We start from the raw sequence: 40,952 nt of genomic DNA, 5'->3' as shown, positions 1-40,952 counted from the left end.
CGGCCCCGGCGGGCACCGGCCCGCCCGCCGACCGGCCGTCCGGGGCCAGCTCGACGCGGCCGCCGAGGCTCGCCGCGAGCCGCCGCAGCACCGCCGGGACCGGGTCGGGCCGGGCGGCGGCCGCCGCCAGGGACTGCTGGGCCTCGGTGACCCGGCGCAGCTCCCCCGTACGGGCCTGCTCCATCAGCCGCCACACCGTACGGGCCACCGCCGTGAAGGGGGTCCCCGGCGGGACCTCCAGCAGCGGCAGCCCATGCCGGCCGCACGCCTCGGCGAGGCCGGGCGGCACCGCCTCGTGCACGGGCGCCACGCCGAAGCCGAGCGCCGCCGCGCCCGCCGCGACGAGCCGGGCCGCGTACCGGTCGGGATCCGCCCCCAGCTCGGCGCCCGCCGTCAGCAGCAGCTCCCCGCCCAGCAGGTACGGCGACGGGTCCGCCATCTCGGAGGCGTGCACCCCGTGCACCTCGGCGGCGGCGGGCCCGGCCAGCAGCCGCAGGCCCAGCTCGGTGTCGGCGAGCAGCCGCGCCAGCGCGACCGGCGGGGTGGGAGGGGCGGCTTCCATGGATACTCCGTACACATCAAGGGGCCGTAGTGGATGAAACGTACACTTCGCCCGTCGCGGGCGTCCGCTTACGCTCGAATCACCGCACCAGCAGGACCTCCAGAAGGGCACCCCCCATGAGCACGCAGCCGCGCGGACCCGTCGACTCCTCCCGCATCCCGCGCTACGCGGGCCCCGCGACCTTCGCCCGGCTGCCCCGCCTGGACGAGGTCGGCGGCTCCGCGGACGTGGCCGTCGTGGGCGTCCCCTTCGACTCCGGCGTCTCCTACCGCCCCGGCGCCCGCTTCGGCGGCAACGCCATCCGCGAGGCCTCCCGCCTGCTGCGCCCGTACAACCCCGCCCAGGACGCGTCCCCGTTCGCCCTCGCGCAGGTCGCGGACGCCGGTGACATCGCGGTGAACCCCTTCAACATCAACGAGGCCGTCGACCAGGTCGAGGCCGCGGCCGACGAACTCCTCGGCGCCGGCTCCCGCCTGATGACCCTCGGCGGCGACCACACCATCGCGCTCCCGCTGCTGCGCTCGGTCGCCAAGAAGCACGGCCCGGTCGCGCTGCTGCACTTCGACGCGCACCTGGACACCTGGGACACCTACTTCGGCGCCGAGTACACCCACGGCACCCCGTTCCGCCGCGCCGTCGAGGAGGGCATCCTCGACACCGAGGCGCTCTCCCACGTCGGCACCCGCGGCCCGCTGTACGGCAAGCAGGACCTGACCGACGACGCCAAGATGGGCTTCGGCATCGTCACCTCCGCCGACGTCTACCGGCGCGGCGCCGACGAGGTCGCCGACCAGCTCCGCCAGCGCATCGGCGACCGCCCGCTCTACATCTCCATCGACATCGACGTCCTCGACCCGGCGCACGCCCCCGGCACCGGCACCCCGGAGGCGGGCGGCATGACCTCCCGCGAGCTGCTGGAGATCATCCGCGGTCTGTCCTCCTGCAACCTCGTTTCCGCCGACGTCGTCGAGGTCGCCCCGGCGTACGATCACGCGGAGATCACCTCGGTCGCGGCCTCGCACACCGCGTACGAGCTGACCACGATCATGAGCCGGCAGATCGCTGCGGCGAAGGCGAAGGGCAACTGAGCACGTGACGCACGACCACGACCTGGTACTCCGTCCCACCGAGGCCCAGACGGCCGCCGCCCTCGCACCGCCGCCGGGCCGCACGGGCGGGGACCTGGTCGTGGAGACGCTGCGCTCGCTCGGCGCGACGACCGTCTTCGGACTGCCCGGCCAGCACGCGCTGGGCCTCTTCGACGCCGTCGGCCGCTCCGACCTGCGGCTGATCGGCCTCCGTACGGAGAACAACGCCGCCTTCGCGGCCGACGCGTACGGCCGGATCACCGGCGAGGCGGTCCCGCTGCTCCTCTCCACGGGCCCGGGCGCGCTCATGGCCCTGCCCGCCCTCGCGGAGGCGGCGGCCGCGTCCGCCCCGGTCCTCGCGATCTCCTCACAGGTACCGGCCGCGGGCCTGGGCGGCGGCCGGCGCGGCCACCTGCACGAGCTGCGCGACCAGTCCGCGTCCTTCCGGGACGTGGTGAAGTCCGTGCACACCGCCCGTACGCCCTCCCAGATCCCCTCCGTGGTGGCCGAGGCATGGGAGTCGGCGCTGACGATCCCGCACGGCCCCGTCTGGGTGGAGATCCCGGAGGACGTGCTCCGCGCCGAAACCGTCATCCCGCAGGTCACGGGCATGGACGCGACCCCGCACGAACTGGCCCCGCGCCCCGAGCTGACGGCGCTGGCGTCCCACTGGCTGGCGGGGGCCGCCCGACCGGTGATCATCGCGGGCGGCGGCGTCATCCGCGCCGACGCCGCGGGCAAGCTCAGGCAGCTCGCGGAGCGCCTCAACGCGCCCGTGGTCACCACCTTCGGCGGAAAGGGCGCCTTCCCCTGGACGCACCCGCTGTCCCTCCAGTCCTGGCTGGAGGACCGCCACATGACCGACTTCCTGGAGGACGCCGACGTCCTGCTGGTCGTCGGCTCGGGCCTCGGGGAACTCTCGTCGAACTACCACACGTTCTTCCCCACGGGCCGGGTCGTGCAGATCGAGGCGGACCTCGGCAAGCTGGAGTCCAACCACGCGGCCCTCGGCATCCACGCGGACGCCCGCCTCGCCCTCCAGGCCCTGCTGGAGACCGTTCCGGCACGCGAGGACCCGACCGCGCCCGAGCGCGTCCGCATGGTCCTCGCGGACATCGCGGCCCGGCTGTCCACCCAGGACGTCGGCCTGGAGCAGGGCCTCCTGCGGTCCGTCCGCGCGGCGCTCCCGGCACGCTCCCCGTCCTTCTGGGACATGACGATGCTGTCCTACTGGGCCTGGTCGGCCTTCGACCCGAAGCACCCCAACACCATGCACTCGGCACAGGGCGCGGGCGGTCTCGGCTACGCCTTCCCGGCGGCCCTGGGCGCCTGCGTCGCCGAACCGGGCACGCCGGTGCTGGCCGTGTCCGGCGACGGCGGCGCGATGTACTCGCTCGCGGACCTGGCCACGGCCCGGCAGCACGACCTCGACGTCACCTGGCTGATCGTGGACGACGGCGGCTACGGCATCCTGCGCGCGTACATGACGGAGTCCTTCGGCCGGGCCACGGGCACCGAGCTGACCCGCCCCGACTTCGTCGCCCTGGCGTCGTCCTTCGGCGTCCCGGCGGCCGCGACCACCCCGGAGACCCTGCGCGAGGACCTCGCCAAGTCCCTCGCGGAACCGGGGCCTTCGGTCCTGGTCCTCCCGGCGACCCTCAGGATGTTCGCGCCGACGCACGTATAGGGCCGCCCCGACGCCTCGTTAGGGTGGTGGTGATCAGGCACCGGCAGTCGGTAGGGGGAGCAGTGTCGTTCGAGCAGGAGTGGGCCGCGCAGAAGCAGGCCGCGGCCGCCGGCCCGTCACCGCAGATGCGGCTGAACCAGGCCCCCGCCGAACCGGGGGGCGGCGGTTCGGGCGTCCTGGCGACCGACCCGCCGGCGAAGAAGAAGGCGGCCAACACCATCGAGAACGTCCTCCAGCCCGGTACGAAGAAGGCCGCGGACGCGGCCGACGAACCGACGAAGGGCGCGGTCACCGCCTTCAACGGCTGGGACACGGCGGCGGGCCTGACCAAGGCGCACACCCACTGGGACGACCAGGTGAAGCGGCTGATGTCCCGCCTGGACTCCGAGAAGACCGCACTGCGCGGGGCGTCGAACCTGTTCACCGGGAACGACCAGCTCACCGGCCGCGGCTTCCAGCCGGTGAAGTCCAACATCTCGGGGGTGTGAGGGAGCCGTGCCGACGTACCAGCAGATCCTGCAGACGGACCTCTCCGCACTCACCACGGCCGCCGACGGCTGGAAGGCCATGGCGAAGCAGTTCAAGACCATGGAGGACGTGTACGAGAAGGAAGTCCAGAGCGTCTCGACGGGCAACGGCTGGCTGGGCTCCAGCGCCCAGGTGGCGAGCACGAACTCCGGTATCACCCGAGGTGAGTTCGACGCGGCCCAGACCGAGGCGCTCGCCATGGAGTCGCTGCTCCGCGACGCGCACGCCCAGTTCGTGAACCTCAAGTCGCGGGTGACCTCCGCCGTCGCGGACGCGGTCGCCGCCGGCATGAAGGTCTCGGACTCGGGCGTGGCCGGCTACGACTTCGGCAAGACCGACCCGGCCGCCGCGAACGCCATCCGCCACGACCCCGACCTCCCGGAGATCGAACGCTCCTGGACGCGCAGGATCGCCGAGACGGTCAAGGCGGTCACGGACTTCGACGCCGACGTCAAGGTCGCCCTGCTGAACGCGTCCGGCGCGGACGGTACGGCGATGTTCGGCTTCAACTCCAAGCCGGTCAACGACGTCGAGGCCGTCGAGGCCCTGGCGCTCACCTCGAAGATCCGCGACGGCAAAGCCTCTCCGGAGGAACTGCGGCACTACGACGAGCTCCTGCGGCAGAACTCCAAGGACCAGCACTTCGGCGAGGCGTACCTGCACGCGCTGGGCGCGAAGGACACCCTGCAGCTCGCCGACCAGATGAACCTGGCGTCCAACGAACGCGGCGCGTCGGCGGCCGACAAGAAGCTGTACGAGTCGATCAACTCCGGCCTTGCCGGGACGATCGCCTCGGGCACGAAGGACCCGGGAAGCTACGCCTACCAGCCGTTCGTCAACGGCCTCAAGGAACAGGGCCCGGAACTGGTCGCCAAGGGCCTGCGGCCCACGCACGGCTACCAGGCGCTCCTGACGCTCATGGGCCACGGCGACGGCTACGGCAAGCAGTTCCTCAATGACGTCGGGCACGGCATCATCGAGGCCGAGAAGGCCAAGCCGAACATGTACTCCCACGCGTACGACTCCCAACGGCCCAATCTGGTCTCGGACCCGCTGGACGCGATCCTGGGCCTCATGGCCAAGGACCCGGACACGGCCACCTACTTCCTCGACCCGGATGCGCCCGGCAACAAGAACGACCACTTGGATCACCTGCTCACCGACCGCAAGTGGCACGACCAGTGGATGTCAGGGCCGTACGGTCCCCCGATGGAGATGGAAAACCCGCACAAGATGGACGGCTTCGCCGCGGCCTTCCACGCGGCGGCCACCGGCGACGCGCCCGGGGACAAGATGGGCCCGGCGGGCACACACACCGAGGGGCAGGCGCGGGTCATGCACAACGCCATCCGTCTTCTCGACGACGAGATGGGCGGCGACGAGTTCCCGGAGGAGCTGGAGAAGTTCCGCCAGCCGATGGCCAAGGCCATGGTCGACTACGTGGCGGACACCCACCTCATCTTGGGAGGTCAGGAGAGCGACCTCGGCCTTGTCAGTGGCAAGGACTCCATCCACGGTTCGGGCGATCAGGCCCAGATCGCGGTCGGCCAGGGCAGCCTGATCCGTGTCATGCGCGGCATCGCGGACGACGGTCCGGCCTACGCCCTGCTGGTCGAAGCGGAGCGCTCCTACTCGGCGGAACAGCTCGCTACGGCCGCCCCGTTCAAGGCCGAGTCGCCGCACGCGGTGAGCGCTGAATGGGACAACCGTGCGCATGACATCGGGGCGGCAACGGGTGCCCTCAACGGCATCGGGGCCGATGTCTACAAGGACAAGGAAGAGGACCGGGTCACGTGGGCGGAAGGCGTGTCCGAGCACACGGCTGCCGTCGCGAACGGGCTCATCGGCGAAATCCCGGTCGTCGGCACGGTCGGCGGCTCACTGATCGACTCGGCCAAGTACGAGTGGGTCGAGGGCGTCAAAGAAGCGGCCGAGGAGCAGAGCAAGAAGGATTCCAGCAACAACTACGCGGCTGGTGTCGAGGGCACCACCGGCCTGTTGGATGCGTGGGGACGCGAGTGGAAGATCAGCGATGATCCTGCGTTCGATCATGCCAAGAACGAGGCGGGCGAGGGATACACCTCGGGACGGGACGCTGCTCGTGCACATCTCAAGCCGTAACGTGATCAAGATCCTCGGAAGTGCGACGGCGGCGCTCGTCTGTGTGCTGACGCTGACGTCGTGCGCTTCGGGCGACTCCGAGGCGAAGGCTGCGAACCTGTGCGGGATCGCCTCGTCGGAAGAGGAGGCGCTCGTGCGGGAGATCCTCGTCACCGAGGGGTACGAGACGAAGGCGTACAAGTCCACGAGCGAGCTGGTGGACAAGATGGAAGCGGCGTTGCAGCAGATGCGGCCGGGCAAGGATTCGTACTTCAACACTGCGTGCCGGTACGAGGATGACCGGCCGCGTCGTGGACACGCGATCTTTTCGTTCGGCTGGTCCCCCCGGGCGACTTCCGAGGTGTCCCCGTCCCACAACGGCGCGTCGTACGAGTTGAACGGTGCGGGAGGCGTGGCGAGCGCCGGCCAGTCCACGCTGCTCGTCCAGTGCGATCTGCCCGGTGAGCTCGGGGGACAGTCGCGAAACGTGCGGCTCTCAGCGGACGCGATGTTCGACCGGCCGGATGGGCCGGTCGTGGATCAAGCGGCCAAAGACCGGCGGATGACTCTCACCTACCTGATGGCCCGCCGGGTCACCGATGCCCTCGGCTGCGAGAACAAGCCCCTCGCCGCGCCTCCCGTCGTGAAGCCGCTGCCTACTCCCTGAGGCCCACCTCGGCCCAGACGGCCTTGCCGGACCCGCGTCGGCCACCTCCACGCGCAGCGTGCCGCGACAGCGGACCAGCCGTACCCCGATGTCCCGGCCGTGCGGGGCGCGGGCAGGGTGACGCGCCCCTAGGCTGCTCGGAGATGATCAGGGAGGCGGAATGGCGAAGGACGTCGCCGGGCGGCAGCCCACGTACCAGCGCATCGCCGCTGAGCTGAAGGACGCCATCGCGGCCGGCGAGTACGGCCCGGGCGAACGGCTGCCGGGTGAAAGCGACCTGATGAGCCGCTACGGCGTGGCCCGGATGACCGCACGGCAGGCTTTCGGGGTCCTTCAAGCGGAGGGCCTCGCGGAGGCCCGCAAGGGTGCCGGGGTCTTCGTGCGGGAGCACCAGATGGTCATCCGGCGCCGCGGCATCCAGCGGCTGGCCGTGGAGGTGTGGGGCGCCGGGGGATCCATCTGGGAGGTGGACGGGAAGGGGCGCGAGCCCGTCGTCGAGTTCCTCGGCGTCACGGACGAGGCGGCGCCGGATGCCGTCGCCCCCGTGCTCGGGCTCGGTGAGGGGGCTACGGCCTGCGTGCGCCGGCGGCGGTTCCTGCTCGACGGGAAGCCCGTCATGCTCGCCACTTCCTACCTCGACGCCGCCCTCGTCGCCGGGACGCCCGTCGCGGAGCCCGACAGCGGGCCCGGCGGGATCTACGCCCGCCTCGCCGAGCTGGGACACGGGCCCGCGCGGTTCCGGGAGGAGATCCGCTCGCGGATGCCCGGCCCGGACGAGGCGGCCCGGCTCGGGCTGGCCGCGGGGACCCCGGTGGTGCTGGTCTGCCGTACGGCGTACACCGCCGAGGGGAAGGCGGTCGAGGTGAACGAGATGGTCCTCGACTCCTCCGCCTACGTCCTGGAGTACGAGTTCGACGCCCGCTAGGGGCGGATACGGCCTACGCCGGGGCGAACCAGCCCGACAGGAGGAGGTCGTCCTCGTCGTGCTCCGGTTCGCGGTCCGCGTGCGCGTCCGCCTCCGGGAGGGGCGCGGGGAGTGGCGCGGGGACGGGCCGGGCCGCGGCCGCCGGGGCCGAAGCGCGGACCCACGGGGCCGGGTCCGGATCCGCTTCGGTGTCCTTGATCGTCATGGGCTGAGTATCGCCGGGCGCTCCCCGGCGGCTCCCGCTGCCCCCGTGACCCGTACGGCTCAGGACGGCTCGCCGAACAGCGCGCAAACCCGTTCGATTGTTGCGGCGGGATGAAATCCGCCGGTCGGGGCGTTGGGGGAGGCGGCAGGGCAGGAGCTACGGGGAGGCATCACGTGACGGCGGCGAAGACGGCGGTCGGGGAAAAACAGGGCTGGGGCAGGAGGCTGACCGCCTACACCTGGCGCTACAAGGTCAACGTGCTCCTCGCGCTCGGGTCCTCACTGGGCGGCATGGCCGTCATGGCGCTCGTCCCCCTGGTCACCAAGGTGATCATCGACGATGTCATCGGGGACAAGACCAAGGACATGGCGCCCTGGGCCGGCATGCTCATAGCCGCCGCCCTCCTCGTGTACGTGCTCACCTACATCCGCCGCTACTACGGCGGGCGCCTCGCCCTCGACGTGCAGCACGACCTGCGCACCGACATGTACGACAGCATCGCCCGCCTCGACGGCCGACGGCAGGACGAGCTGTCCACCGGCCAGGTGATCGGGCGGGCCACCAGCGACCTCCAGCTGATCCAGGGCCTGCTCTTCATGCTCCCGATGACCATCGGGAACTTCCTCCTCTTCGGGATATCCCTCGGCATCATGCTGTGGCTGTCCCCGCTGCTGACCCTCGTCGCGCTCCTCATGGCCCCCGCCCTCTGGTTCATCGCCAAGCGCAGCCGCAAGAAGCTCTTCCCCGCCACCTGGTGGGCCCAGGGCCAGGCCGCCGCCGTCGCGGGCGTCGTCGACGGGGCCGTGACCGGCGTCCGCGTCGTGAAGGGCTTCGGCCAGGAGGACCAGGAGACCGGCAAGCTGCGCGCCGCCGGCCGCCGGCTGTTCGCCGGCCGGATGCGGACCATCCGGCTGAACTCCCGCTACACCCCGGCCCTCCAGGCCGTACCGGCCCTCGCCCAGGTCGCCATGCTGGCCCTCGGCGGCTGGATGGCCACGAACGGCCAGGTCACCCTCGGCACCTTCGTCGCCTTCTCCACCTACCTCGCCCAGCTCGTCGGCCCCGTCCGCATGCTCGCCATGATCCTCACCGTCGGCCAGCAGGCCCGCGCCGGCGCCGAGCGGGTCTTCGAGCTCATCGACACCGAGCCCGAGATCCGGGAGGGCGCCACCGAGCTGCCCGCGGACTCGCCCGCCACCGTCGAGTTCGACGGCGTCGCCTTCGGCTACGACCGCGAGCGGCCGGTGCTCGACGGATTCTCGCTGTCCCTCGCCGAGGGCGAGACCATCGCCCTCGTCGGCTCCTCCGGCAGCGGCAAGTCCACCGTCTCGCTCCTCCTGCCCCGCTTCTACGACGCCGACCGCGGCACCGTACGCGTCGGCGGCCACGACGTGCGCGACCTGACGTACGCGTCGCTCAGGTCCGCGATCGGCCTGGTCCCCGAGGACTCCTTCCTCTTCTCCGACACCATCCGCGCGAACATCGCCTACGGGCACCCCGAGGCCGGCGACGAGCAGATCCGCGCCGCCGCCCGCGCCGCCCAGGCCGAGGGCTTCATCGAGGCCCTCCCGGCCGGCTACGACACCACCGTCGGCGAACAGGGGCTCACCCTCTCCGGCGGCCAGCGCCAGCGCATCGCGCTCGCCCGCGCCATCCTCACCGACCCCCGGCTGCTGCTCCTCGACGACGCCACCTCCGCCGTCGACGCCCGCGTCGAGCACGAGATCCACGAGGCGCTGCGCTCCGTCATGGCCGGCCGGACCACCCTGCTGATCGCGCACCGACGCTCCACGCTCGCGCTGGCGGACCGGATCGCCGTACTCGACCGCGGACGGCTCGCCGACCTTGGTACGCACGAGGAACTGGAGCGCCGCTCCGCCCTCTACCGGCGGCTCCTCACCGACCCCGACGCCCTCGGCGCCGGCTCGCCGCGCACGCCCGACAGCACGCCGATGGCCGAGTTCGAGCGCGACCTCGACCGGGACGGCGACCTGGAGCGGGGCATCGAGCTCGAGGCGGAGATCGACTCCGAGCCCGTCAACGCCAAGCGCCGGGTCGCGGGCGGGATCACCCCCGAGCTGTGGCGGCGCCAGGAGGAGGCGGACAACGCCTCCTCCGCCGCGCCCGCCGCCTCCGCCGGGATCCGTGCCCCCGGGGCCGGGCACTCCATGGCCGGGGCCGTCGCCGGGATGCCCGCCACCCCCGAACTGCTCGCGCAGGTGGCCGCGCTGCCGCCCGCCACCGACGAACCCGACGTGGACGAGACCCGCGCCGCGGGCGCCGAGGAGAGCTACGGCCTGCGCCGCCTGCTCAAGGGCTTCTGGGCACCGCTCGCCATCAGCCTCGGCCTCGTGGCCGTCGACGCGGGCACCGGGCTGCTGCTGCCCGTCCTGATCCGCCACGGCATCGACCAGGGCGTCGAGCAGGCCGCGCTGGGCGCCGTCTGGGTGGCCGCCGGGCTCGCCCTGGTGATCGTCATCGCGCAGTGGGCCGCGCAGTTCGCCGAGACCCGCATGACGGGCCGCACCGGCGAGCGCGTGCTGTACGCGCTGCGCGTCAAGATCTTCGCCCAGCTCCAGCGCCTCGGTCTCGACTACTACGAGCGCGAACTGACCGGCAAGATCATGACCCGGATGACCACCGACGTCGACGCCCTGTCCACGTTCCTGCAGACCGGGCTCGTCACCGCCGTCGTGTCCGTCTTCACCTTCTTCGGCATCCTCGTCGCCCTGCTCGTCCTCGACGTCGAGCTGGCGCTGATCGTCTTCGCGACCCTGCCCCTGCTGGTGATCGGCACGGTCTACTTCCGCCGCAAGTCGGTCGCCGCCTACGAACTCGCCCGGGACCGGGTCGGTCTGGTCAACGCCGACCTCCAGGAGTCCGTCTCCGGGCTGCGCATCGTCCAGGCCTTCCGCCGCGAGGGCGCCGGCGCCGCCCGGTTCGCCGAGCGCAGCGACGCGTACCGCGAGGCCCGGGTCCGCGGCCAGTGGCTGATATCCATCTACTTCCCGTTCGTCCAGCTGCTGTCCTCGGGCGCGGCGGCCGCCGTGCTCATCGTCGGCGCGGGCCGGGTGGACGGCGGGACACTCACCCTCGGCGCGCTGGTGGCGTACCTGCTCTACATCGACCTGTTCTTCGCCCCGGTCCAGCAGCTCTCCCAGGTCTTCGACGGCTACCAGCAGGCCACCGTCTCGCTCGGCCGCATCCAGGGACTGCTGCGGGAGCCCACCTCCACCCCGAGGCCGACCGACCCCCGCGCGGTGCCGGAGCTGCGGGGGGAGATCGCCTTCGAGGACGTCCGCTTCCAGTACGGCACGGCCGAGGAGCGGGGCGAGAAGGGGGAGGCGCTGGCGGGAATCAGCCTGCGGATTCCCGCCGGGCAGACCGTCGCCTTCGTCGGCGAGACCGGAGCGGGCAAGTCCACGCTGGTCAAGATGGTGGCCCGGTTCTACGACCCGACCTCCGGACGGATCACCGCCGACGGCGCCGACCTGCGGGAGCTCGATCTGACGGCGTACCGCCACCGGCTCGGCGTCGTCCCCCAGGAGCCGTACCTCTTCCCGGGGACCGTCCGCGACGCCATCGCCTACGGGCGGCCCGCCGCGAGCGACGCCGAGGTCGAGGCCGCCGCCCGCGCGGTCGGCGCCCACGCCATGATCGCCACCCTCGACGGCGGCTACCTGCACACCGTCTCCGAGCGCGGCCGCAATCTGTCCGCCGGGCAGCGCCAGCTGATCGCGCTGGCCCGCGCGGAACTCGTCGACCCGGACGTGCTGCTGCTCGACGAGGCGACCGCCGCCCTCGACCTCGCCACCGAGGCCCAGGTCAACCGGGCCACCGACCGGCTCGCGGGCAAGCGCACCACCCTGGTGGTGGCCCACCGGCTGACCACGGCGGCCCGCGCCGACCGGGTCGTGGTCATGGACCGCGGCAGGGTGGTGGAGGACGGCACCCACGACGAACTCCTGGGTCGCGGAGGGCGGTACGCCGACCTGTGGCGCACCTTCGTGGGAGAGGACGAGCCGGCCGCGGCGTAAGGCGCAGGGCGCAGGCCGTCAGGTCCGGGGCCCGGGTGGCGGGCGGCGGGCCCCGGAACCGGGGCCGCCGTCCTCGCTCAGAGCTCGCCGAACAGCAGGTTGCCGGGGGCGTCCTCGTCCGTGCCGGTGTAGTACTCGCGCACGGCGTCGAGGAGTTCGTCCACGGTCAGGTACCCGTCGTGGTTCTTGTCGATCTTCGCGAAGAGCGTGTCCGCGGCCGCGGGGTCCAGCTTCGTGTCGAAGGCCAGCTGGGCCTTGTGGAACTCCTCCGGGCTGATGTGCCCGTCGCCGTTGGTGTCGACCACCGTCAGGATCGCCTGGACCATCGGGCGGAAGGACCGGTCGTACGCCGCGCCGTCGTCCTGGAAGAGACGCGTCATGCCCTGCTTGTACTCCGCCTGCGTGAGCTTGTGGTCCTTGTCGACGTCCAGCTCCTTGAACAGCTCGACCCAGAAGTCGACCAGCCCGCCCATGACCTTCGCGGCCTTGGGCGAGTCCGCCGGCTCGTCGAGGGCGGTGAGCAGGCGGGAGCCGAGCCCGATGATGTCGTGCTCGTCGATGACCCGGTCGTCGTTGACGTCCAGGTGCGTGAAGGCGCGCTCCAGCTTGCGGTCGAGCAGGTCGTTCGTCATGGAGGTGAGCCTTTCATGGCTACGGTGGGCGTTCTTCCGGTCGCCTAGCGTAATCTCCTCGGTGATCGCGAACTCCCGCTCTTCCGCTGGGAAGTTGTGGATGCACTCGTACGAGGGAGGGGGCGCCCGGCCCGACGGGCCGGCGCGCGCGGGGTCCGGTGGACGGGCTCATCCGGTAAGGGGTGGTTCGGGTGGTTGCGGGTGGGGCCGCGCCGGTCGCCGCGCCGCGGATGCTTGCCCGTTGCAACCTTCCGGGCGGCCCGAACGTCGTACGTGCGTGCGCGCGTTGTACGTACGACCGATCGGGGGACTGGGTGTTGCGACAGGTGCGGAGGGGGCGCGGACGGTGGGCCGTCGCGCTGGGGGTGTTCACGGCGGCGCTGTCGCTGTGCGCCGGCGGACTGTCCACGGCGTCGCCCGCGGAGGCCGTGCCCGCGCGGGCCGGGAGCGGGCAGGTCGTTCCCGCGCAGGCCAGGAGCGGACAGGGTGTGTACGGACCGGGTGTGTACGGACCGGGCGTGTACGGGCAAGGCGCGTACGGGCAGGCCGGGAGCGTGCGGGCCGGGAGGGTCCGGGTGGCGGGCGAGGGGTGCGGCGGCCGGCTGGCGCGGACGCTGCCGTTCTCGACGGGTGAGGTGCGGATCTACAAGAGCCGCACCCAGGCCTGTGCGATGGCGGTGGCCCGCGTTCCCGGCGAGCGCCGCCCGATGGAGGTGAGCATCCAGCCGCGGGGCGGGGCGCCGGTCCGGGACGCGGGGCGATTCACCCGGTATGCCGGTCCTGTCACCGTCGGCGCGATCAGCCGCTGCGTGTATGTGAAGGGGAGCGTAGGGGCCGGATCCGTCGATTCCGGCTGGATTCTGTGCTGACGGCGCGACCCAACTAGGTCTGGTCAGACGCATGTTCGCCCCGCTAGGTTCACGGCGACCGAAGTGAACTCAAGGGGAGGGTGCATGCGCAAGACGCTCGGATGGCTGCTGTCACTCGTGGTGCTGATCGGCACCATGGGGGCGGCGGGCGCCACGGCACAAGCGGCCACCGCCGCGGGGCCGGCCGCCGCCACGGACATCAAGGACCAGATCCTCGGCATCCCGGGGATGAGCCTGATCGAGGAGAAGCCGTACCCCGGATACCGCTTCTTCGTATTGAACTACGAGCAGCCGGTCGACCACCGGCAGCCGTGGAAGGGCACCTTCAAGCAGCGCCTGACCCTGCTCCACAAGGACGTGTCCCGGCCGACGGTGTTCTTCACCTCCGGCTACAACGTCAACACCAGCCCGCGCCGCAGCGAGCCGACGACCATCATCGACGGCAACCAGGTGTCGCTGGAGTACCGTTTCTTCACCCCCTCGCGGCCCGACCCGGCCAACTGGGCCAACCTGGACATCTGGCAGGCCGCCAGTGACCAGCACCGCCTCTTCGCCGCCCTGAAGAAGACCTACAAGAAGAACTGGCTGGCCACGGGCGGCAGCAAGGGCGGCATGACCGCGACGTACTACGAGCGCTTCTACCCGCGCGACATGGACGGTGTCGTCGCGTACGTCGCGCCCAACGACGTCGTCAACAAGGAGGACTCGGCCTACGACCGGTTCTTCGGCAAGGTCGGCACCAAGGAGTGCCGCGACCGGCTGAACGCCGTGCAGCGCGAGGCGCTCGTGCGCCGTGAGCCGCTGGAGGCCAAGTACGCGGCCGCCGCCGCCGAGAACGGCTGGACCTTCACCACCGTCGGCAACCTCGACAAGGCCTACGAGGCCGTCGTGCTCGACTACGTGTGGGCCTTCTGGCAGTACAGCCTGCTCGCCGACTGCTCCACGATCCCGGCCGCCGCGACCGCCTCGGACCAGGAGATCTGGGACACCATCGACGCGATCTCCGGCTTCTCGGCCTACGCTGACCAGGGCCTGGAGACGTACACGCCGTACTACTACCAGGCGGGCACCCAGCTCGGCTCGCCCGACATCAAGCAGCCCCACCTCAAGGGCCTGAGCCGCTACGGCTACCAGCCGCCGCGCAACTTCGTGCCCCGCTCGATCCCGATGACCTTCCAGCCCGCGGCCATGGCGGACGTGGACAACTGGGTCCGCAGGAACGCGAACCAGATGCTGTTCGTGTACGGGCAGAACGACCCGTGGGGTGCCGAACCGTTCCACCTCGGCTACGGGGTGCGCGACAGCTACGTGATGACCGCCCCCGGCGCCAACCACGGGGCCAACGTCGCCAAGCTCCTGGACGGCGAACGGACGCTCGCCACCGCCAAGATCCTCCAGTGGGCCGGGGTCGCCCCGGCCGCCGCGCTCGCCGACACGGGCAAGGCGGCGCCGCTGGCGGCGCCGGACGCGCAGCTCGACCAGCGTGACCTGGAGCGCGAGCCGCAGCTGCGGCCGTAACCGGGGGTGAACCCGGGCCGGGGGATCTCCGGCGGGTGAACCCGGGCAGGTGAACCCACAGGGCGTGTCCGCACATGGTGCGGGCACGCCCTCACCTGTGTCCCGGCTACCTGTGTCCCGGCTACCGGTGTCCCGGCGGATGGCGTTCCGGCGGTCGTTCGCCGGTGGCGCGGCGCCGTGCGTGCCCGCCGGGCGCCGATCGCCGCCGGGCGGCCGCCGTCAGGGGTACGCCAGTCCGTGGCCCAGCGGGTAGCGGCCCGGAACCGGGACCGGGAGGCGGCCCCCGGGGCGTACCGCACCGGTGATCACCCGGGCCGCCGCGCGCATCTCCACGTCCGTCCAGCAGTACGTCGCCAGCTCCGCCGCGCACTGCGGCAGCCGGGCCGCGTCGTACGGGTTGCGGACCGCCACCGCCACCACCGGGACCCCGGACGCGACGAGCTCCGCCACCAGCGCGCGCTGGGGGCTGTCCCCCTCGGGGACGTTGTACGTGCACACCAGCACCGCCGCGTGCCCCGGCGCCGCGGCCGCGGCCCGCTCGGGCGCCACCGCGTCGGCCCGGCAGCCCAGCGCGGTCAGCTCCCGGGCCAGGACGGCCGTCGGGGGCCCTGTGGTGCCGGTGGGGGATGCGGGGTCGGCCCCGGTGATCAGCAGCCGGGGCGCGGCCGCGGCGTCGAGCGGGAGCAGCCCGACGGGATTGGCCAGCAGCGTGGTCGTGCCGGCCGCGATCTCGTCGGCGGCGGCCAGGTGCTCCGGGGAGCCCACGACGGAACCCGCCCCCGCCGCGGTGACCGCCGGGGCCCCGAACAGGCCGCGCCGGGCCTTGAGTTCCAGGATGCGCAGCACCGACGCGTCGATCCGCGCCTCGGTCAGCTCGCCCGCCCCGACGGCCGCCAGCACGCTGCGGTGCGCGAGCCCCAGGTCCGGCGGGTTCAGCAGCTGGTCGCAGCCCGCGAGCAGGGCCAGGACCGGCACCCGGTCGTCCCCGTACTTCTGGCGGACCCCGGCCATGTCGAGGGCGTCGGTGACCACCACCCCCCGGAAGCCGAGGCGTTCGCGCAGGATGCCGGTGACGATGGGGCGCGAGAGGGTCGCGGGGTCCCCGGAGGGGTCGAGGGCGGGGAACACGATGTGCGCCGTCATGATCGCGTCCACGCCCGCCTCGACCGCGGCCCGGAAGGGCGGCTCGTCCAGCTCCTCCCAGACGGCCCGGCTGTGGCGCATCACGGGCAGCCCGACGTGGCTGTCGGTCTCGGTGTCCCCGTGGCCGGGGAAGTGCTTGGCGGTGGCGGCCACCCCGGCGCCCTGGTAGCCGCGGATCTGGGCGGCGGACAGTGCGGCCACGGCGCGCGGGTCGGAGCCGAAGGACCGTACGCCGATCACCGGGTTGGCCGGGTTGACGTTGACGTCGGCCACCGGCGCGTAGTCCTGGCGGATGCCCATCGCGGCCAGCTCGGTGCCCGAGATGCGCGCGGCCCGCCGGGCGTCGGCGGGGGAGCCGCCCGCGCCGAGCGCCATCGCCCCCGGCAGCAGGGTCGCGGGCCGGCCGATACGGGCGACCGCCCCGTGCTCCTGGTCGGTGGAGAGCAGCAGCGGGATCCGCGCGCCGCTGCCCAGGGCGGCCCGCTGGAGGCCGCCGGACAGCTCCGCGATCTGCCGCGGGTCACGGGTGTTGTGGGCCCACGCGAAGTAGACGATCCCGCCGAGGTGGTAGCGGGAGACCAGCTCGGCGGCGGTGCGGACCCCGAACAGCGTCAGGTTCCGCTCGGCGTCCGCCGGGTCCGGGTCGGTCGCCGAGTGGCCGTACGCCCGGGACACGAAGAGCTGCCCGACCTTCTCGGCGAGGCTCATCCCCTCCACCAGGCCGCGCATCCGGGCCCGGTCGAGGTGCCGGCCCGGCGGTCCGCCGGGGGCGCGGCCGGGGGCGCGCGGGTCGTCGGGGACGCGGCGGGCGCCCGCGGTCGCGGAGGCGGCCCCGGCCGCCGTGACGGCGGCCAGGGCGGCCGCGGCGAGCAGGGTCCGGCGGGAGGCGTGGTTCGGCACGCGCCGGACCCTACTGCCGGGCCGGGGCGGCGACGTGACGGACACTCGGGAGGTCCCCCGGACGGGGCGCGGCCGCGGCCCAGTGCTCCCGCAGGGTCCGTACGGCCTCGGTGATGGCGGGCCGGCGGGCCGCACCGGTCCGCCACAGGGCGTACAGCCGGCGTACGGGTCCGGGCTCCAGCGGTACGGCCACCGCGCCCGGCGGCAGCGCGCCCGTGCCCAGACGGGGGACGACGGCGACGCCGAGCCCGGCCGCGACCAGGGCGACGATGGTGTGGTTCTCCTCGGCGACGTGCGCGATGTCGGGCTCGAAGCCGGCCGTCCGCAGGGTCCGTACCAGCCAGTCGTGGCAGACCCGCCCGGGTGGCTGGCACACCCAGCGCTCCCCGCCCAGATCCGCGCGCAGGATCACCTCACGGCGGGTGAAGGGATGCCCGGCCGGGACCACCAGGTCGCAGAGGTCGTCGCCGATCACCGCCTGCTCGACGCCCTCCGGGGCGGGCAGCGGGGCGATGTCCCAGTCGTGGGCCACGGCCAGGTCGGTGACGCCCCGGACCACCAGGTCCACCGACAGGTGGGGGTCGACCTCCGTGAGGCGTACGTCGAGCGCCGGGTGCCGGACGGCCAGGTCGGCCAGCACCCCCGGCAGCAGCCCGCGCGCCGCCGAGGCGAACGCGGCCACCGTCAGCAGCCCGCCGGGCTGCCCGCGCCGCTCTTCCAGGGTGGTCTCGGCCCGCTCCACGATCGCCAGCAACTCCCGCGCCGTGTCGGCCAGATGGTGGGCCTCCTCGGTGAGGGCGACCCCGCGCCCGCGGCGCTCCAGCAGCGTGGTGCGGGTCTCCCGCTCCAGTTTGGCGATCTGCTGCGAGACCGCCGAGGGGGTGTAGCCGAGGGCGGCCGCCGCGCCCGCGACCGAGCCGTGGACGGAGACGGCGTGCAGGGCGCGGAGGCGGGCGAGGTCAAGCATGTCCCCATCGTGGCAGCCCGGCCATTCGGTAGCAATGCTTCATCCCTCGCGGAAGGAACTCGCGCTGGTGCTACATCCTCCGGGCATCGATGCTCGAACCATGCGTCCCGTACACACCGCGCTCGCCGTGCTCGTCGCCGCAGTCTGGGGCGTCAACTTCGTCGTCATCGAGATCGGACTCGGCCACTTCCCGCCGCTGCTCCTGTCCGCCCTGCGCTTCCTCGCCGCCGCGCTGCCCGCCGTGTTCTTCGTCGGGCGTCCCAAGGTCGCCTGGAAGTGGATCCTCGGGGTCGGGGCGGCCCTGGGCATCGCCAAGTTCGGCCTGCTGTTCACCGGGATGGCCGCCGGGATGCCGGCCGGGCTGTCCTCGCTGGTGCTCCAGATCCAGGCCGTGTTCACCGCGGTCCTGGCCGCCGTCGTCCTGCGCGAGCGGCCCGGCCGGGTGCGGGTGGCCGGCATGGGGGTCGCGCTCGCCGGCATCGCCGTCGCCGCCGTCGACGGAGGGACCTCGGGGCCGGTGCTCGGCTTCGTCCTGGTCGTCGCGGCCGCCGCCTGCTGGGGCGTCTCCAACGTGCTGACCCGCAGGGCCTCGCCGCCCGACGCCCTGAACTTCATGGTGTGGGTGTGCGCGGTCCCGGTGCTGCCGCTGTTCGCGCTCTCGCTGCTGCTGGAGGGGCCGCAGCGGGACCTGGCCGCGCTGCGGGCGCTGGACTGGTCGGGGGCCGCCGTCATCGGATACGTCGCCTGGGTGTCCACCGTCTTCGGTTTCGGCGCCTGGGGCTACCTGCTGCGGCGCTACCCGGCCTCCTCCGTGGCGCCCTTCTCGCTGCTGGTCCCGGTGTTCGGGATGTCCTCGGCGGCGCTGGTGCTGGGGGAGTCCGTTTCGGGCACGCGCTGGCTGGCGGCGCTGCTCCTGGTCGGCGGGGTGGCGCTGACCTCGCTGACGCCCGCGCGGCGTCCGGACCGTACGGGGGTCGGTACGGACGTCAGCGCGGGGAGCCCTCCTGCAGCGGCAGTCGCCAGTCCTGTCCCGTGAGGGCGACCCCGTACGAGCGGTGCGGGCGCTCGGCGACCAGGGTGAAGCCGGCGTGCAGGTAGAGGGAGCGCGCGGAGGTCAGCACGTCGTTGGTCCACAGGACGAGCTCGCGGTAGCCGACCGAGCGGGCGAAGGCCACGACGGCGTCCACGAGGAGGGTGCCGATCCCGTGGCCGCGGCCGGCGGGCTCCACCAGGAGCAGCCGCAGCCGCGCGGTGCCGGGCGCGGCGTCCTCCCGTACGCACATCACCGAGCCGGCCGGGCGGCCGTCCAGTTCGGCGATCCAGACCCGTTCCAGGTACGGGTCGTGGTCCTCGGCGAAGTCCGCGACGATCCGGGCCACCAGGCCCTCGAACTCGCTGTTCCAGCCGTACTCCGCGGCGTACAGGGCGCCGTGCCGCTGCACGATCCAGCCCAGGTCGCCGGGCTCGGGGGCCCGCAGCCGCACGGGTGCCTTCTCGGGCGTGTCCATGGCGTCCGAGGATAGCGTGCGGGGCGCCGGCGGGGGATGGGCGCGGAGGGTGCGCGAAGGGCGGTCCGGGTGCGGCTCCCGCCGTCTTCCGGACCGCCCTCGGCGCACCCGCGGGGCGTTACGCCGAACGGGTCACTTCTTGCCGCCGCCGAGGATCTGGCCCAGCAGGTCCCCGAGTCCGCCGCCGGAGGCCGGGGCGGCGCCGGGAGCCGGGGCCGCCCCGGGGGCGCCGCCGGCCGTGGGGGCCCCCGCGGCCTTGCCGGAGGCCGCACGCTTGGCGAAGACCGCCAGCAGCACCGGGATCAGCAGCTCGATGACGCGGCTGATGGTGGGCGCGGGGATGCCGGTCTTCTTCGAGACGGCGTTGGCCACCGGCCTGCTGACCTTGGCGAGCACCCCGGCCATCATCCCGCCGGACAACATCCCGCCCAGGCCGCCGCCCAGGGTGGACACGCCCTGCAGCGGGGGCTCCGCCACCTCGGCGAGGGCCTGGCGGACCTCGACGCCGTCGTCGTCGTCGGCCGCCGCCTTCTCCTGCAGACCGCCGGTCATGGCGCCGACCGTCTCGGCGACGGTGTCGCGGGCGCCGTTGGTGTCCGTGCCGAGGAGCCCGGCGATCTCGGTCAGCTTGTCGTCGCCGAGTTCGTGGAGCACGTCGTCCTGGAATGAAGGTTCGCTCATGAGGGAAACGCTACTTCTGCGGTGATTTGACGGCATCTCGGACCCTCCTCCGGTAACGGAACGGCAAAGCTCCGGATCCGGGTGCAACCCTGCGCGGGAATCGCGGGTCGTATGGTGCGTCGGGACTTTCGGGAGGGGATCTGGGGGGATCGGGAAGTCCGACACGGGAGGGGTAACCGTGAGGGGGTCCGGCCGCGAGGCCGGGCCCCCTTCTGGTGTCCCGGACCCGTCCGCCTGGTGTCCCGTGCCTGTCTGCCCACGGTTTTCCACAGGGCGTCCCGCGCTGTCGGCGCCGGACGGTAGCTTTCGGTCCATGGCAGCGGACGGGGCGGCAGCGGTACAACCGGCGGTGGTCGACGGGGTGCTCGAGCGCATCACCTACGCCAATGAGGACACCGGGTACACGGTCGCCCGCGTCGACACGGGCCGCGGTAGCGGCGACCTCCTCACCGTCGTCGGCTCGCTCCTCGGCGCGCAACCCGGCGAGTCCCTCCGGATGGAGGGCCGCTGGGGCTCCCACCCGCAGTACGGCAGGCAGTTCACGGTGGAGAACTACCGCACCGTGCTCCCCGCCACCATCCAGGGCATCCGGCGCTACCTCGGCTCCGGCCTGATCAAGGGCATCGGCCCGAAGATCGCGGACCGGATCGTGGAGCACTTCGGCACCGACACCCTCGACGTCATCGAGGACGAGCCGAAGCGGCTCATCGAGGTGCCGGGGCTCGGCCCCAAGCGGACCAAACTGATCGGCGCCGCCTGGGAGGAGCAGAAGGCCATCAAGGAGGTCATGGTCTTCCTCCAGGGGGTCGGCGTCTCCACCTCCATCGCCGTGCGCATCTACAAGAAGTACGCCGACGCGTCCATCTCCGTGGTGAAGAACCAGCCCTACCGGCTCGCCGCCGACGTCTGGGGCATCGGATTCCTCACCGCCGACCGCATCGCCCAGGCCGTCGGCATCCCGCACGACAGCCCCGAACGGGTCAAGGCCGGCCTCCAGTACGCCCTGTCGCAGTCCACCGACCAGGGGCACTGCTTCCTGCCCGAGGACCGGCTCATCGCCGACGGGGTCAAGCTGCTCCAGGTGGACACCGGACTGGTCATCGACTGCCTCGCCGAGCTCGCCGCGGACCCGGAGGGCGTCGTACGGGAGCCGGTGCCCGACCCGCAGGGCGGGCCGGACCCGCTGACCGCCGTGTACCTGGTCCCCTTCCACCGCGCCGAGCTGTCGCTGGTCGGGCAGGTGCGCCGGCTGCTGAACGCCGAGGACGACCGGATGCCCGGCTTCCGGAACGTGGACTGGGACAAGGCCCTGGGCTGGCTCGCCTCGCGGACCGGGGCCTCGCTCGCCCCCGAACAGCGGGACGCGGTGAAGCTGGCCCTGACCCGCCGGGTCGCCGTCCTGACCGGCGGGCCCGGCTGCGGCAAGTCCTTCACCGTGCGCTCGATCGTCGAGCTGGCCCGGGCCAGGAAGGCCAAGGTCGTGCTCGCCGCCCCCACGGGACGGGCCGCCAAGCGGCTCTCGGAACTCACCGGGGCCGCGGCCTCCACCGTGCACCGGCTGCTGGAGCTCAAGCCGGGCGGGGACGCGGCGTACGACCGGGAACGGCCGTTGGACGCGGACCTGGTCGTCGTCGACGAGGCGTCGATGCTGGACCTGCTGCTGGCCAACAAGCTCGTCAAGGCCGTGGCGCCGGGCGCGCACCTGCTGCTGGTCGGGGACGTGGACCAGCTGCCGTCGGTCGGCGCGGGGGAGGTGCTGCGGGACCTGCTGGCCGAGGGCGGCCCGGTGCCCGCCGTACGGCTGACCCGGATCTTCCGGCAGGCCCAGCAGTCCGGGGTGGTCACCAACGCCCACCGGATCAACACCGGCCTGCCGCCGATCACCGACGGACTGCCGGACTTCTTCCTCTTCGCCGAGGAGGACACGGAGGCGGCCGGGGCGCTGGCCGTGGACGTGGCCGCCCGCCGGATCCCCGCCCGGTTCGGACTCGACCCGCGCCGCGACATCCAGGTGCTCGCCCCGATGCACCGCGGCCCGGCCGGCGCCGGAAACCTCAACGCCCTGCTCCAGCAGGCCATCACGCCGGCCCGGCCGGACCTCCCGGAGAAGCGCTTCGGCGGCCGGGTCTTCCGGGTGGGCGACAAGGTCACCCAGATCAGGAACAACTACGAGAAGGGCGCCAACGGCGTCTTCAACGGGACGCTCGGCGTCGTCACCGCCCTCGACACGGACGAACAGCGCCTGACGGTGCGGACGGACGAGGACGAGGAGATCGGGTACGAGTTCGCCGAACTCGACGAGCTGGCCCACGCGTACGCCGTCACCATCCACCGTTCCCAGGGGAGTGAATATCCGGCCGTGGTGATCCCGGTCACCACCGGCGCTTGGATGATGCTCCAGCGCAATCTGCTCTACACGGCGGTGACCAGGGCGAAGAAACTGGTCGTCCTCGTCGGGTCCCGGAAGGCCCTGGGGCAGGCGGTGCGTACGGTTTCCGCAGGCAGGAGGTACACGGCGGTCGCCGCCCGGCTGTCGGGCCGGATACCGGTGGGAAACATCACCTAGATGATCGATCATTTGGGGTTCCCGGCGCCGGTGCGAAGGGGCAGGATGAGCAGCTTGGCGGCACTCAGTGCCGTCGAGAAGACCAAATGCCGACCCCGAGTGCACTCTCCTGCGCCAAATGGGGGAAGGTAGAGGCAGTCAGGGCACCTCGAAGAAGAGGCACTACGTCGGTGAGGGATGACGTGAGCGACAACTCTGTAGTACTCCGGTACGCGGACGGTGAATACACCTACCCGGTGGTCGAGAGCACCGTCGGTGACCAGGGCTTCGACATCTCGAAGCTGCGGGCCCAGACCGGGCTCGTCACGCTGGACAGTGGCTACGGCAACACCGCGGCGTACAAGTCCGCGATTACCTACCTCGACGGCGAGCAGGGGATCCTGCGCTACCGCGGCTACCCGATCGAGCAGCTGGCCGAGCGTTCGACCTTCATCGAGGTCGCGTACCTGCTGATCAACGGGGAGCTGCCGACCGTCGACCAGCTCGCGTCGTTCCGCAACGAGATCACCCAGCACACGCTGCTGCACGAGGACGTGAAGCGCTTCTACGACGGCTTCCCGCGTGACGCGCACCCGATGGCGATGCTGTCCTCCGTGGTCAGCGCGCTGTCGACGTTCTACCAGGACAGCCACAACCCGTTCGACGAGAAGCAGCGCCACCTCTCGACGATCCGCCTGCTGGCCAAGCTGCCGACGATCGCGGCCTACGCGTACAAGAAGTCGGTCGGCCACCCGGTGGTCTACCCGCGCAACGACCTCGGCTACGTCGAGAACTTCCTGCGCATGACGTTCTCCGTGCCGGCCCAGGAATACGACCTGGACCCGGTCGTGGTCTCCGCGCTCGACAAGCTGCTGATCCTGCACGCGGACCACGAGCAGAACTGTTCGACCTCCACCGTGCGTCTGGTCGGCTCCTCGCAGGCGAACATGTTCGCCTCGATCTCCGCCGGCATCTCGGCCCTGTGGGGCCCGCTGCACGGTGGCGCCAACCAGTCCGTCCTCGAGATGCTGGAAGGCATCAAGAACGACGGCGGCGACGTCGACGCCTTCATCCGCAAGGTGAAGAACAAGGAAGACGGCGTCCGCCTCATGGGCTTCGGACACCGCGTCTACAAGAGCTTCGACCCCCGGGCGAAGATCATCAAGGCCGCGGCGCACGATGTCCTCTCGGCACTCGGCAAGAGCGACGAGCTGCTCGACATCGCGCTCAAGCTGGAAGAGCACGCGCTGGCCGACGAGTACTTCGTCTCGCGCAACCTCTACCCGAACGTGGACTTCTACACCGGTCTCATCTACCGGGCCATGGGCTTCCCGACCGAGATGTTCACCGTGCTCTTCGCGATCGGCCGCCTTCCCGGCTGGATCGCCCAGTGGCACGAGATGATCAAGGAGCCGGGTTCCCGCATCGGCCGCCCGCGTCAGATCTACACCGGCGAGGTCCTGCGCGACTTCGTTCCCGTAGAGAGCCGCTGAGCCACCGGCCGGGGCCTGCGGGCCGCGGCGGCATCCGCGCGCCGAACACAGGCACGCACAGGCAGGGAGAAGCGCCCCGCCGTCGATCCCCCCACGGGTCGACGGTCGGGGCGCTTTCCTTTCCCCGGTACGGATTCCCCCCACGGGATCCGATCCGGGGCGTCGGTGTCTGCCGGGACCCGTTCGGGTCGGGAGGGCCGCTCAAGGCTTCCCGCGGCACGCGTCCCGGCCGGCCGATGCCACGGACATCCCCCAAGACGTCCGTGAGACGTCCCCCAAGACGTCCCTGGCATCGCCCCATTAGACCCACGACGACCCCGGATGGTTACGTCGCGATCACTGTGATCTGCGTCTCGCGTGAAGGAACTGTGGCGGGGATGCGAAGGTGATCCACTAGCGGAAGGACCGCAACCGGAGGCTGTTGGTCACCACGAAGACCGAGGAGAAGGCCATCGCGGCCCCCGCGATCATCGGGTTGAGCAGTCCTGCGGCCGCCAGCGGCAGGGCCGCCACGTTGTAGCCGAAGGCCCAGAACAGGTTCCCCTTGATCGTGGACAGGGTCCGGCGGGACAGCCGGATCGCGTCGGCCGCCACCCTCAGGTCGCCCCGTACGAGGGTCAGGTCGCCCGCCTCGATGGCCGCGTCGGTGCCCGTGCCCATGGCCAGGCCCAGGTCCGCCTGGGCCAGCGCGGCCGCGTCGTTGACCCCGTCGCCGACCATGGCGACCGTACGGCCCTCGGCCTGAAGCCGCTTGACCACGTCCACCTTGTCCTGCGGCAGCACCTCGGCGATCACCTCGTCGATGCCCACGGCGCGGGCCACCGTCTCGGCCACGGCCTTGTTGTCGCCGGTCAGCAGCACCGGCGTCAGCCCGAGCGCGCGCAGCCGGGCCACCGCCTCGGCGCTGGTCTCCTTGACCGCGTCGGCCACGGTCAGCACCCCGCGCGCCGCTCCGTCCCAGGCCACCAGGACGGCGGTGTCGCCCGCGGCCTCGGCGGCCGCCAGGACCCCGGCGAGCGCCTGGGGCAGCGCGATCGACCGCTCGGCCAGCAGCCGGGCGCGGCCCACCAGGACGGCGTGGCCCTCCACCTCGCCCCGGACGCCCAGTCCGGCGAGGTTCTCGAAGCCCTCCGGCGTCGGCAGGCCACCGGGAAGGCCGACGGCGCCCGCCGCGACGGCCCGGGCGATCGGGTGCTCGGAGGCGTGCTCCAGCGCTCCGGCCAGGCGGAGCAGCTGCGAGGGGTCGACGCCCTCGGCGGGGTGGACGCCGGTCAGCGCCATGCGGCCGGTGGTGACCGTACCGGTCTTGTCCAGGACGACGGTGTCCACGCGGCGGGTGGACTCCAGCACCTCGGGGCCCTTGATCAGGATGCCGAGCTGCGCTCCCCGGCCGGTGCCGACCATCAGCGCGGTCGGGGTGGCCAGGCCCAGGGCGCACGGGCAGGCGATGATCAGGACGGCCACGGCGGCCGTGAAGGCGGCGGTGGGGTTGTCGGTGGCGAGCAGCCAGCCGACCCAGGTGCCGAGCGCGAGGACGAGGACGACCGGGACGAAGACGGCGGAGATCCGGTCGGCGAGGCGCTGTACCTCCGCCTTGCCGTTCTGCGCGTCCTCGACGAGCCGCGCGATCCGGGCCAGCTGGGTGTCGGAGCCGATCCGGGTGGCCTCGACGACCAGGCGCCCCGAGGTGTTGACGGTGGCGCCGGTGACGACGTCCCCCGGGGCCACCTCGACCGGGACCGACTCGCCGGTCAGCATGGAGGCGTCGACGGCGGAGTCACCCTCGACGACCGTGCCGTCGGTGGCGATCTTCTCGCCGGGGCGGACGACGAACCGGTCGCCGACCGCGAGGGAGCCCACCGGTACGCGGACCTCGGAGCCGCCGCGCAGGACGGCGACGTCCTTGGCGCCGAGCCGCAGCAGGGCCTTGAGGGCCGCGCCGGACTTCCGCTTGGCGCGCGCCTCCAGGTAGCGGCCGAGCAGGATGAACGTGACGACGCCGGCCGCGACCTCCAGGTAGAGGGCGGAGGAGCCGTCGTTCCGGGAGATCGTGAGGTCGAAGCCGTGCCGCATGCCGGGCATGCCCGCGTGGCCGAAGAACAGGGCCCACAGGGACCAGGCGAAGGCGGCGAGCGTGCCGACCGAGACCAGGGTGTCCATGGTGGCGGCGCCGTGCCGGGCGTTGGTCCAGGCGGCCTTGTGGAAGGGCAGGGCGCCCCAGACGACGACGGGGGCGGCGAGCGTCAGGGAGAGCCACTGCCAGTTGTCGAACTGGAGCGCCGGGACCATCGAGAGCAGTACGACGGGGGCGGCGAGGACGGCCGAGACGAGCAGCCGGGTGCGGAGCGCGGCCGACTCGGGGTCGGCCGCCTCCGGTGCGCCGTCCGCTCCGGTTCCCGGGCCCTCCGCGGCCTGTGGCTGCGGCTGCGGCGGCGGGGGTTCCTCGGCGGTGTACCCGGTCTTCACGACGGTTTCGATCAGATCGGCGACCCGGACGTCACCCGCGTACGAGACCTTGGCCTTCTCGGTGGCGTAGTTCACCGTCGCGGTGACCCCGTCCATCCGGTTCAGCTTCTTCTCGATGCGGGCCGCGCAGGAGGCGCAGGTCATTCCGCCGATCGTGAGCTCGACCGCCGCTATGGGTCCGTCGTGCACTGTGCTGGTCATGTTCCGGGCTCCAGGGGGAGGGCCGGGCGGTACGGAACCAGTATGAGCTGGCCGGTGCCGCCCGGCGGGGTGCTGCGGGTGCTTCGGGGGGCGGGATGCCGCCCGGGTGGGGAGCGGTGGCGCCGGTTACGGCTGGGCGGGGCCGGCGAACGCGTAGCCCGCCTCGTCCACGGCGGCGCGTACGTCCTCGTCCGCCAGCGGGGCCGCGGAGACCACGGTGACCTCGCCGGTCGCGGCGACGGCCTTGACCGAGCTGACGCCGGGCAGGGCGGAGAGCTCCGTGGTCACCGCGCCCTCGCAGTGCCCGCAGGTCATGCCGGTCACGCGGTAGACGGTGGTGGTCTGGGTGTCCGTCTCGGCGGTCATGTCGTTCTCCTCATGAGGGGTGGGTCCGGTCACCGGGGGCGGCGGATTTCTCCAGCCTGTTCCTCCGACCCTTCGAGACTATACCCCTAGGGGGTATCGAAGCGAGGATGCGCGTCCGGTCTTTTGAGGTGGACGATACGGGCGAGGTATATGTAAATGGCGGATATGGATCAACCGGGCACCCTCGTTCTGATCATGGCCGCCGCCGTGCTCGCCCCGCTCCTCGCCTACGGGTTCTCGCGCTGGCTGGCCGTGCCGCTGGTCATCTTCGAGATCCTGCTCGGCATCCTCATGGGGCCCGACGTGCTCGGATGGGCGAGCTCCGGACAGGTGATCGACGTACTGAGCCAGCTCGGCCTGGCGATGCTGATCTTCCTGGCGGGCTACGAGGTCCAGTTCGACCGGATCAAGGGGGACACCCTCAAGCGCTCGGTGTGGGCCTGGACGATCACGCTCGTCCTGGGGCTCGGGGCCGGGATCCTGCTCTCCGACGGGGGTGGCTTCGACAAGGGCGTCTACATCGGCACCGCGCTGACCAGCACCGCGCTCGGCGCCATCCTGCCGGTGCTCAGGGACGCCGGGGACCTCAAGAGCCGGTTCGGCACGGTGATGATGGCGATGGGGTCGGTCGGCGAGTTCGGGCCGATCATCGCCATGGCGCTGCTGCTGAGCGGGCGGGCGCCGGCCCGCTCGGCGGCCCTGCTGGTGGCCTTCGGCCTGCTGACGGCGGCGGCCGTGTTCTGGGCGCTGCGGCCCAAGCCCCCGTGGTTCTCCCGCGTCATCGCCAAGACCCTGCACAGCAGTGCGCAGTTCGCGGTACGGCTGGTGATGCTGATGCTGGTGGGCATGCTGGCGCTGGCCCAGGCGATGGGGCTCGACATCCTGCTCGGCGCCTTCGCGGCCGGACTGATCACCCGGCTGGTGCTCCAGGGGGCCGCGCCGGAGAGCAGCGGGACAGTGCTGTCGAAAGTCGAGGCGCTCGGCTTCGGCTTCCTGGTGCCGCTGTTCTTCGTGGTCACCGGGATCGGGTTCGACCTGGAGGCGCTGCTCGGGGGCGGGTGGGCGCTGCTCCTGGTCCCGGTGTTCCTGCTGCTCTTCCTGGTGGTGCGGGGGCTTCCGATGTGGCTGCTGGCCCCGCGGGACCTCGGGCGGCGCGACCGGTCGGCCCTGGTGCTGTTCGGTTCCACCGCGCTGCCGCTGGTCGTCGCCATCACCACGATGGGGGTGCAGGACGGGAAGGTCGAGCCGGGGGAGGCGGCGGCGCTGGTGGGGGCGGGGATGCTGTCCGTACTGGTGTTTCCGCTGGTGGGGCTGCGGCTGCGAGCGGGCTCCGGGGCGGGGGGCGGGGCCGGGACGGGGGAGGAGCCGGGGCCGGGGGAGGGGTCGGGGCCGGGCGGCCGACGCCCGGACCGGGTCACCGGGAGCGAGTCGTGGTGACCATGGGTTCCAGGTAGCGGAGCAGGACGGTCTTCAGCTCGGCGGTGTAGGCGGCGCGCTCCGCGCCCTCGTGGGCGAGGATCAGGTCCAGCGACGACTTGAAGATGCCCAGGATCATGTTCGAGGTGTGGGTGAGCTCGGCCGGCGTGGCCGCGGGGGCGAAGCCGTGCAGGACGGCCTCGATCCGGGTGAGCAGGTTGCAGTGCAGCTCCTCGTGCTCCTGTGTGATGCCCGGGACGCCGGAGCCGTGCATCAGCGCCCAGAACGCCGGGTTCTCGCAGTTGAAGGCGATGACCGGGTCCAGGACGGCGTCCAGCAGCTCGGGCAGGGGCCGGCCCAGGTTCTCGGGCAGGAAGGCCTGGCCGTGCGTCTCGTGGGCGCTCCGGAGCAGCCGGCCGCCCAGCTCGATCGCGATGGCCTCCTTGTTCGGGAAGAACTGGTAGAGCGTGCCCGGCGAGACCCCGGCCTCGCGCGCGATGGCGTTGGTGCTGGCCGCGGCGTATCCGGTACGGCAGAACACGCCCGCGGCGGCTGCCAGGAGCTGGCTGATCCGCCGCTCACCGCGGGCTTGGCGGCGGCGGGGGGCGGTGGCCGCGGCCGTGGTCGTGCTCGCGGCCGTCTCCGTGTTTGCGGCCGTGTCCGCAGCCGTGTCCGCGGCCGTGTCCGCGGCCGTGTCCGCGGCCGTGTCTTTGTCGGACGGCGCCGGTGTTCCCGCTTCTTCTGGCGTTTTGTCCTGGGGTGTCCCCGGCATGTCCAATCCCTTGCTTCCCGTGGGTGATTGACAAACACGAGGGGTCGCTCGCATTCTGAGTGAACGCGAGCGACTGCTCGTATTCGCCAGTGTATTCAGCCTGGCAATCAGGTGAAGGGGACACCGAGTCATGTCCGAAGTCAAGAATCCGCCGCCGCCCGGGGAGAGCGGCAGGTGGACCCGGATCGTCACGGCCCGGCCGCGGCTCTCGCTGCTGCTCGCCCTGGTCGTGACGGCCCTGGCCGTGTTCGCGGGAGGCGGCGTCGCCGACCGGATGGGCAGCGGCGGCTGGGAGGACCCGGACGCCCAGTCCACCCGCGCGGCCTCGGTCCTGGAACGCGAGTTCCCCGGCTCCCAGCCCAACCTGCTGCTGCTCGTCCAGGCCCGGGACGGCGCCGCCGCCGGAGTGGACGATCCCGCCGTCGCGGCCGAGGCGGAGCGGCTGACGGTGCGCCTCGCCGCCGAGCGGGGGGTCGCCGGCGTCGGCTCGTACTGGCGCACGCCGTCACCCGCGCTGCGCTCCGGGGACGGCGGGCAGGCGCTGATCGCCGCCCGGGTGACGGGCGACGAGAAGACCGCCACCCGGGTGCTCGACCGGCTCGCCCCGCGCTACCAGGGGGACCACGGACCGGTCAGGGTCTCCCTCGGCGGGCAGGCCGCGGTCCAGCGGGAGGTGACCGCGACGATCCAGGAGGACCTGCTGCGCGCCGAACTGATCGCCCTGCCGGTGACGCTCGTGCTGCTCGTCCTCGTCTTCGGCAGCGCGGTGGCCGCCCTGCTGCCGCTCGGCGTCGGGATCGTGGCCGTCCTCGGGACGAACGCGGTGCTGCGCGGCCTCACCGAGTTCACCGACGTCTCGGTCTTCGCCCAGAACCTGACCACCGCCCTCGGGCTCGGACTCGCCATCGACTACGCCCTGTTCATCGTGCGGAGGTTCCGCGAGGAACTCGCCGCGGGCCGGGACCCGGCCCGCGCCGTCGGGGCGACGCTGCGCACCGCCGGCCGCACCGTGCTGTTCTCGGCGCTGACCGTCGCCGTCTCGCTCTCGGCGATGCTGTTCTTCCCGATGTACTTCCTGCGGTCCTTCGCCTACGCCGGGGTCGCGGTCGTCCTGCTGGCGGCGGGCGCCGCGCTGATCCTGCTGCCCGCGGCCCTGGTCCTGCTGGGCCACCGGGTCAACTCCCTGGACCTGCGCGCGCTGTGGCGCCGGGGCCGGCGTACCGCAGGAGCGCCGGAGGCCGGGGAGAGCGGCCGGGGCTGGGCGCGGACGACCGCGCTGGTGATGCGGCGCGCCCCGCTGTTCGCGGTGGCCACCACCGCGGGGCTGCTGCTGCTCGGCCTGCCCTTCCTCGGGGTGAGGTTCGGCACCGTGGACGACCGGCAGCTGCCGGCGACCGCCGCGTCGCACCTGGTCCAGCAGCAGATCCGGGACGGCTTCCCGGGCAGCCCCGGAGGCGGGCTGATCGTGCTGGCCGAGGGGGCGGCGGGACCCGAGGACCTCACCGCGTACCGGGACCGGCTGGGCGCACTGCCCGGGGTGGTCCGGATCGACGGCCCGGTGAGCGCCGGCCCCGGCTCGCCGTACGCCTACTTCTCGGTGGCCGCCGACGGCGAGGCCGTGGGCCCGGGAGCACAGGACCTCGTCGGCGAGGTGCGCAAGGTGGACGCGCCCTTCGAGACGTCCGTGACCGGACAGGCGGCGGTCCTCGTGGACGCCCAGGACGCCATAGCGGAGGAACTCCCCGCCGCCCTGGCCCTGGTGGTACTGGCCACGCTGCTGCTGGTGTTCCTGCTCACCGGCAGCGTCCTGATACCCGTCCAGGCGATCCTGCTCAACGCGCTGAGCCTGACGGCGATGTTCGGGGCGGTGGTGTGGGTCTTCCAGGAGGGCAACCTCTCGGGCCTGCTCTCCTTCACCTCGACCGGTGACATAGAGACCACGCTGCCGGTGCTGATGTTCTGCATCGCCTTCGGACTCTCCATGGACTACGGGGTGTTCCTCATATCCCGGATCAAGGAGGAGTACGACCGCACCGGGGACCACGAGGGAGCCGTGAGCGCGGGACTGGCCCGCACCGGCGGACTGATCACCGCGGCCGCCGTGATCCTGGCGGTGGTGATGGTGGCCATCGGCACCTCGCGGGTGACCAACACCAAGATGCTGGGGCTCGGGATCGCCCTGGCGGTCCTGATGGACGCCATGGTCGTACGGAGCCTGCTGGTTCCCGCGGTCATGAAGCTGACCGGGAAGGCCACCTGGTGGGCGCCGGGCCCGCTGCGCCGGATGCACGCGCGGTTCGGGCTGAGCGAGGGGGAGCCCGCCGCTCCGGGGCCCGGTCCGCAAACGGGTCCCGAGGCGGGCCGGGATCCGGGTCCGGACCCCGGGGCGGGGTCCGGGGCGGGGTCCGGAGGGGCTGAGCGGATACCGGCCGGGGCCCGGTAGGCCCGGTAGGCCCGGCCCCGGGCCACCGGGCGGTGGCGGGGTCCCGGCCGGGGACGGTCAGTCGTCGCGGCGGCCCCGGTTGCCCGGGCGGCGGGACACCCAGGTGCGGATGGTGTCGGCGTACCAGTAGGGCTTTCCGCCCTCCACGTGGTCGGGTGCGGGAAGCAGCCCGTGCTTGCGGTAGGAGCGGACGGTGTCCGGCTGGACCCGGATGTGGGCGGCGATCTCCTTGTACGACCACAGCTGTCGGTCGCTCATGCACGACACCTCCTTGTCCACGCCGCGGGGCCGGCCGGGAGGCCGTCGGGGGAGCCGGCGCGTGGACACTGACGATCACTCGAGTTGTGCCCGGGGAACGACGCAGGGTGAGGGCAGGGGAGGGGCTGTAGACCGCCTGTGACGGAAACCCCGCGTAATGCGGATATGTGTGACACAAGCGGGACCCCTGTGACAGATGCGACACACCGGTCCGGCGGCGGCGCGGCCCGCCGGGCCGGAGCGGGGGTCAGCGGTACAGGGGCGGACGTTCCACCAGTTCGACCGTGGTCCGCACGCCGCCGCGCGCCGCCGTCAGGCCCGCCTCCGAGACGGCCGACGCCGCGTACCCGTCCCAGGCGTCCGGTCCGGCCACCCGGCCCCGCGCGGCCGCGGCCACCCAGCTCCGCAGCTGCCGGTCGTAGGCGTCGGCGAAGCGCACCGTGAAGTCCTGCGGGATCTCCCCGCCCCACCGGCCCGCCGCCTGTACGACCATCGCGTGCCCGTCTCCGATCCGGGCGCTGCCGGACTCGCCGACCGCCTCGCACCGCACCTGGTACCCGACACCGCAGTTGACGAAGATCTCCACGTCGACGACGGCGCCGCCGGAGGTCTCCAGCAGGACCAGCCGCGGGTCCCGCAGCCCCTCCGGCGCCGCCGAGGAGGGGGTGGGGGAGAGGACGGACACCGCGGTGACCTCCTGCCCCAGCAGCCAGCGCGCCGCGTCCACCTCGTGCACCACGGAGTCCGTGATGAGCATGTCGCTGGTGAAGAAGGCGGGGGAGGCCGCGTTGCGGTGCCGGCAGTGGAGGAAGAGCGGCCGGCCGATCCCGCCCGCGTCCAGCAGCTCCTTCAGCCGCTCGTACTCGGCGTCGTACCGCCGCATGAACCCGACCTGCACCAGGCGCCGCCCCAGCCGCTGTTCGGCCTCCATGATCCGCAGGGCGCCCGCCGGGTCCGGGGTCAGCGGCTTCTCGCACAGCACCGGCAGCCCCCGCTCCAGGGCCGCCAGGACGGCCTCCTCGTGGGCCGGCCCGGGGGAGGCGATCAGGACCGCGTCCACCCCGGGCGCGGCTATCGCGGCCGCCGGGTCGGTGTACGCGCCGGCCCCGTCCAGGGCGCCCGCCACCTCCTTGACCCGGTCCCCGTCCGGATCCGCCAGGGCCACCACCCTGGCCCCGCCGACGGTCCGTCCGATCCGTCGGACGTGGTCCGTGCCCATCTTCCCGGTGCCGATGACGGCGATGCCGAGCGTGCTCATGTGGTGATTCCCTTCCGGAGGGTCAGCGGGCGCCGCAGGAGCGCAGGTAGGCCAGGGTGCGCCGGGCGATCGGCAGCGGCCGGCCGGGCGGGCAGGGGTACATGTCCTGCTCCACGATCGCGAACAGGTCCACCCCGAGCCGCTGGGCCGCCCGCAGCACCGGCTCCAGGGCCGGTACCCCCGACGGCGGTTCGCACATCACCCCGCGGGCGACCGCCGGGCCGAAGGGGAGCCCCTCCGCGACGACTTCGGCGAGGACGTGCGGGTCCACCTGCTTGAGGTGGAGGTAGCCGATCCGTTCCGCGAAGGTCTCCAGGGCCCGGACGCTGTCGCCGCCGCAGTACGCGTAGTGCCCGGTGTCCAGGCACAGGGAGACCAGGTCCGGGTCGGTGGCGTCCAGGAAGCGGGCCACGTTCTCCGGGGTGTCGACGTGGGTGTCGGCGTGCGGGTGCACGACGATCCGCAGTCCGTAGCGGTCCCGGACCTCCCGGCCCAGCCGCTCGGTCTGGGAGGCCAGGTCGCGCCACTGGGCGGCGGTCAGCGTGCGGTCCTCGCGCACCTCCCCTGTCTTGTCGTCCCGCCAGAAGGAGGGGATGACGACGAGGTGGGCCGCGCCCGCGGCCCGGGTGAGCGCCGCGATCCGCGACACGTGCTCCCAGGTGTCCTCCCACACGGCGGGCCCGTGATGGAGTCCGGTGAAGACGGTTCCCGCCGAGACGCGCAGCCCCCGCCGGGCCGTCTCCTCGGTGAGGCGGCCGGGATCGGTGGGCAGGTAGCCGTACGGGCCGAGTTCGATCCACTCGTACCCGGCGTCGGCGACTTCGTCGAGGAACCGCTCCCAGGGGGTCTGGAGAGGGTCCTCGGGGAACCAGACACCCCAGGAGTCCGGAGCCGAACCGATGCGGATACGGGTCAACGCGGGCGGGGAGGACGTCATAGCGGCCACCTTAGGGTGCGAGGCACGAGGGGGCGGCGAAGAGGACGGTGACGGCGGTGCGCAGAACGGCGTAGGGCGGTGCGTGCGGTGGCGTAGAGCGCGCACGGTCCGGCGCACGGGGCGGCGCGCGGCGCGGCCCACGGCGCGGCCCACGGCCCAGTGGGTGCGGCGCGTCGGGGAAGACGCCGCCACGACGCCGCGCAGGCGGCGCGCGACGGAACGGGAGACGACGAGGTGAACGAGCGAGTGGGAGGAGCGACCGTGACAGTGACCGGCGACCCGTTGGGCTTCGACCTGATCACGATGGGGCGGATCGGGGTGGACCTCTACCCGCTGACGACCGGCGTACCGCTCGCCGAGGCCGACACCTTCGGCAAGTTCCTCGGCGGCTCCCCGTCCAACGTGGCCGTCGCGGCCGCCCGCCTGGGGCGCCGGACCGCGGTGGTCACCCGCACCGGAGCCGACCCCTTCGGCGGGTACCTGCGCGCGGAGCTGCGCCGCCTCGGCGTGGACGACCGGTGGGTGTCCGAGGTCGAGGGGCTCCCCACCCCGCTCACCTTCTGCGAGATCTTCCCGCCCGACCGTTTCCCGCTCTACTTCTACCGCCTGCCCAAGGCGCCCGACCTGGAGATCGAGACCGACGAGCTGGACCTGGACGCGCTCCGTGCGGCCCGGGTCTTCTGGATGACGGGGACGGGCCTGAGCGAGGAGCCGAGCCGCTCCGCCACCCTCGCCGCGCTGGAGGCCCGCGGCCGCGCCGGGACCACGGTCTTCGACCTGGACTGGCGGCCGACGCTGTGGCGGGAGAAACCGGAGCCGTACTACGAACGGGCGCTGGCCCTGGCCACGGTGGCCGTCGGCAACCAGGAGGAGTGCGCCGTCGCCACCGGAGCGTCCGAGCCGTACGCGGCGGCGCGGGCGCTGCTGGCCGCCGGCGTGGAGCTGGCGGTCGTCAAACGGGGCCCGGACGGGGTACTGGCGGTCCACCGGGACGGCACGGTCGCCGACGTCCCGCCCGTACCGGTGGAGGTGGTCAACGGCCTCGGCGCGGGCGACGCGTTCGGCGGTGCGCTGTGCCACGGGCTGCTCGCCGGATGGGACCTGGAGCGGACGGTGCGGTACGCGAACGCGGCCGGCGCCATCGTGGCCACGCGGCTGGCCTGTTCCACCGCGATGCCGTTTCCCGACGAGGTGGAGGAGGTGCTCGGCCGTGCCGGTGGTGTCTGAGTGGGGGATGGAGTGGACGAGGCTGCTCGTGCTCGCCCTCGAACCGGGGGAGACGTACGCGCACCCGTGCGGGGACGCGGAGTGGATCGTGCTCCCGCTGTCCGGGTCCTGCCGGGTCGGCGGCCGGGAGGGGGGCCCGGACCCCGGATCCGGCGGCGGCGCGTACGACTTCGAACTCCGCGGCCGCCCGGGGGTGTTCGGCGGGCCCACCGACTTCGCGTACCTGCCCCGGGACGCGCACGCGAGCGTCACCTCCGCCGCGGGCGGCCGGTTCGCGCTCGCCGGGGCGCGCTGCGACCGCCGCCTTCCCGCCCGGTACGGCCCGGCCGCCGACGTCCCCGTCGAGCTGCGCGGCGCCGGGAACTGCTCCCGTCAGGTCAACAACTTCGCCGCCGCCGGCTCCTTCGCGTGCGACCGGCTCATCGCCGTCGAGGTGCTCACCCCCGGCGGCAACTGGTCCTCGTACCCGCCCCACAAGCACGACGAGGACCGGCCCGGCGAGGAGTCCCGGCTCGAGGAGATCTACTGGTTCGAGATCGCCCCTCACGGCGACACCCCCGGCATCGGGTACCAGCGGGTCAGCCCCTCCCCGGCCGGGAAGACCGACATCCTCACCGAGGTGCGCACCGGCGACGCCGTGCTCATCCCGGACGGCTGGCACGGCCCGTCCATCGCCGCGCCCGGGCACGACATGTACTACCTGAACGTGATGGCGGGCCCCGGCCGCACCCGGGAGTGGCTCATCCGGGACCACCCCGACCACGGCTGGATCCGCGCCACCTGGCCGGGTGCGGAGACCGACCCCCGGCTGCCCTTCCCCGGGGCGTCCCGTCCCGGGGCACCCTTCCCCGAGGCGGAGGCCCCCCGATGAGACTCACCGTCGCGCAGGCCCTCGTCCGCTTCCTCTCCCGCCAGTACACCGAGCGGGACGGGCAGCGCCACCGGCTGATCGCCGCCACCTGGGGGATCTTCGGCCACGGGAACGTCGCCGGCGTCGGGCAGGCGCTGCTGGAGGCGGGCCCGCAGGCGATGCCCTTCCTCCAGGGACGCAACGAGCAGGCCATGGTGCACGCGGCCGTCGGGTACGCCCGCCAGTGCGGGCGGCTCTCCGCGCACGCCGTCACCACCTCCATCGGGCCCGGCGCCACCAACCTCGTCACCGGAGCCGCCCTCGCCACCATCAACCGGATCCCGGTGCTCCTGCTCCCCGGGGACACCTTCGCGACCCGTCCCGCCGACCCCGTGCTGCAACAGCTGGAGGTGCCGTACGCGGGCGACGTCTCCGTCAACGACACCCTGCGGCCCGTCTCCCGCCACTTCGACCGCGTCACCCGGCCCGAGGCGCTGATCCCGGCGGCCCTGCAGGCCGTACGGGTGCTCACCGACCCCGTGCAGACCGGCGCCGTCACCCTCGCGTTGCCGCAGGACGTGCAGGCGCAGGCGTACGACTGGCCCGAGGAGTTCTTCGCCGAGCGGGTCTGGCGCGTGCGCCGGCCCCGGCCCGACCGGTCCGAGCTCGCCGCGGCCGCCACGGCCGTACGGGGCTCCGCGCGCCCCCTGATCATCGCCGGCGGCGGCATCCGCCACAGCGGCGCCCGGGCCGCCCTCGCGGCGTTCGCCGAGGCCACCGGCATCCCGGTCGCCGCCACACAGGCGGGCAAGGGCGCCCTCCCGCACGGCCACCCGGCCGATGTCGGCGGCATCGGGCACACGGGCACCGCGGCCGCCGCCGACCTCGCCCGGGAAGCCGACCTGGTGATCGCCGCCGGGACCCGGCTGACGGACTTCACCACCGCCTCCACGACCCTCTTCCAGAACCCCGCCGTCCGGTTCGTCGGCCTCAACCTGGACCCGTACGACGCCCACAAGCTCGCCGCCCGGCCGCTGGTCGCCGACGCCCGCGAGGGCCTCGACGAACTCCGGGAGGCGGTCCTCGGCCACCGCGTCGCCCCCGCGTACGAGGAGGCGTACCGGCGGGGCCGGGCCCGCTGGGAGGCCCGCGTCCACGCGGCCTACGCCGTACCCGCCGCCGACGAGGACCTCCCGCCCACCCAGACACAGGTGCTCGGGCTGCTCGACGCGCTCGTCGACGGCACGGACATCCTGGTCAACGCGGCCGGCTCGCTCCCCGGCGACCTGCACAAGCTGTGGCGGACCCGCTCGGCGGACCAGTACCACGTCGAGTACGGCTACTCCTGCATGGGCTACGAGATCCCGGCCGCGATCGGCGTGGCGCTCGCCGCGCCGGGCCGGCCCGTGTGGGCGCTCGTCGGCGACGGGACGTACCTGATGAACCCGACCGAGCTCGTCACCGCCGTCCAGGAGGGCGTCCCGGTCCGGGTGGTGATCCTCGACAACCACGGCTATGCCTCCATCGGCGGCCTGTCGCAGGCCGTCGGCGGGGAGGGCTTCGCCACCGCGTACCGCTTCCGGGCGCCCGACGCCTCGTACACGGGGGACCCCCTTCCGGTGGATCTCGCGGCGAACGCGGCCTCACTCGGGATGGCCGTCATCCGCGCCCGCACCGTGCGTGACCTGCGTGAAGCCCTCGCCGAGGCCCGCTCGGCGACGCGTCCCACATGTGTCTACGTACAGACCCGAACGCCCGACACTGTGTCGGGCCCACCCCCGGCACAGGCGTGGTGGGATGTTCCTGTGGCCGAGACCGCGACCCGTGAGGCGGCGGCCGAAGCCCGTGAAGCGTACGACCGGCAAGCCGCGCAGCGACGTCGCCATCTGTGAAGGAGCAAGGCATGAAGACCGTCAACCACTGGATCGGTGGCAAGACCGTCGAGGGCGCGTCGGGCAACTACGGCCCGGTCACCGACCCGGCCACCGGCGAGGTCACGACCCAGGTCGCGCTCGCCTCCGCCGAGGAGGTCGACGCGGCGGTACGGATCGCCCAGGAGGCGTACGCGTCCTGGGGCCAGTCCTCGCTGGCCGCCCGCACCAAGGTGCTGTTCGCCTACCGCGCCCTGCTCGACGCCAACCGCGACGCGATCGCCGAGCTGATCACCGCCGAGCACGGCAAGGTCCACTCGGACGCGCTGGGCGAGGTCGCCCGCGGCCTGGAGATCGTCGAGCTGGCCTGCGGCATCACCACCCAGCTCAAGGGCGAGCTGTCGACGTCCGTGTCCAGCCGCGTGGACGTCTCCTCGATCCGCCAGCCGCTCGGCGTCGTCGCGGGCATCACCCCCTTCAACTTCCCGGCGATGGTGCCGATGTGGATGTTCCCGCTGGCCGTGGCCTGCGGAAACACCTTCATCCTCAAGCCGAGCGAGAAGGACCCCTCGGCCGCGAACAAGCTGGCCCAGCTGGCCACCGAGGCCGGTCTGCCGGCGGGCGTCCTCAACGTCGTCCACGGTGACAAGGTCGCCGTCGACGCGCTCCTCGCCCACCCGGGCATCTCGGCCGTCTCCTTCGTCGGCTCCACCCCGATCGCCCGCCACATCCACACGACCGCTTCCGCCAACGGCAAGCGCGTCCAGGCGCTGGGCGGTGCCAAGAACCACATGCTCGTCCTCCCGGACGCCGACCTGGACGCGGCCGCCGACGCGGCCGTCTCCGCCGCCTACGGCTCGGCCGGCGAGCGCTGCATGGCGATCTCCGCCGTCGTGGCCGTCGGCTCCATCGCCGACACCCTCGTGGACAAGATCCGCGAGCGCGCCGAGAAGATCAAGATCGGCCCCGGCAACGACCCGGCCTCCGAGATGGGCCCGCTGATCACCGCCGCCCACCGCGACAAGGTCGCCTCGTACGTCGAGGGCGCGGCCGCCCAGGGCGCCGACGTGATCCTGGACGGCACCGGCTACACGGTGGAGGGCAACGAGAACGGCCACTGGATCGGCCTCTCCCTGCTCGACAACGTCACGACCGACTCCGACGCCTACCGCGACGAGATCTTCGGTCCGGTCCTGTGCGTCCTGCGCACCGCGACGTACGAGGAGGGCGTGGCTCTCATCAACGCCTCGCCGTTCGGCAACGGCACCGCGATCTTCACCCGCGACGGCGGCGCCGCCCGCCGCTTCCAGCTGGAGGTCGAGGCGGGCATGGTCGGCGTCAACGTGCCGATCCCGGTGCCGGTGGGCTACCACTCCTTCGGGGGCTGGAAGGACTCGCTCTTCGGCGACCACCACATCTACGGCAACGACGGCATTCACTTCTACACCCGCGGCAAGGTCGTCACCACCCGCTGGCCGGACCCCTCGGACGCCCCCGACGGCGTGGACCTGGGCTTCCCCCGCAACCACTGACGCGGGCCGCTGCCCACGCCCCTCGGAGCACCCCGAACCGCGGACCCCCGGCCCACCCTCACCGGCCGGGGGTTTCCGCTGCCCTCTCACCGGCCCCCGTCAGCGCACCCGGGCCACGTCCGGTGCGGAGGCGGGGAGCCGCGCGTCGCGGGCCCGGCGGCGGTGCAGCGCCCACAGGGCGGTGCAGGCCCCCGCGAGCACCAGCAGCGCGCCCGCCGCCGGCCACGGCACGGCGACGAAGTCCGCCTCGGCCGCGGAGACCAGATCGGGGTGGGCCGCCGCGCCCGCCGCGACGCGTACCGTCACCCAGTCGGACTGCGGCGCGTCCGGCCAGGGCTCCGTCAGCTCGACGCGCTGCCCCGGCAGGAGGACGAGCTTCAGCTCGCGGGCCGGCCGGTCCAGCACCTCGCGCCCGAACAACCCCTCGGCGGAGACGGTGACGCGGGGCTCGACGACGACGTTCCCCCGGTTGACCAGGGCGTACGTGATGGTCGCGCGGGCGTCCTGGATCCACGGCAGCGCCGGCGCGGACCGGCTGACCCGCACGTCCTGCACGCTCAGCCCCGCGGTCACCGGCCCGGGGACCCGGAAGTACAGCCGGGCGCCCACCGAGCGCTTCACCCCGACCTGGACCTTGCCCTCCTCGCGCACGCCCTCCACCTCGGTGTTCAGGACCACGATCCCGCCGACGTGGTCGCCGGGCGTCGCGTCCGACGGCACCTTCACGGTGAACGGGACGTCCTTGCGGCCCTTGGGAGGCACGGTGACCGTCCCCGCCGCCTCCGGCGCCAGGGCGATCCAGGTGCCGATGTCCTTGGGCTTCGTCTCCACGGGCAGCAGCGCGAAGGCGCCGCCCGACGGGGTGTTCACGGCGTCCGTGGCGAAGACCTGGAACGTCAGCTCCCGGTCGGAGGAGTTGATGATCGTCGCGCTGTCGGCGACGGCCGTCCCGGCCGCGCCCTGGTGGAAGAAGTACGCCCGGTCGGTCATCGCCGCACCGGCCGGCGGGGTCGGGAAGACCCCCCAGGTGCCGTTGTCCGCCGCCCTCGCGGCGGAGGCGGGGAGGAACAGGCCCGCGCCCAGCAGGAGCAGGCCGGCGAGCAGACCGTACAGAGGGGTGCGGGTGCGGGTGCGCATGGGCGGGTCTCCAGTCGCGGCGGACAGGGCGAAGGTGGTGGGGGGGGGGGGGGGCGCCCCCCCCCCCCCCGCGCCCGCGGGCCCCGGCAGGCGGTGGAGGATCGGATACACCACACCGTGCTGTGTGGGGGCATAGAACAAAGGGAGGGGGGCGAAACCGCGC

The 40,952-nt window shown here is 72.9% G+C and carries 31 protein-coding genes and 1 pseudogene; 18 read left to right on the top strand and 14 right to left on the bottom strand.

Going from position 1 to position 40,952, the window contains the following annotated elements; translation table 11 throughout:
- The coding region (locus ABT106_RS15155; RefSeq protein WP_351276806.1) for a PucR family transcriptional regulator ligand-binding domain-containing protein at nucleotides 1-562 on the bottom strand (562 nt) is incomplete at its 3' end.
- Nucleotides 563-678: 116 nt separating this feature from the next.
- Here ABT106_RS15155 and speB point away from each other — a divergent pair.
- From speB to ABT106_RS15125, 6 genes are all read left to right on the top strand, one after another.
- A complete protein-coding gene (speB, locus tag ABT106_RS15150) occupies nucleotides 679-1,650 on the top strand; it encodes an agmatinase (protein ID WP_267718673.1) in 972 nt (323 codons plus the stop codon).
- 4 nt (nucleotides 1,651-1,654) lie between these two features.
- Entirely contained in the window at nucleotides 1,655-3,337 is a 1,683-nt protein-coding gene (locus tag ABT106_RS15145; protein ID WP_351276804.1) for a thiamine pyrophosphate-binding protein, read from the top strand.
- Between the two features lie 62 nt (nucleotides 3,338-3,399).
- Entirely contained in the window at nucleotides 3,400-3,825 is a 426-nt protein-coding gene (locus tag ABT106_RS15140) for a hypothetical protein (RefSeq protein WP_351276802.1), read from the top strand.
- Between the two features lie 7 nt (nucleotides 3,826-3,832).
- Nucleotides 3,833-5,986 carry a hypothetical protein gene (locus ABT106_RS15135; RefSeq protein ID WP_351276800.1) on the top strand — a complete coding sequence of 718 codons (2,154 nt, stop codon included), beginning with the start codon at nucleotides 3,833-3,835 and terminating at the stop codon, nucleotides 5,984-5,986.
- A gap of 1 nt (nucleotide 5,987) precedes the next feature.
- Nucleotides 5,988-6,632 (top strand): hypothetical protein, encoded by a 645-nt coding sequence (locus tag ABT106_RS15130; protein WP_351276798.1) that lies wholly within the window; start codon nucleotides 5,988-5,990, stop codon nucleotides 6,630-6,632.
- Nucleotides 6,633-6,792: 160 nt separating this feature from the next.
- Complete coding sequence (locus tag ABT106_RS15125) at nucleotides 6,793-7,557, top strand: GntR family transcriptional regulator (RefSeq protein ID WP_351276796.1); 765 nt, start codon at nucleotides 6,793-6,795, stop codon at nucleotides 7,555-7,557.
- A gap of 13 nt (nucleotides 7,558-7,570) precedes the next feature.
- Here the strand turns inward: ABT106_RS15125 and ABT106_RS15120 are convergent, their stop codons facing one another.
- On the bottom strand, nucleotides 7,571-7,762 hold the full coding sequence (locus ABT106_RS15120) for a hypothetical protein (protein WP_351276794.1): 192 nt from the start codon (nucleotides 7,760-7,762) through the stop codon (nucleotides 7,571-7,573).
- Between the two features lie 173 nt (nucleotides 7,763-7,935).
- Here ABT106_RS15120 and ABT106_RS15115 point away from each other — a divergent pair, with 173 nt between their 5' ends.
- Nucleotides 7,936-11,799 carry an ABC transporter ATP-binding protein gene (locus ABT106_RS15115; RefSeq protein ID WP_351276792.1) on the top strand — a complete coding sequence of 1,288 codons (3,864 nt, stop codon included), beginning with the start codon at nucleotides 7,936-7,938 and terminating at the stop codon, nucleotides 11,797-11,799.
- A 77-nt stretch (nucleotides 11,800-11,876) separates the two neighbouring features.
- On the opposite strand, the gene ABT106_RS15110 is transcribed toward ABT106_RS15115, so the two are convergent.
- The gene (locus ABT106_RS15110; protein WP_351276789.1) at nucleotides 11,877-12,431 is read right to left on the bottom strand and encodes an EF-hand domain-containing protein; all 555 of its coding nucleotides are present in this window, start codon (nucleotides 12,429-12,431) and stop codon (nucleotides 11,877-11,879) included.
- Nucleotides 12,432-13,006: 575 nt separating this feature from the next.
- Between ABT106_RS15110 and ABT106_RS15105 the strand changes: the two genes are divergently transcribed.
- Entirely contained in the window at nucleotides 13,007-13,300 is a 294-nt protein-coding gene (locus tag ABT106_RS15105; RefSeq protein WP_351276787.1) for a hypothetical protein, read from the top strand.
- 84 nt (nucleotides 13,301-13,384) lie between these two features.
- Entirely contained in the window at nucleotides 13,385-14,818 is a 1,434-nt protein-coding gene (locus ABT106_RS15100) for a S28 family serine protease (protein WP_351276785.1), read from the top strand.
- 219 nt (nucleotides 14,819-15,037) lie between these two features.
- Here ABT106_RS15100 and ABT106_RS15095 read toward each other — a convergent pair whose 3' ends face one another.
- Both ABT106_RS15095 and ABT106_RS15090 read right to left on the bottom strand, forming a co-directional pair.
- Nucleotides 15,038-16,861, bottom strand: a complete 1,824-nt coding sequence (locus ABT106_RS15095) for a glycoside hydrolase family 3 protein (RefSeq protein ID WP_351276782.1) — start codon at nucleotides 16,859-16,861, stop codon at nucleotides 15,038-15,040.
- Nucleotides 16,862-16,871: 10 nt separating this feature from the next.
- Entirely contained in the window at nucleotides 16,872-17,828 is a 957-nt protein-coding gene (locus ABT106_RS15090; protein WP_351276779.1) for a LysR family transcriptional regulator, read from the bottom strand.
- 100 nt (nucleotides 17,829-17,928) lie between these two features.
- Here ABT106_RS15090 and ABT106_RS15085 point away from each other — a divergent pair, with 100 nt between their 5' ends.
- Nucleotides 17,929-18,864: an EamA family transporter gene (locus ABT106_RS15085; protein WP_351276777.1), complete on the top strand. Its 936-nt coding sequence runs from the start codon at nucleotides 17,929-17,931 to the stop codon at nucleotides 18,862-18,864.
- Here the strand turns inward: ABT106_RS15085 and ABT106_RS15080 are convergent.
- Nucleotides 18,815-19,468 (bottom strand): annotated as a pseudogene (locus ABT106_RS15080) (GNAT family N-acetyltransferase); the annotation flags it as partial. The gene ABT106_RS15085 and the pseudogene ABT106_RS15080 sit on opposite strands and share 50 nt — an antisense overlap.
- On the bottom strand, nucleotides 19,469-20,017 hold the full coding sequence (locus ABT106_RS15075; protein ID WP_351276774.1) for a DUF937 domain-containing protein: 549 nt from the start codon (nucleotides 20,015-20,017) through the stop codon (nucleotides 19,469-19,471).
- A 313-nt stretch (nucleotides 20,018-20,330) separates the two neighbouring features.
- Here ABT106_RS15075 and recD2 point away from each other — a divergent pair, with 313 nt between their 5' ends.
- Nucleotides 20,331-22,583: an SF1B family DNA helicase RecD2 gene (gene recD2, locus ABT106_RS15070; RefSeq protein WP_351276771.1), complete on the top strand. Its 2,253-nt coding sequence runs from the start codon at nucleotides 20,331-20,333 to the stop codon at nucleotides 22,581-22,583.
- A gap of 182 nt (nucleotides 22,584-22,765) precedes the next feature.
- Nucleotides 22,766-24,055, top strand: coding sequence for a citrate synthase (locus ABT106_RS15065; RefSeq protein ID WP_267718657.1), 1,290 nt, complete (start codon nucleotides 22,766-22,768; stop codon nucleotides 24,053-24,055).
- A gap of 393 nt (nucleotides 24,056-24,448) precedes the next feature.
- Here ABT106_RS15065 and ABT106_RS15060 read toward each other — a convergent pair whose 3' ends face one another.
- Nucleotides 24,449-26,722 carry a heavy metal translocating P-type ATPase gene (locus tag ABT106_RS15060; RefSeq protein ID WP_351276767.1) on the bottom strand — a complete coding sequence of 758 codons (2,274 nt, stop codon included), beginning with the start codon at nucleotides 26,720-26,722 and terminating at the stop codon, nucleotides 24,449-24,451.
- A 126-nt stretch (nucleotides 26,723-26,848) separates the two neighbouring features.
- Entirely contained in the window at nucleotides 26,849-27,088 is a 240-nt protein-coding gene (locus ABT106_RS15055; RefSeq protein ID WP_351276764.1) for a heavy-metal-associated domain-containing protein, read from the bottom strand.
- A 165-nt stretch (nucleotides 27,089-27,253) separates the two neighbouring features.
- Between ABT106_RS15055 and ABT106_RS15050 the strand changes: the two genes are divergently transcribed.
- Nucleotides 27,254-28,525, top strand: coding sequence for a cation:proton antiporter (locus ABT106_RS15050; RefSeq protein WP_351276816.1), 1,272 nt, complete (start codon nucleotides 27,254-27,256; stop codon nucleotides 28,523-28,525).
- Here ABT106_RS15050 and ABT106_RS15045 read toward each other — a convergent pair.
- The gene (locus ABT106_RS15045; protein ID WP_351276761.1) at nucleotides 28,503-29,276 is read right to left on the bottom strand and encodes a TetR/AcrR family transcriptional regulator; all 774 of its coding nucleotides are present in this window, start codon (nucleotides 29,274-29,276) and stop codon (nucleotides 28,503-28,505) included. The two genes, ABT106_RS15050 and ABT106_RS15045, sit on opposite strands and share 23 nt — an antisense overlap.
- A gap of 130 nt (nucleotides 29,277-29,406) precedes the next feature.
- On the opposite strand from ABT106_RS15045, the gene ABT106_RS15040 reads away from it, so the two are divergent.
- Nucleotides 29,407-31,719 carry an MMPL family transporter gene (locus tag ABT106_RS15040; RefSeq protein WP_351276757.1) on the top strand — a complete coding sequence of 771 codons (2,313 nt, stop codon included), beginning with the start codon at nucleotides 29,407-29,409 and terminating at the stop codon, nucleotides 31,717-31,719.
- Nucleotides 31,720-31,776: 57 nt separating this feature from the next.
- On the opposite strand, the gene ABT106_RS15035 is transcribed toward ABT106_RS15040, so the two are convergent.
- The 3 genes from ABT106_RS15035 to ABT106_RS15025 all read right to left on the bottom strand — a co-directional run bounded on the left by ABT106_RS15035 (nucleotide 31,777) and on the right by ABT106_RS15025 (nucleotide 34,172).
- Nucleotides 31,777-31,977 (bottom strand): helix-turn-helix transcriptional regulator, encoded by a 201-nt coding sequence (locus ABT106_RS15035; protein ID WP_267799541.1) that lies wholly within the window; start codon nucleotides 31,975-31,977, stop codon nucleotides 31,777-31,779.
- Nucleotides 31,978-32,224: 247 nt separating this feature from the next.
- Nucleotides 32,225-33,235, bottom strand: a complete 1,011-nt coding sequence (locus ABT106_RS15030; protein WP_351276753.1) for a Gfo/Idh/MocA family protein — start codon at nucleotides 33,233-33,235, stop codon at nucleotides 32,225-32,227.
- Between the two features lie 22 nt (nucleotides 33,236-33,257).
- Complete coding sequence (locus tag ABT106_RS15025) at nucleotides 33,258-34,172, bottom strand: sugar phosphate isomerase/epimerase family protein (protein ID WP_351276750.1); 915 nt, start codon at nucleotides 34,170-34,172, stop codon at nucleotides 33,258-33,260.
- Between the two features lie 261 nt (nucleotides 34,173-34,433).
- On the opposite strand from ABT106_RS15025, the gene iolC reads away from it, so the two are divergent.
- From iolC to ABT106_RS15005, 4 genes are read left to right on the top strand one after another with little or no spacing between them, the layout of a single operon-like run.
- Complete coding sequence (gene iolC / locus ABT106_RS15020) at nucleotides 34,434-35,399, top strand: 5-dehydro-2-deoxygluconokinase (protein ID WP_502979377.1); 966 nt, start codon at nucleotides 34,434-34,436, stop codon at nucleotides 35,397-35,399.
- A 7-nt stretch (nucleotides 35,400-35,406) separates the two neighbouring features.
- Complete coding sequence (gene iolB, locus ABT106_RS15015) at nucleotides 35,407-36,270, top strand: 5-deoxy-glucuronate isomerase (RefSeq protein WP_351276810.1); 864 nt, start codon at nucleotides 35,407-35,409, stop codon at nucleotides 36,268-36,270.
- Nucleotides 36,267-38,141, top strand: coding sequence for a 3D-(3,5/4)-trihydroxycyclohexane-1,2-dione acylhydrolase (decyclizing) (gene iolD / locus ABT106_RS15010; protein ID WP_351276747.1), 1,875 nt, complete (start codon nucleotides 36,267-36,269; stop codon nucleotides 38,139-38,141). Before iolB ends, iolD begins: the two co-directional genes overlap by 4 nt.
- Before the next feature lie 11 nt (nucleotides 38,142-38,152).
- A complete protein-coding gene (locus ABT106_RS15005) occupies nucleotides 38,153-39,652 on the top strand; it encodes a CoA-acylating methylmalonate-semialdehyde dehydrogenase (protein WP_351276744.1) in 1,500 nt (499 codons plus the stop codon).
- 99 nt (nucleotides 39,653-39,751) lie between these two features.
- Here the strand turns inward: ABT106_RS15005 and ABT106_RS15000 are convergent, their stop codons facing one another.
- A complete protein-coding gene (locus ABT106_RS15000) occupies nucleotides 39,752-40,789 on the bottom strand; it encodes a WxL protein peptidoglycan domain-containing protein (RefSeq protein WP_351276741.1) in 1,038 nt (345 codons plus the stop codon).
- Between the last annotated feature and the right edge of the window lie 163 nt (nucleotides 40,790-40,952).

The organism is Streptomyces sp. NPDC002044 (assembly GCF_040296725.1).
Lineage (GTDB): Bacteria > Actinomycetota > Actinomycetes > Streptomycetales > Streptomycetaceae > Streptomyces > Streptomyces antarcticus.
Note: the sequence above shows the minus strand (reverse complement) of the source record. Positions and strands in the feature narration are given on the sequence as shown.

What these genes read in the sequence shown, in the direction of transcription:
- speB (WP_267718673.1), top strand. Translation starts at nt 679, where the DNA reads ATGAGCACGCAGCCGCGCGGACCCGTCGACTCCTCCCGCATCCCGCGC.
- ABT106_RS15125 (WP_351276796.1), top strand. Translation starts at nt 6,793, where the DNA reads ATGGCGAAGGACGTCGCCGGGCGGCAGCCCACGTACCAGCGCATCGCC.
- ABT106_RS15120 (WP_351276794.1), bottom strand. Translation starts at nt 7,762, where the DNA reads ATGACGATCAAGGACACCGAAGCGGATCCGGACCCGGCCCCGTGGGTC.
- ABT106_RS15110 (WP_351276789.1), bottom strand. Translation starts at nt 12,431, where the DNA reads ATGACGAACGACCTGCTCGACCGCAAGCTGGAGCGCGCCTTCACGCAC.
- ABT106_RS15100 (WP_351276785.1), top strand. Translation starts at nt 13,385, where the DNA reads ATGCGCAAGACGCTCGGATGGCTGCTGTCACTCGTGGTGCTGATCGGC.
- ABT106_RS15090 (WP_351276779.1), bottom strand. Translation starts at nt 17,828, where the DNA reads ATGCTTGACCTCGCCCGCCTCCGCGCCCTGCACGCCGTCTCCGTCCAC.
- ABT106_RS15085 (WP_351276777.1), top strand. Translation starts at nt 17,929, where the DNA reads ATGCGTCCCGTACACACCGCGCTCGCCGTGCTCGTCGCCGCAGTCTGG.
- ABT106_RS15075 (WP_351276774.1), bottom strand. Translation starts at nt 20,017, where the DNA reads ATGAGCGAACCTTCATTCCAGGACGACGTGCTCCACGAACTCGGCGAC.
- recD2 (WP_351276771.1), top strand. Translation starts at nt 20,331, where the DNA reads ATGGCAGCGGACGGGGCGGCAGCGGTACAACCGGCGGTGGTCGACGGG.
- ABT106_RS15060 (WP_351276767.1), bottom strand. Translation starts at nt 26,722, where the DNA reads ATGACCAGCACAGTGCACGACGGACCCATAGCGGCGGTCGAGCTCACG.
- ABT106_RS15055 (WP_351276764.1), bottom strand. Translation starts at nt 27,088, where the DNA reads ATGACCGCCGAGACGGACACCCAGACCACCACCGTCTACCGCGTGACC.
- ABT106_RS15050 (WP_351276816.1), top strand. Translation starts at nt 27,254, where the DNA reads ATGGATCAACCGGGCACCCTCGTTCTGATCATGGCCGCCGCCGTGCTC.
- ABT106_RS15045 (WP_351276761.1), bottom strand. Translation starts at nt 29,276, where the DNA reads ATGCCGGGGACACCCCAGGACAAAACGCCAGAAGAAGCGGGAACACCG.
- ABT106_RS15040 (WP_351276757.1), top strand. Translation starts at nt 29,407, where the DNA reads ATGTCCGAAGTCAAGAATCCGCCGCCGCCCGGGGAGAGCGGCAGGTGG.
- ABT106_RS15035 (WP_267799541.1), bottom strand. Translation starts at nt 31,977, where the DNA reads ATGAGCGACCGACAGCTGTGGTCGTACAAGGAGATCGCCGCCCACATC.
- ABT106_RS15030 (WP_351276753.1), bottom strand. Translation starts at nt 33,235, where the DNA reads ATGAGCACGCTCGGCATCGCCGTCATCGGCACCGGGAAGATGGGCACG.
- ABT106_RS15025 (WP_351276750.1), bottom strand. Translation starts at nt 34,172, where the DNA reads ATGACGTCCTCCCCGCCCGCGTTGACCCGTATCCGCATCGGTTCGGCT.
- iolB (WP_351276810.1), top strand. Translation starts at nt 35,407, where the DNA reads ATGGAGTGGACGAGGCTGCTCGTGCTCGCCCTCGAACCGGGGGAGACG.
- iolD (WP_351276747.1), top strand. Translation starts at nt 36,267, where the DNA reads ATGAGACTCACCGTCGCGCAGGCCCTCGTCCGCTTCCTCTCCCGCCAG.
- ABT106_RS15005 (WP_351276744.1), top strand. Translation starts at nt 38,153, where the DNA reads ATGAAGACCGTCAACCACTGGATCGGTGGCAAGACCGTCGAGGGCGCG.
- ABT106_RS15000 (WP_351276741.1), bottom strand. Translation starts at nt 40,789, where the DNA reads ATGCGCACCCGCACCCGCACCCCTCTGTACGGTCTGCTCGCCGGCCTG.